The 43,412-nt window shown below is 73.5% G+C and carries 35 protein-coding genes and 1 pseudogene; 25 read left to right on the forward strand and 11 right to left on the reverse strand.

All coding sequences use genetic code 11. The annotated features are described in order from the left end of the window. Nucleotides 1–151: 151 nt before the first annotated feature. On the reverse strand, nucleotides 152–715 hold the full coding sequence (locus AB0958_RS33040) for a hemerythrin domain-containing protein (protein WP_366894152.1): 564 nt from the start codon (nucleotides 713–715) through the stop codon (nucleotides 152–154). Nucleotides 716–1,031: 316 nt separating this feature from the next. Here AB0958_RS33040 and AB0958_RS33045 point away from each other — a divergent pair, with 316 nt between their 5' ends. Genes AB0958_RS33045 through AB0958_RS33090 form a run of 10 tightly spaced genes read left to right on the forward strand, consistent with a single transcriptional unit; the run spans nucleotide 1,032 to nucleotide 11,464 of the window. Next, the gene (locus tag AB0958_RS33045) at nucleotides 1,032–2,024 is read left to right on the forward strand and encodes an NAD-dependent epimerase/dehydratase family protein (protein WP_366894153.1); all 993 of its coding nucleotides are present in this window, start codon (nucleotides 1,032–1,034) and stop codon (nucleotides 2,022–2,024) included. A 36-nt stretch (nucleotides 2,025–2,060) separates the two neighbouring features. Continuing rightward, on the forward strand, nucleotides 2,061–3,695 hold the full coding sequence (locus tag AB0958_RS33050) for a carbamoyltransferase C-terminal domain-containing protein (RefSeq protein ID WP_366894154.1): 1,635 nt from the start codon (nucleotides 2,061–2,063) through the stop codon (nucleotides 3,693–3,695). Further along, nucleotides 3,692–4,723 carry a glycosyltransferase gene (locus AB0958_RS33055; RefSeq protein ID WP_366894155.1) on the forward strand — a complete coding sequence of 344 codons (1,032 nt, stop codon included), beginning with the start codon at nucleotides 3,692–3,694 and terminating at the stop codon, nucleotides 4,721–4,723. Before AB0958_RS33050 ends, AB0958_RS33055 begins: the two co-directional genes overlap by 4 nt. After that, a complete protein-coding gene (locus AB0958_RS33060; protein WP_366894156.1) occupies nucleotides 4,720–5,265 on the forward strand; it encodes an HAD family hydrolase in 546 nt (181 codons plus the stop codon). The genes AB0958_RS33055 and AB0958_RS33060 overlap by 4 nt, the downstream gene beginning before the upstream one ends. Further along, nucleotides 5,262–6,257 (forward strand): glycosyltransferase family 9 protein, encoded by a 996-nt coding sequence (locus tag AB0958_RS33065; RefSeq protein WP_366894157.1) that lies wholly within the window; start codon nucleotides 5,262–5,264, stop codon nucleotides 6,255–6,257. Before AB0958_RS33060 ends, AB0958_RS33065 begins: the two co-directional genes overlap by 4 nt. A 24-nt stretch (nucleotides 6,258–6,281) precedes the next feature. Next, entirely contained in the window at nucleotides 6,282–7,244 is a 963-nt protein-coding gene (locus AB0958_RS33070) for a glycosyltransferase (RefSeq protein ID WP_366894158.1), read from the forward strand. Further along, nucleotides 7,241–8,476 (forward strand): glycosyltransferase, encoded by a 1,236-nt coding sequence (locus tag AB0958_RS33075; protein ID WP_366894159.1) that lies wholly within the window; start codon nucleotides 7,241–7,243, stop codon nucleotides 8,474–8,476. Before AB0958_RS33070 ends, AB0958_RS33075 begins: the two co-directional genes overlap by 4 nt. Next, a complete protein-coding gene (locus AB0958_RS33080) occupies nucleotides 8,473–9,087 on the forward strand; it encodes an SIS domain-containing protein (protein ID WP_366894160.1) in 615 nt (204 codons plus the stop codon). The genes AB0958_RS33075 and AB0958_RS33080 overlap by 4 nt, the downstream gene beginning before the upstream one ends. Beyond that, nucleotides 9,084–10,493, forward strand: a complete 1,410-nt coding sequence (locus AB0958_RS33085) for a PfkB family carbohydrate kinase (RefSeq protein ID WP_366894161.1) — start codon at nucleotides 9,084–9,086, stop codon at nucleotides 10,491–10,493. Before AB0958_RS33080 ends, AB0958_RS33085 begins: the two co-directional genes overlap by 4 nt. Continuing rightward, on the forward strand, nucleotides 10,490–11,464 hold the full coding sequence (locus tag AB0958_RS33090) for a glycosyltransferase family 9 protein (protein ID WP_366894162.1): 975 nt from the start codon (nucleotides 10,490–10,492) through the stop codon (nucleotides 11,462–11,464). Before AB0958_RS33085 ends, AB0958_RS33090 begins: the two co-directional genes overlap by 4 nt. Nucleotides 11,465–11,605: 141 nt before the next feature. On the opposite strand, the gene AB0958_RS33095 is transcribed toward AB0958_RS33090, so the two are convergent. After that, on the reverse strand, nucleotides 11,606–11,974 hold the full coding sequence (locus AB0958_RS33095; protein WP_366894163.1) for a DUF6479 family protein: 369 nt from the start codon (nucleotides 11,972–11,974) through the stop codon (nucleotides 11,606–11,608). A 258-nt stretch (nucleotides 11,975–12,232) separates the two neighbouring features. Between AB0958_RS33095 and ctaD the strand changes: the two genes are divergently transcribed. Further along, nucleotides 12,233–13,906, forward strand: a complete 1,674-nt coding sequence (gene ctaD, locus AB0958_RS33100) for a cytochrome c oxidase subunit I (protein ID WP_366894164.1) — start codon at nucleotides 12,233–12,235, stop codon at nucleotides 13,904–13,906. Then, nucleotides 13,903–14,307, forward strand: a complete 405-nt coding sequence (locus tag AB0958_RS33105) for a cytochrome c oxidase subunit 4 (RefSeq protein WP_366894165.1) — start codon at nucleotides 13,903–13,905, stop codon at nucleotides 14,305–14,307. The genes ctaD and AB0958_RS33105 overlap by 4 nt, the downstream gene beginning before the upstream one ends. Here the strand turns inward: AB0958_RS33105 and AB0958_RS33110 are convergent. The 6 genes from AB0958_RS33110 to AB0958_RS33135 all read right to left on the reverse strand — a co-directional run bounded on the left by AB0958_RS33110 (nucleotide 14,225) and on the right by AB0958_RS33135 (nucleotide 18,619). After that, complete coding sequence (locus AB0958_RS33110; protein WP_366894166.1) at nucleotides 14,225–15,742, reverse strand: ubiquinol-cytochrome c reductase cytochrome b subunit; 1,518 nt, start codon at nucleotides 15,740–15,742, stop codon at nucleotides 14,225–14,227. The two genes, AB0958_RS33105 and AB0958_RS33110, sit on opposite strands and share 83 nt — an antisense overlap. 136 nt (nucleotides 15,743–15,878) lie before the next feature. Then, complete coding sequence (locus AB0958_RS33115) at nucleotides 15,879–16,298, reverse strand: CBS domain-containing protein (RefSeq protein ID WP_366894167.1); 420 nt, start codon at nucleotides 16,296–16,298, stop codon at nucleotides 15,879–15,881. A 14-nt stretch (nucleotides 16,299–16,312) separates the two neighbouring features. Beyond that, the gene (locus tag AB0958_RS33120) at nucleotides 16,313–17,098 is read right to left on the reverse strand and encodes a metallophosphoesterase (RefSeq protein WP_366894168.1); all 786 of its coding nucleotides are present in this window, start codon (nucleotides 17,096–17,098) and stop codon (nucleotides 16,313–16,315) included. Next, complete coding sequence (locus AB0958_RS33125; protein WP_366894169.1) at nucleotides 17,095–17,337, reverse strand: BON domain-containing protein; 243 nt, start codon at nucleotides 17,335–17,337, stop codon at nucleotides 17,095–17,097. Before AB0958_RS33125 ends, AB0958_RS33120 begins: the two co-directional genes overlap by 4 nt. Beyond that, entirely contained in the window at nucleotides 17,337–17,978 is a 642-nt protein-coding gene (locus AB0958_RS33130; protein ID WP_366894170.1) for a hypothetical protein, read from the reverse strand. The genes AB0958_RS33125 and AB0958_RS33130 overlap by 1 nt, the downstream gene beginning before the upstream one ends. Beyond that, nucleotides 17,975–18,619: a diguanylate cyclase gene (locus AB0958_RS33135; RefSeq protein WP_366894171.1), complete on the reverse strand. Its 645-nt coding sequence runs from the start codon at nucleotides 18,617–18,619 to the stop codon at nucleotides 17,975–17,977. Before AB0958_RS33135 ends, AB0958_RS33130 begins: the two co-directional genes overlap by 4 nt. A gap of 139 nt (nucleotides 18,620–18,758) precedes the next feature. Here AB0958_RS33135 and AB0958_RS33140 point away from each other — a divergent pair, with 139 nt between their 5' ends. The 9 genes from AB0958_RS33140 to AB0958_RS33180 all read left to right on the forward strand — a co-directional run bounded on the left by AB0958_RS33140 (nucleotide 18,759) and on the right by AB0958_RS33180 (nucleotide 31,129). Beyond that, complete coding sequence (locus AB0958_RS33140; RefSeq protein ID WP_366894172.1) at nucleotides 18,759–19,715, forward strand: LLM class F420-dependent oxidoreductase; 957 nt, start codon at nucleotides 18,759–18,761, stop codon at nucleotides 19,713–19,715. A 38-nt stretch (nucleotides 19,716–19,753) separates the two neighbouring features. Next, on the forward strand, nucleotides 19,754–20,365 hold the full coding sequence (locus AB0958_RS33145; protein WP_366894173.1) for an isochorismatase family cysteine hydrolase: 612 nt from the start codon (nucleotides 19,754–19,756) through the stop codon (nucleotides 20,363–20,365). Beyond that, a complete protein-coding gene (locus tag AB0958_RS33150; RefSeq protein WP_366894174.1) occupies nucleotides 20,362–23,415 on the forward strand; it encodes an FAD-linked oxidase C-terminal domain-containing protein in 3,054 nt (1,017 codons plus the stop codon). Before AB0958_RS33145 ends, AB0958_RS33150 begins: the two co-directional genes overlap by 4 nt. 54 nt (nucleotides 23,416–23,469) lie before the next feature. Continuing rightward, nucleotides 23,470–25,272, forward strand: a complete 1,803-nt coding sequence (locus AB0958_RS33155) for a thiamine pyrophosphate-requiring protein (protein ID WP_360563380.1) — start codon at nucleotides 23,470–23,472, stop codon at nucleotides 25,270–25,272. After that, nucleotides 25,269–26,378, forward strand: a complete 1,110-nt coding sequence (locus tag AB0958_RS33160) for an enolase C-terminal domain-like protein (RefSeq protein ID WP_366894175.1) — start codon at nucleotides 25,269–25,271, stop codon at nucleotides 26,376–26,378. Before AB0958_RS33155 ends, AB0958_RS33160 begins: the two co-directional genes overlap by 4 nt. 54 nt (nucleotides 26,379–26,432) lie before the next feature. Beyond that, nucleotides 26,433–27,446, forward strand: a complete 1,014-nt coding sequence (locus tag AB0958_RS33165) for an SDR family oxidoreductase (RefSeq protein ID WP_366894176.1) — start codon at nucleotides 26,433–26,435, stop codon at nucleotides 27,444–27,446. A 159-nt stretch (nucleotides 27,447–27,605) separates the two neighbouring features. Beyond that, nucleotides 27,606–29,132, forward strand: a complete 1,527-nt coding sequence (locus tag AB0958_RS33170; RefSeq protein WP_366894177.1) for an APC family permease — start codon at nucleotides 27,606–27,608, stop codon at nucleotides 29,130–29,132. 66 nt (nucleotides 29,133–29,198) lie between these two features. Continuing rightward, nucleotides 29,199–30,158 carry an alpha/beta hydrolase gene (locus tag AB0958_RS33175; RefSeq protein WP_366894178.1) on the forward strand — a complete coding sequence of 320 codons (960 nt, stop codon included), beginning with the start codon at nucleotides 29,199–29,201 and terminating at the stop codon, nucleotides 30,156–30,158. Between the two features lie 56 nt (nucleotides 30,159–30,214). After that, nucleotides 30,215–31,129 (forward strand): squalene/phytoene synthase family protein, encoded by a 915-nt coding sequence (locus AB0958_RS33180; protein WP_366894179.1) that lies wholly within the window; start codon nucleotides 30,215–30,217, stop codon nucleotides 31,127–31,129. 13 nt (nucleotides 31,130–31,142) lie between these two features. Here the strand turns inward: AB0958_RS33180 and AB0958_RS33185 are convergent, their stop codons facing one another. From AB0958_RS33185 to AB0958_RS33195, 3 genes and pseudogenes are all read right to left on the reverse strand, one after another. Continuing rightward, nucleotides 31,143–33,074, reverse strand: a complete 1,932-nt coding sequence (locus AB0958_RS33185) for a glycoside hydrolase family 97 catalytic domain-containing protein (RefSeq protein WP_366894180.1) — start codon at nucleotides 33,072–33,074, stop codon at nucleotides 31,143–31,145. 27 nt (nucleotides 33,075–33,101) lie between these two features. After that, nucleotides 33,102–35,410 (reverse strand): annotated as a pseudogene (locus AB0958_RS33190) (Tat pathway signal sequence domain protein). Nucleotides 35,411–35,641: 231 nt separating this feature from the next. Further along, nucleotides 35,642–36,016: an RICIN domain-containing protein gene (locus AB0958_RS33195; RefSeq protein ID WP_366894181.1), complete on the reverse strand. Its 375-nt coding sequence runs from the start codon at nucleotides 36,014–36,016 to the stop codon at nucleotides 35,642–35,644. Nucleotides 36,017–36,035: 19 nt separating this feature from the next. Here AB0958_RS33195 and AB0958_RS33200 point away from each other — a divergent pair, with 19 nt between their 5' ends. The 4 genes from AB0958_RS33200 (at nucleotide 36,036) to AB0958_RS33215 (ending at nucleotide 43,374) form a co-directional block, all read left to right on the forward strand. After that, nucleotides 36,036–36,638 (forward strand): hypothetical protein, encoded by a 603-nt coding sequence (locus AB0958_RS33200; RefSeq protein ID WP_366894182.1) that lies wholly within the window; start codon nucleotides 36,036–36,038, stop codon nucleotides 36,636–36,638. 285 nt (nucleotides 36,639–36,923) lie between these two features. Continuing rightward, complete coding sequence (locus AB0958_RS33205; RefSeq protein WP_366894183.1) at nucleotides 36,924–37,541, forward strand: sigma-70 family RNA polymerase sigma factor; 618 nt, start codon at nucleotides 36,924–36,926, stop codon at nucleotides 37,539–37,541. After that, nucleotides 37,538–38,716 carry a hypothetical protein gene (locus AB0958_RS33210; protein WP_366894184.1) on the forward strand — a complete coding sequence of 393 codons (1,179 nt, stop codon included), beginning with the start codon at nucleotides 37,538–37,540 and terminating at the stop codon, nucleotides 38,714–38,716. Before AB0958_RS33205 ends, AB0958_RS33210 begins: the two co-directional genes overlap by 4 nt. Before the next feature lie 122 nt (nucleotides 38,717–38,838). Further along, nucleotides 38,839–43,374 carry an FtsK/SpoIIIE domain-containing protein gene (locus AB0958_RS33215; protein WP_366894185.1) on the forward strand — a complete coding sequence of 1,512 codons (4,536 nt, stop codon included), beginning with the start codon at nucleotides 38,839–38,841 and terminating at the stop codon, nucleotides 43,372–43,374. Nucleotides 43,375–43,412: the final 38 nt, after the last annotated feature.

Below are 43,412 nucleotides of genomic sequence, written 5' to 3' on the forward strand. Positions count from 1 at the left end.
GCCTCCCATTAGGCCCCTATTAACCCTGGTCATTTCTGCTTGACCCAGCACCCCGGCCCGGCGTGCAGCACGCCGGGCCCCGGCGTCGTGCGTCAGGGGCTACGGGTCGGTCGGTCGGTCCTGCCGGGCCGGGGACCGGCACGACCCGAGGTCAGTCGGTCTTCCCGCGGCCGGTCAGCGCGTCGCGGAGCCGGTCGACCAGGCCTGCGCCCGGGGCCAGCATCTTGTTCGCGGGCGGCTTGTCCGGGGCGGCGGGGTGCGGGCGGGTCGGCGCCGTCTTCTTCGCCTGCCTGACCTTGTCGCCCAGCTCGTTCAGGGCGTCTTCCGAGCAGGCCGCGCGCAGCCTCGGGAAGAGGTTCTGCTCCTCGTCCTCGACATGCATGCGGATCTCGCTCATGAGCGAGTTCATCAGCGTGTCGAACCGGGCGTCGTCCGGCTCGCAGCTCTCCAGGTCCTTCATGATCTGCTCGGCCTTGGCGTGGTCCTCGAGCTCCTTGTCCGCCAGGGCCTCCCCACCCTCGACGTGCTCGCGCACGGCCGGATAGAGATACGCCTCCTCGGCCACCGAGTGCCGCACCAGTTCCATCGTGGCCTGGTCGGCGTAGATCTTGCGGTTCTTGTCACCGGGCGGCAGCGCCTCGATCTTCCCGAAGATCTCCTCCACCTCGCGGTGATCGGTCACCAACTCGTCGATGACGTTTCCACCGTGTCCCATGCCCTTCACCTCCGGTCGCGGCACAGCGGTCCGGGTTCGGATCCGCCGCGAGCCGAGTGCCCCCCGCGGGCCACGTCACACGAATCGCGGCGCAGGACAAGATACGCATACTGGAACCAACGTGTGAAAACTACTGACCCGGAAACCCCGAGTCAGTGCCGTCGAGAACACGGCGGCAGCCCGGAGCGGCACGTCCGTTATCCGTCCCCCACGAACGTTCCTTCTCTTTCACACATCAGCCCTCATCACCGCGCAGGACCAGCAGCGTCCGGGTGTGGCGGCCTCGTGCGCAGCCCCCGCGGTCGAAGGACATTCCATGACTGATGCGCCCTCAGCCCTGCCCTGGCGGCGGGCCATGGTCACCGGCGGTGCCGGTTTCCTCGGCAGCCACCTCTGTGAACACCTGCTGAATGCGGAGGTCGAAGTCGACTGCGTCGACAACCTGCTCTCCGGTTCCCGCGAGAACATCGCCCACCTGAGCGGCCGCCCCGGCTTCCGTTACGTCGAGCGGGACGTGTCCGCGCCCGACGTCCGCGAAGCCCTGCCCGGCCCCTACGACCTGGTGCTGCACTTCGCCTGCCCCGCGTCCCCCGCCGACTACCTGCGGCACCCTCTGGAGACGCTGGACGTCGGCAGTCTGGGCACCCGCAACATGCTGGGGCTCGCGGAGCGCGACGGGGCCCGTTTCCTGCTGGCCTCGACGTCCGAGGTGTACGGCGACCCGCTGGTGCATCCGCAGCGCGAGGACTACTGGGGCAACGTCAACCCGGTCGGGCCGCGCAGCGTCTACGACGAGTCCAAACGGTTCGCCGAGTCACTGGTCACCGCGCACGTCGGCGACCGGGGCGCCGACGCGGGCATCGTCCGGCTGTTCAACACCTACGGGCCGCGGATGCGGGCGCTGGACGGCCGTGCCGTGCCCACCTTCGTGTGCCAGGCGCTGGCGGGCGAGCCGCTGACGGTGGCCGGGGACGGCAACCAGACCCGCTCGCTGTGCTACGTCGACGACACGGTGGACGGGATCCTGCGGGTCGCGGCCAGCCGGTCGGTACGCCCGGTGAACATCGGCGGCACCGACGAGGTCACCGTCCACGAGATCGCCCTGCGGGTGGTGGAGCTGACCGGCTCGGCGTCCCCGATCGAGTTCGTCGCGCGGCCCACCGACGACCCGCAGCGGCGCCGCCCCGACACCACGCTGGCCCGTGAACTCCTCGGCTGGACACCGCATGTGCCCTGGGAGGAGGGCATCAAGCAGACCATCGCCTACTTCGCCGCCCGTCCGTCGGCCCCGCCGGACCCGCGCGGCTGACGCCCGCGCCCCACCCACCAGCCACGGAGGCACCGCATGCGCGTCCTGGGAATCAACGCTCTCTTCCACGATCCGGCCGCCGCCCTGGTGGTGGACGGCCGGATCGTGGCGGCGGCGGAGGAGGAACGCTTCAGCCGACGCAAACACGGCAAACGGCCGGTGCCCTTCTCCGCGTGGGAACTGCCCGAGCAGGCCGCCCGCTGGTGCCTGGAGCAGGCCGGACTGGGCGCCGCCGACCTGGACGCCGTCGCCTACTCCTACGATCCCGAACTTGCGCTTCCCGCGGACCGGTTGGGCCTCGACGACCCGTGGGACGGGCTGCGCCAGGAGTACGCCCGGCAGGCGCCGGGGTTCCTGGCCGAGGCGCTGCCCGGTCTCGACCCGGAGAAGGTGCGCTTCGTCGCCCACCATGTCGCGCACGCCGCCTCCGCGGGCCAGGCTTCGCCCTATCCGGACTGCGCGGTGCTGGTGCTGGACGGCCGCGGCGAGTGCGGCTCCCATCTTTCCGGCCGCTATGTCAACCGGGAGTTGGAGGTGCTGTCCGCGCAGGCGCTGCCCGACTCACTCGGACTGTTCTACGAGGACCTCACCCAGCACCTCGGATTCCTGCGCAGCAGCGACGAGTTCAAAGTGATGGCGCTGGCCTCCTACGGCAGTCCGCGCTTCCTCGACGCGCTGCGCCCGTACGTCCGCGCGGACGGCGACGGCGGCTTCCGGGCCCGGCCCGTGCCCTGGGCGTCGCTGGCGCCGGCCCGGACGGCGGGCGGCGGCTGGACCCGCGACCACGCCGACCTGGCCGCCAGTGCCCAGGCCTGTCTGGAGGAGGTCCTGCTGCACCTGGTGCGCTCGCTGTACGAGCGGACCGGGCAGGACGTGCTGACGCTGGCGGGCGGGGTGGCGCTCAACTGTGTCGCCAACTCCGTGCTGTACCGGGAGGGTCCGTTCCGTACGGTCTGGGTACAGCCGGCGGCCGGGGACGCGGGCACCGCGCTCGGCGCCGCCCTGCACCTCGCCCACCAGAAGGAGACGGTGGAACCGATGCCGACGGCCGCGCTCGGGCGGGGCTGGAGCGACGACGAACTGCGGGCGTGGCTGGAGCGGGCGGCCGTGCCGTACGAGGAGCCGGACGACATCGCGGAGACGGTGGCGGCCGAGCTGGCCAGGGACGGCATCGTGGCCTGGTTCCAGGGGCGCAGCGAGTACGGCCCCCGGGCGCTCGGGCACCGCTCGCTGCTCGCCCACCCGGGCCACGCGGCCAACCTGGAGCGGCTCAACGCCGTGAAGGGGCGGGAGGAGTTCCGGCCGGTGGCCCCGATGGTGCTGACCGAGCGGGCCGCCGAGCTGTTCGACGGGCCGTTGCCGAGCCCGTACATGCTGTTCGTGCACGACGTCGCCGAGGAGTGGCGGGCGCGCATCCCCGCGGTCGTGCACGTGGACGGCACGGCCCGGATCCAGACGGTGGACCGGTCCGCGGAGCCGCTGGTGGCGAGGATGATCGACGGGTTCGAGGCCCGGACGGGACTGCCCGTGGTCGTCAACACCAGCCTGAACACCGCGGGCCGTCCGATGGTCGACGATCCGCGCGACGCCCTGGAGTGCTTCGGCTCGGCGCCCGTCGACCTGCTCGCGCTGGGGCCGTTCGCGGTGCGCCGCCGGGAGGTCTTCGCATGAGCGCGCCCGCCTACAGCGTGGTCGTCCCGACCATCGGCCGGGCCTGTCTCGCCGACTGCCTGCGGGCGCTCGACGCGGCCACCGGCCACCCGCCCGAGGAGGTCGTCGTGGTCGACGACCGCCCCGACCCCGCCGCGCCGCTGCCGCTCGGCGCGGCGGGCACCCTGCGCGACCGGGTCCGCGTCCTGCGCACCGGCGGGCGGGGCCCGGCGGCCGCCCGCAACGCGGGCTGGCGGACGGTCGGCACGCCGTGGACGGTCTTCCTCGACGACGACGTGCAGGTGCTGCCCGACTGGTCCCGCCGGCTGGCCGCCGATCTCGACGGGGCCGGACCGGCCACCGGCGGGGTCCAGGGGCGGCTGACCGTGCCGCTGCCCGACGGGCGCAGGCCCACCGACTGGGAACGCGGCACGGCGGGGCTGGAGAACGCGGCCTGGGCGACGGCCGACATGGCGTACCGGACCCAGGCGCTGAGCGCGGTCGGCGGTTTCGACGAGCGGTTCCGGCGGGCCTTCCGTGAGGACGCCGACCTGGCGCTGCGGATCCAGGAGGCGGGGTGGGCGCTGCGCCGCGGGCAGCGCGTCACCCGCCACCCGGTGCGGGCGGCGGGCCCCTGGGTGTCGGTGCGGGCGCAGCGCGGCAACGCGGACGACGCCCTCATGAACCGGCTGCACGGCGCCGACTGGTGGGACCGGGCCCGGGCGCCCCGCGGACGGCTGCCCCGGCACGCGCTCGTGACGGCCACGGCCCTGGCCGCGGTCGTGCTCGCGCTGGCCGGCCGGCGCCGGGCCGCGGCCGTCGCCGGGGCCCTGTGGGCGGCCGGCACCGCCGAGTTCGCCCTCGCCCGCGTCCTGCCCGGCCCGCGTACGGCGCGGGAGACCGCGACGATGGCCGCGACCAGTGTGCTCATCCCACCGCTCGCGGTCCGTCACTGGCTCACCGGTCTGGTCCGCCACCGCCGCGCCGCCCCCCTGCGCCCCCGTCCCGCGGCGGCCACCGACCTCACCCCCTCACGGAGCGCCCCATGAACCCCGGCCGCTCCGCCCGCCCCGTCACCGCCGTCCTCTTCGACCGGGACGGCACCCTGGTCGTGGACGTCCCCTACAACGGCGACCCCGACCGGGTGCGGCTGTTGCCCGGCGCCCGGCAGGCCCTGGAGCTGGTGCGCGGTGCCGGCCTCGCCACCGGGGTGGTCAGCAACCAGTCCGGCATCGGGCGGGGACTGGTCAGCCACGCCGACGTCCGGCGCGTCAACGCCCGGACCGACGTCCTGCTGGGCGGGGTCGACGTCTGGCTCTACTGCCCGCATCCGCCCGAGGCCGGCTGCGACTGCCGCAAGCCCCGGCCGGGGCTGGTGCTGCGGGCGGCGCGGCTGCTCGGCCGGGTGCCCGGCGAGTGCGCGGTGGTCGGCGACATCGGCGCCGACGTGGCCGCCGCCCGGTCCGCCGGGGCCCGCGGCGTGCTGGTCCCGAACCCGGCCACCCGGCCCGAGGAGATCGCCGGGGCCCCGGAGTCCGCGCCCGACCTGCTCACCGCCGTCCGGACACTGCTGGACGGTGATCGCCCGTGAAGGCACTGGTGGTACGCCTGGACAGCTTCGGCGACGTCCTGCTCGCCGGGCCCGCCGTCCGCGCCGTGGCCGGGCACTGCTCCCATGTCGCCATGCTCTGCGGCCCGCGCGGCGAACCGGCCGCCCGGCTGCTGCCCGGCGTCGACGAGGTCCTGGTGTGGGAGGCGCCCTGGGAGGGCTTCGACCCGCCCTCGGTCGCGGACGCGGACGTGGCCGGTCTGCTCGGACGGCTGCGGGCCGCCGCGTTCGACGTCGCCCTCGTGCTGACCTCCTTCCACCAGAGCCCGCTGCCCACCGCGCTGCTGCTGCGGCTGGCGGGGGTCGGCCGGATCGGCGCCGACAGCGTCGACCACGCCGGGCGGCTGCTCGACGTACGGCACCGGCGGCGCCCGGGCCGGCACGAAGCCGAGGCCGCGCTGGACACCGCCGCCGCCCTGGGGTTCCTGCCCAGGTCCGGCGACGACGGACGGCTGCGCGTACTGCCGCCCCCGGACACCGTGGCGCTCACCGGGCGCGGCCCCTACGTCGTCGTCCATCCCGGCGCCAGCGCACCGGCCCGTGCCTGGGGTGCCGACCGGTGCGCCGCGGCCGTCGAACTGCTCGCCGACGCCGGGCACCGGGTCGTCGTCACCGGTGGCCCCGGTGAGACGGAGCTGACCCGGTCGGTGAGCGGGGACGCCGGGATCGACCTCGGCGGCCGCACCGACCCCCGTGTGCTGGCGGGCGTGCTGCGGCTGGCCGACGTGGTGGTGTGCGGCAACACCGGTCCGGCGCACCTGGCGGCGGCCGTCGGTACGCCGGTGGTGTCGCTGTTCGCCCCGGTGGTGCCGGCCGAGCGGTGGGCGCCGTACGGGGTGCCGTGCGTGCTGCTCGGCAACCAGCGCGCCCCCTGCGCGGACACCCGGGCCCGGGACTGTCCCGTTCCCGGCCACCCCTGCCTGGCCGAGGTGTCGGCCGAGGACGTGGTCGGCGCGGTGCAGAAGCTTCTCTGACGGCGTGTGAGCAGGTGGGAGACGATGAACGTCCTGGTATGGCATGTGCACGGTTCGTGGCTGACGTCGTTCGTGCAGGGCCCGTACACCTTCCTGGTGCCGGTGACCCCGGACCGCGGGCCGGACGGGCTCGGCCGGGCCCGTACCTGGCGGTGGCCCGCGTCGGTGCGCGAGGTGACGCCCGACCGGCTGCGGGAGGCCGACATCGACCTGATGGTGCTGCAACGGCCCCATGAACTGGAACTCGCCCGGCAGTGGACCGGCCGGCGGCCCGGCATCGACGTGCCGGCCGTGTACGTGGAGCACAACAGCCCGCACGGGACTCCCGACGGCACCCGGCACCCGCTGGCCGGCCGCGACGACATCACCGTCGTGCACGTCACCCACTTCAACCGTCTGATGTGGGACAACGGGCGGGCGCCCACCGCGGTCGTCGAGCACGGCGTCATCGACCCCGGGCACCTGTGGACCGGCACCGAGCCACGGGCCGCGGTCGTCGTCAACGACCCGGTGCGCCGGGGCCGTACGACCGGAACCGACCTGCTGCCCCGGTTCGCCGAGTGGGCGCCGCTGGACGTCTTCGGGATGCGCACCGCGGCGCTCCCCGCCCACCTGGGCCTGCCGCCGGACCGCTGCCGGTGCCGCGACCTGCCCCAGGGCGAACTGCATCCGGCGATGGCCCGGTGCCGTGTGTACGTCCACCCGGTGCGCTGGACGTCGCTCGGGCTGTCCCTGCTGGAGGCGATGTTCCTCGGGATGCCGGTGGTGGCGCTGGCCACCACCGAGGTCCGCGAGGCCGTGCCGGAGGGCGCCGGGGTCGTCTCCAACCGCTTCGACGTCCTGGAGTACGCCGTGCGCGGCTTCCTCGCGGATCCGGCGTACGCCAGGCAGACGGGGGAGGCCGCCAGGGCCGCGGTACAGGCCCGCTACGGAGAAAGACGTTTCCGGGACGACTGGGAGCGCCTGATCAAGGAGGTCACCCGATGAGCCACAGCCACCCCTCGGCCGGCCGCGTCGCCATGGTCTCTGAGCACGCCAGCCCGCTGGCCGAGCTCGGCGGGCCGGACGCGGGCGGCCAGAACGTGTACGTCGCGCAGGTCGCCGCGGTGCTCGCCCGCCGCGGTCACGAGGTGACCGTGTACACACGGCGCGACGGGCCGCGGCTGCCGGACCGGGTCGTGACACCCGACGGCGTACAGGTGGTCCATGTGCCGGCCGGTCCGGCGGCACCCATACCGAAGGACGAACTGCTCCCGTACATGCCGGAGTTCGGGGAACGACTGGCCCGGGAGTGGGCGGTCGCGACACCCGACGTGGTGCACGCGCACTTCTGGATGTCCGGCATGGCGGCACTGGCCGGTGCCCGCGCCCTGGGTCTGCCCGTGGTGCAGACGTACCACGCTCTCGGCACGGTCAAGCGGCGTCATCAGGGCGCCGCCGACACCAGCCCGGCCGAGCGCGTCGGGATCGAGCGGGCCGTGGGCCGTGAGTGCGCGGCGATCGTCGCGACCTGCCGGGACGAGGTGGCCGAGCTGAAGGCCATGGGGCTGGCCACGGACCACGTCTCGATCGTGCCCTGCGGGGTGGACCCGGTGCGGTTCTCCCCCGTCCCGGGTCTGCGCCGCTCGCGGCCCGGTCCCCGGCGGCTCCTGACGGTCGGCCGGCTCGTCCCCCGCAAGGGCTTCGACCGAGCGATCCGCGCCCTGGCCGAGGTCCCCGACGCCCGGCTGCTGATCGCCGGCGGACCGGAACCGGCGCTGCTGGTCGCGGAACCGGAGGCGGAGCGGCTGTGGGCGGTCGCCGACGAGTACGGGGTCGCCGACCGGGTGGACCTGCTCGGCGGGGTGGGCCGGGAGCACATGCCCCAGCTCATGTCCAGCGCGGACCTGGTGCTCTCGCTGCCGCGTTACGAGCCGTTCGGCATCGTCCCCGTCGAGGCCATGGCGTGCCGCACCCCCGTCGTGGCCACCGCCGTCGGCGGACAGCTGGACACCGTGGTGGACGGCGTGACCGGCCTGCTGGTGCCGTCCGAGGACGACCACGACACCGCCGCCACGATCCGCGGTCTGCTCGACGACCCGAGGCGGCTCGACGCGTACGGCGCCGCCGGCCGGCACCGGGTCCTCGACCACTACACCTGGGACCGGGTGGCCGACGGCCTGACCGCGGTCTACAGCGCGGTCTCCAGTGTTCCCTCCCTGTCGGGGGTGGTCCGATGAAGCTCGTCACCGACCTCACGCACTGCGACGACCTGATGAAGGCCCTGCAGGGCTTCCGCGCCGACGCTCCGCTCGTCGAGCGGTGGGGCACCGAGCTGGCCGAGCGGCTGAGCGGCGGTGCCCGGCTGCTGGTCGCCGGCAACGGCGGCAGCGCCGCCCAGGCCCAGCACCTGACCGCCGAACTGGTGGGCCGCTACCGGGAGGACCGGCCGCCGTTCTCGGCGCTCGCCCTGCACGCGGACACCTCGTCCACGACCGCCATCGCCAACGACTACGGCGTCCAGGAGATCTTCGCCCGTCAGGTGGCCGCACACGGCCGCGCGGGGGACGTCCTGATGCTGCTGTCGACCAGTGGCGCCAGCGCGAACCTGCTGGTCGCCGCGGCCGAGGCGCACGGCCTCGGGCTGTCCGTGTGGGCGGCCACGGGACCCGCACCCAATCCGTTGCAGGCCTGCGCGGACGAGGCGCTGGCCGTGACGGCGGCGACCGGCGCGACCGTCCAGGAACTGCACCTGGTGGCCGTCCACATGCTCTGCGAGGCCTTCGACCGGGCCGTGGCGCGGCGACCGGCCGGGCGACGCTGGTCGGCCGCCCGGAAGGAGCGCGCATGACCGGCCCGGCCCCGCTGCTCGTGGTCGGCGACGCGCTGCTCGACCACGACCTGAGCGGAAAGGCGGAGCGGCTCGCCCCCGACGCGCCGGTGCCCGTGGTCGGCGGTGTCCGGCGCACCACCCGCCCCGGCGGCGCGGCCCTGGCCGCGTGGCTGGCCGCCGCCGACGGCCGTGACGTCACGCTGGTCACCGCGCTGGGCCGGGACCCGGCCAGCGAGCGGCTGTGCGAACTGCTCGCGGGCCGGGTGCGCGTCGTCGGGCTGCCCCTGCGGGGAACGCTGTCCAGCAAGACCCGGGTGCTCGCCGAGGGACGGCCGATGCTGCGGCTGGACGACGGTGAGGGACGCGCCGGGGAGGCCACCGAGGAGGCGCGCCGTGCGGTCGCCGGCGCGGGTGCGGTGCTCGTCGCCGACTACGGCCGCGGGAGCGCCGACGCGCTGCGCGAGGCAGTGGCCGAGGCCGCCGGGCGGGCCCCCGTGGTGTGGGACCCGCATCCCCGCGGCGGCGTGCCGGTGCCCGGGGTGCGCATGGTGACGCCGTCGGCGGCCGAGGCCCGCGCCTTCGCCGCCCGGTTCGGTGCCGGCGCCGGCGAGGAGCCGGACGACCCGGCCGGACTGCGCGGCGCCGCACGGGACGCCGGCGCCCTCGTGGACGCCTGGCGGGCGGCCTCCGTCGTGGTGACGCTGGGCGGGCGCGGGGCGCTGCTGTCCCACGGCGGCACACCGCTGATGGTGCCCTCGCCGGTGACCGCCGAGGGGGACGCGTGCGGCGCCGGGGACCGGTTCGCGGCGGCGGCCGCGGGGGCGCTGGCCGACGGCGACCTCACGGAGACCGCGGTCCGCGCGGCCGTGCACGCGGCCACCCGGTTCGTGGCCGAAGGGGGTGTACGGTCCCTCGGCCCCGGTACCGGTACCGGCTCCGGGGCCGCGCCGGAGCCCGCGGGCGGTCCGACGGACGACGCGCTGCGCACCGCGGCGCGGGTCCGTGCGGCCGGTGGCACCGTGGTCGCCGCGGGCGGCTGCTTCGACCTGCTGCACGCCGGGCACGTCGCGCTCCTCCAGGCCGCGCGCCGCAGTGGCGACTGCCTGATCGTGTGCGTCAACTCGGACGCGTCCGTGCGGCGCCGCAAGGGCCGGGGACGGCCCCTGGTGAACGTCGCGGACCGCATCCGGGTGCTGCGGGCGCTGGAGTGCGTCGACGGGGTCGCCGTCTTCGAGGAGGACACGCCGGAGCAGTTGCTCGGCGAACTGCGCCCGCACATCTGGGCCAAGGGCGGTGACTACGCGATGGCCCCGCTGCCGGAGGCGCCGCTGGTGGCGAGCTGGGGCGGGCAGGTCGTCCTCTTCCCCTACCTCGACGGCCGTTCCACCACCGGTATCGCGGCCCGCGCCACCCTCAGGGGGTGACGGTGACCGCCGCCCCCGACGCGCCCCGCCTGCTGGTGCTGCGGGCGCTGGGACTCGGTGACCTGCTCACCGGTGTCCCGGCGCTGCGCGGCATCCGCCGGGCGCACCCCGGGCACCACCTCGTGCTCGCCCTGCCCCCCGCCCTCACCGAGGCGGCCCTGGCGACCGGCGCCGTCGACGCGGTGCTGCCCGCCGAGGCCCCGGGCCGGGCCGTGCCGTCCCTGGCACACTGGCCGGGACCGCCCCCGCGGCTGGCGGTCGACCTGCACGGCAACGGCCCCGAGAGCCGCGACGCCCTGGCCGCCCTGCGGCCGCACCGGCTGCTCGCCCACGCCGATCCGGGCCGGCCGCCGCTGTGGCGTGCGGACGAGCACGAGCGCGAGCGGTGGTGCCGTTTTCTCGGCTCGTACGGCATCGCCGCCGACCCGTCCGACGTGCGTCTCCCGCCGCCGACGGCCCCCTCTCCCGCTCCGGGCGCGGTCGTGGTGCACCCCGGTGCGGACGCGGCCGCCCGCCGCTGGCCCGCCGGGCGGTTCGCCGAGGTGGCCCGGCGGCTGCGGGCGGCCGGTCACCGGGTGGTGGTCACGGGCGGGCCCGGCGAGGAGGCGCTGGTACGGGCGGTCGCCGGACCGGCCGGTGTCCCCGGGCGGGACGTTCTGGGCGGCGGACTGCCTTTCGGGGCGCTGTCGTCCTTGGTCGCCGGGTCCGCGCTGGTGATCAGCGGCGACACGGGCCTCGCCCATCTGGCGGTCGCGCACGCCACACCGTCCGTGACGCTCTTCGGACCGGTCTCCCCCGGGCTGTGGGGCCCGCCGCCCGTGCCGCGCCATGTGGCGCTGTGGCACCCGGGCCCGCCGGGTGACCCGCACGGCACGGCCCCCGACCCCCGCCTGCTGCTGATCCGGCCCCCGGAGGTCGTCACCGCGGCCCTCGCACTGCTGCCGTCCCGCCCTGTCCCGCCGCGGAGTTGACGCCCGCCACCCGTGTCCGGCCGCCCCGCCGAGGAGTTGACGCCGTGTCCGACGGCCGGGTCGCCGCGCACACCCGTGGCGCCTGCGGTGGGCTGCCGCAGGCGCCACGGGTGGTCGTCACCGGTCGTCACCGGGAGCGCGTCACTTGGTGCCGCCGCCCCCACTGCCGAAGGATCCGCTGGACCCGGGATTCCAGCGGGGCCGGGTCTGGTCGCTGCTGGGGCGGCTGGAGGCGTTGCCGAGCTGGTGCGGGGTGAGGCGGTCGTCGTCGCCCGACGCCCGGGGCACCTCGTTCGGCTCGCGCATGGCACGCTCCTCGCGCACCGGTCCCGTGGGGGGCAGCGTCGGCTGCTCCTCGCGCCGGGGCGTCGGGGACTCCCGCCCGCGTACCCGGATGCCCAGGCGCACGGCCGCCACCAACGCGGCTGTGATGAGCACACCGCAGACGACGATCACTATCGCCCCCGCCACCGATCCGGCGGCGGCCAACTGCTCATGTGTCGTATGCATGGGCGGCGAGTACCCCGCGCCCGGCGTCGAATGCCCCTCGGATGAGGCGTGGCGGACCCGGCATCGTCCCGGGTGACGGTAGCGTCGCCACGATCGGACAAAAGCCGTCTGTCCGTCATGTCGGCCGGTGCGACGCGGTCGCGTGTCGGCCGGTGGCGCGGTGGACACCCCGTGTGCTCGGGCCGGTGCCGGTTTCCCCGGACGACCGGCCGGGCACCCGCGAGGCGCTTTTCGCGCTCGGCCCGGCTGAGGAGGACCATGACCGAACTGTCGCAGCACGTCGACGAGGAGCCGTCCCCTCCCGCCGCCCCGGCACCCCTGGGGCGGCGACTGCTGAGCTGGGCCACCACGACCGACCACAAGGTGATCGGCCGGCTCTACATGGTGACCGCGTTCTGCTTCTTCCTGTTCGCAGGTTTGCTGGCGCTCGGCATGCGCGCCGAACTGGCCCGCCCCGGACTCCAGTTCCTCAGCAACGAGACCTACAACCAGTTCGTCACCATCCACGGCACGATCATGATGCTGCTCTTCGCGACCCCGATGTTCGCCGGGTTCACGAACGCCGTCATGCCGCTCCAGATCGGCGCCCCCGACCTGGCGTTCCCCCGGCTCAACGCGCTGTCGTACTGGATGTACCTGTTCGGGGGCCTGATCGTGGTCTCCGGGTTCCTGGTGCCCGGTGGCGCGGCGGCGTTCGGCTGGTTCGCCTACGCGCCGCTGAACAGCGCGTACTACACCCCCGGCGCCGGCGGTGACCTGTGGACGATGGGGCTGGTGGTCTCGGGTGTGTCCACGACGCTGAGCGCGGTGAACTTCCTCGCCACCATCATGTGCCTGCGCGCTCCGGGCATGACGATGTTCCGGATGCCGATGTTCACCTGGAACGTGCTGTTCACGTCCATCCTGGTGCTGCCCGCCTTCCCGGTGCTGACGGCCGCGCTGCTCGCCCTGGAGTGCGACCGGAAGTTCGGCTCGCACGTCTTCGACGCGCACAACGGCGGGGCGCTGCTGTGGCAGCACCTGTTCTGGTTCTTCGGCCATCCCGAGGTGTACATCGTGGCGTTGCCGTTCTTCGGCATCATCACCGAGATCATTCCGGTGTTCTCCCGCAAGCCGGTGTTCGGGTACCTGCCGATGATCGGGGCCACGACCTCCATCACCATGCTGTCCGCGGTCGTGTGGGCGCACCACATGTTCGCGACGGGGGCGGTGCTGCTGCCGTTCTTCTCCCTCATGTCGTTCCTGATCGCGGTGCCGACCGGGATCAAGTTCTTCGCGTGGATCGGGACGATGCGCGGGGGCTCGCTCTCCTTCGAGACACCGATGCTGTGGTCGATGGGCTTTCTGGTGACGTTCCTGCTGGGCGGGCTGACCGGGGTGCTCCTCGCGTCGCCGCCGATCGACTTCCACGTGACCGACTCCTACTTCGTCGTGGCGCACCTGCACTACGTGCTGTTCGGGACGGTGGTGTTCGCGATGTTCGCCGGGTTCTACTTCTGGTGGCCCAAGTTCACCGGGAAGATGCTCGACGAGCGCTGGGGCAAGGTGCACTTCTGGCTGCTCTTCCCGGGGTTCCAGCTGACGTTCCTGGTGCAGCACTGGCTCGGCGCTCAGGGCATGCCCCGCCGGTACGCCGACTACCTGCCTGCCGACGGGTTCACGCTGCTCAACACCCTCTCGTCGGCGGGTGCGTTCCTGCTGGGCGTCTCCACGCTGCCGTTCCTCTACAACGTCTGGCTCACCGCCCACAAGGGCAGGCAGGTCGATAAGGACGACCCGTGGGGGTTCGGCCGGGGCCTGGAGTGGGCGACGAGCTGCCCGCCGCCGCGGCACAACTTCGTGGCGCTGCCCAGGATCCGGTCGGAGTCGCCCGCCTTCGACCTGCACCACCCGGAGATCGTCCGCCAGGCGGAGAAGGAGGGCCTGCGGTGAAGGTCGAGGCCCTGCTCTTCGGCGGCGTGGCGGTCTTCTTCGGCGCCGCCGCCGCTCTGTACGCGGTGTGGTCGCACGCCGACCCGGCGGGGACGGCGGCGCTGATCGTGGCGTTCGTGATGGCCGCCGTGGTCTCCTTCTTCTGCGCCACCCACTACGTGCGCCGCGGCCCGCGCGCCCAGGACCGTACCGACGCGGAGATCGCGGACTCCGCCGGGCCTCTGGAGTTCTTCCCGCCGCACAGCCCCTGGCCGATCGTCACCGCGCTCGGGTTCGCCGTCGCGGCGACCGGGGTGGTGTTCGGGCTGTGGCTGTTCCTCATCGGTTTCGGTGTTCTGGCTCGGGGTGTTGCCGGGCTGGTGTTCCAGTACGTGAACCGGGGGACGGAGCAGGAGGAGTGAGCGGCCGTCGGGGGGCGCCCGGCCGGAACCGCGTCACCGGCCGGTGGCCCTCCTCGTAGCCGCCGGCGAGGTTCTGCCGTACCTGCCCGGTCTCCTCGCCCTCGGCCAGCCGTTCCTGTTCGGCGTGGAGCAGGGCGCGGCACAGCCCCCGCGTGACGAAGAAGGCCAGGACCGGGGCCACGATCAGGGAGATCCGGAAGATCCAGGTCAGCGCGTTCACGGAGATCCGGAACGTCTGCGCCGCCACGTCGTTGCCGCCGGCGAGGACGAGCACGCCGTAGAAGGTGACGCCGGCCGCGCCGAGACCGGTGCGCACCGGCCGTTCCCGGGGCCGCTCGCTGAAGTGCTGCTCCTGCCGCCACTCCCCCGTCAGCCGCTGCTCGACGAAGGGGTAGGCGTACAGGACGGCGAACAGCAGCGCCGGCAGGACGACGGCCGGCAGCAGGACGTTCCACATCAGGGTGTGGCCGGCGACGTTCGTCTCCCAGGGCGGGACGAGCCGCAGCGAGCCTTCCAGGAAGCCGACGTACCAGTCCGGCTGGGAGCCGGTCGACGCCTGGTCGGGCCGGTAGGGGCCGTACACCCAGACCGGGTTGACCTGGGCGACGCCGGCCAGCGCCACCAGCAGCCCGGCGACGGTGAGGGACAGGCCGATCGAGGAGGCCGAGAACTGGGGGTACAGCGGTTTTCCGACGACGTTGGAGTTCTTGTGGCTGGGCCCCCGCCACTGGGTGTGCTTCAGGTGGAAGACGAGGATCAGGTGGACGGTGACCAGGGCGGTCAGCGCGCCCGGCAGCAGCAGGATGTGCAGGCTGTACAGCCGGGGGATGATGTCGTGACCGGGGAACTCGGAGCCGAAGACGAACATGCCCACGTACGTGCCGACGATCGGGATCGACTGCATGATGCCCTGGGCGATCCGCAGCCCGGTGCCGGAGAGCAGGTCGTCCGGGAGGGAGTAGCCGGCGAACCCCTCGGCCAGGGCGAGCGCGAACAGCGTGACGCCGATGGCCCAGTTCAGCTCGCGGGGCCTGCGGAAGGCGCCGGTGAAGAAGATCCGCAGCAGGTGCACGCCGATCGCGGCGACGAACACCAGCGCGGCCCAGTGGTGGGCCTGCCGCATCAGCAGGCCCCCGCGGACGTCGAAGCTGATGTGCAGGGTGGAGTCGAAGGCCCCCGAGACGAGCTGTCCACGCAGCGGGACGTAGGGGCCCTGGTACACGACCTCCCGCATCTCCGGCTCGAAGAAGAAGGTCAGCCACACGCCGGTGAACACCAGGACGATCAGGCTGTAGAGGGCGATCTCGCCGAGCAGGAACGACCAGTGGTCGGGGAACGCCTTGCGCAGCAGCTGCCCCGCCCCGTCGTGGACGGGCAGCCGGGCGTCGACCGCCTCCGCGAACCGCTCTCCCGTCCCGCCTCGCCCAGGCTCCACCCGACGCTCCTCCCGACGGCTGCCGCCGCGCTCGCCTCATCCCTTGCCCGGCACGGGCCCGGGGCGGGTACCCGGCCGGCGGGAAACACTCGCGCGGCCGGGCGGCGGCACCCGATCGGCTGAGGACCTCAGCGCCTCAGGTGTTGGGACGGGCCGCGCTGATGTCGCCGAGGGCGGACGTCTCGTCGCGTTCGATCGCCAGGTCGCCGAGGGCGAGGATGCCCACGGGGCGGTCCCCGTCGACGACCGGGAGGCGCCGTACGGCGTGCTCGCGCATCAGCCGGACGGCCCGGTCCAGGCTGTCGTCCGGGGTGACGGTGACCAGGTCGGTGCTGGCCGCCTGCATGATCGTCGTCTCGTCCGGGTCGGCGCCCTCGGCGAAGGCCCGCACCACCAGGTCGCGGTCGCTCACCAGGCAGCGCAGGTGCCCTTCCTCGGTGACCAGGACCGCGCCGACGTCCTCGTCCCGCATCACCCGGGCCACGGAGGCGACCGAGGCCTGCGGTTCGACGGTCACCAGGTCGCTGGTCATGATGTCGCGTACGTGCTGGGCCATGACCGGCCCCCTTCTCACTGCTCGACGGTGTCTGTCGGCGACCGGGTACCCAGGGCCCGGGATCCCTCCCCGGAGGGCGGCGGGTTCAGGGAGTAGACGTGGAAGGCCCGTCCGATGACGGGCTGGGCGACGTTGCGCACCGTGACCCCGCCGTCGGTCATGCCGTGTTCGGCGCCGGCGTGCGCGTGTCCGTGGACGGCGAGATCGGCGCCCGCCGTGTCGATGGCCTCCGCGAGCAGGTAGCTGCCGAGGAACGGATAGATCTCCAGGGGTTCGCCGGCCAGGGTGTCCGGCACGGGGGCGAAGTGGGTGAGCGCGATGCGTACGTCGCAGTCGCGCCCGCGCAGCTCTTCGAGGGCCGTGCGCAGTCCGTCGGCGCGCCGGCGCGAGTACCGTACGAACTCCCTCATCACCGGCTCGCCGAACTCCCCGGCGCACCGTCCGACGAACCCGCCGCCGAACCCCTTGGTGCCGGCCACGCCGATGCGCAGTCCGCCGTGGGTCACGACGGTGGCCTCGCCCTCCAGGACGTGCGCGCCGGCGTCCCGCAGGATGGCCGTGATCTCGTCGGGGTGGTCGCCGTGGTGGTCGTGGTTGCCGAGCACCGCGACCACCGGGACGCCCAGGTCCTTGATCTCCCGGGCGACCACCCGCGCCTCCTCGGGTGTGCCGTGCCGGGTGAGGTCCCCGGCGAGCAGGAGCACGTCGGCGCACTCGGGCAGGGTGTCGAAGGCCGGGCGGAGGGTGCCCTGGCTGTCGGGGCCCATGTGGATGTCCCCGACGGCGGCGACCCGGGTCATGTCAGCTCCTCGGCGTGGTCGGGCGGGGTGGTCTCCGCGACGACGATGTCGCAGTGCACCGGCACGTCGGCGAGTTCCTCACGGGCGACGCGGAGGATGTCCTCGCGACAGCCGGCCGAGGGGACCGTCCCCGTCAGCAGGACCGTGTCGCCGCGGATCTCGGCGCGTACCCCGAGCTCACCGCAGTGTCCCTCGGCCAGCCGTTCGGCGACGTGGGCGACGCGGTAGTGCAGGTTCATCACTGCTCCGGTTCGGGGTCGACGACGTTCAGGCGTTCCAGGAGGTAGAGGAAGGCGGCGGGCATCGGCTCGTCCCCGCAGCGGCGCCGCACCTCCCGCCAGTCGACCTTCTCGCGCAGCGAGCGGGCCACCGGCAGTACGGCGCCGAAGTCGCAGTGGTGCTCGGAGAAGGCGGTGCTCAGGCTGACCAGCAGGTCGGTCGCCGAGAGGACCGGCATGTGCACCGAGTCGACGGAGAGTTCCTCGGCGCGGGCCAGCAGGTCGACGGTGACCGGCTGGCGGGCCAGTTCGAAGATGAGGTCCACGTCCTGGTCGAGACAGACGGTCTTCAGCAGCCAGTCCTCCGGCGGCACCCGCACGGTCAGCCCGGCCTCGCGCAGTGATCCGGCCACCGCCTCGGCGTCCTCGGGCAGCACGCAGAAGTCGGTGTCGTGCTGGAGCGTGCCGGTGCCGCCGTGGGCGTACACCGCGACGCTGCCGGCCAGGGCGAACTTGTGGCCCGCGCGTTTCAGGATGGCGCCGACCTGTTTGGTGGCCTCCAGGATGGCCTGGCTGCGGTCGGGCGGCAGCCTGCGCGCCGCGGGCGACCCGGGATCCGGGGCGGCGAGGCGGAGGTCGGGCGCACCCTGGGCGTCTGTCATGGACGGCTCCCTTCGCGCGCCGCGGTGCGCAGGCAGCGCCGCAGTTCCTCGGCGTAGGGCACGGCGACACCGGCGGCGATCACCGCGGCGAGCGCGGCCAGGTACGCGGCGGGCAGCGGCCGCTCCTTGGGGAGCAGCCGCCAGTCGTCGGGGTGCGGTCCGCCCCGCAGGGCCCTGCGGACCTGGTCGGCGTGGAGACAGGCGGTGAACGACAGGGCGGTGAGCGGCAGCACCTCCAGGAAGCTGTGGATGTGCTGCTCGAGTGGCCGGACCTCGCGGTCGCCGACGGCGAGGGACACGTCGTAGACGGCGGTGGCGCCGTGGGCGAGGGCCGCGCCGCCCATGACGGTGAGCACCAGGGGGTTGACCCGGGCGAGCAGGCCGATGAGCACCGGCACCCCGGCCTCGGTCATCATCAGCGCGTGGACCGCGGACTCCTTGGCGCCGCTGGTGTGCTCGATGCCGGTCCGCCGGTGCATCCACCAGTCGGCGAGGCCGGGCAGCACCCACAACGGCAGGACGCCGTACAGGAGGAACCGCCTACTGGCGTCCTCCGCGTCGGTGGAGCGGAGCGGGATCCGCAGGTCGGCGGAGCGCCGCCAGTTCTGCCAGGCCTTCCGGGGCAGCAGGCGCAGTGCCATGTGAACCTCCGTGAGGTCGGTCTTCGGGGACCCGCATCCCCGGTACCCCGCCTGATCCGTGCGACACGCCATGCACAACCCGGTGGTCATCGGGTACTCGGCGGCGGACCCCACAAGCACACATGGTTCAGGAGAGACGATGGCGGCCTTCGGATACTTCCTCTCGTGCGAGGAGCACACCCCGGCGGAACTCGTCGAGCAGGCGCGGATGGCCGAGCAGGCCGGTTTTGAATCGCTGTGGATTTCGGACCACTACCACCCCTGGCACGACGGTCAGGGGCAGAGCCCGTTCGTCTGGTCGGTGATCGGCGCGCTGTCGCAGGCGGTGTCGCTGCCCGTGGAGACGGCGGTGACCTGCCCGCTGATCCGCACCCACCCCGCCGTGATCGCCCAGGCCGCCGCGACCAGCGCGGTGCAGTTGGGCGGCCGGTTCCGGCTGGGCGTGGGCACCGGTGAGGCGCTGAACGAGCACATCCTCGGCACGGTCTGGCCCGAGGCTCCGGTGCGGCTCGAGATGCTGGAGGAGGCCCTGCTGATCATCCGGCGGCTGTTCACCGGGGAGCAGGTCAGTCACCACGGCAGGCACTACACGGTGGAGAACGCCCGGCTGTACACGGTGCCGGACCAGCCGGTGCCGATCGACGTGTCGGCGTTCGGTCCGCAGGCCGCCGAGGTGGCCGCGCGGATCGGCGACGGGCTGATCACGATGATGCCCGACGAGTCGCTGGTGGAGCGGTTCCGTCGCGGGGGCGGCGGCACCAGTCCGGTGTACGGCGGGATGAAGGTGTGCTGGGGCACCGACCGGCAGGAGGCGGTGCGCACCGCGCACCGGCTGTGGGCCAACGAGCAGCTGCCCGGCGAGCTTCCGCAGGTCCTGCCGACCCCGCGCCACTTCGAGCAGGCCATGGACCTGGTCACCGAGGAGCGGGTGGCCGGCTCCGTGCCGTGCGGCGACGATCCGGACGAACACGTCAAGGCGGTGTCCGCGTTCGTCGACGCGGGGTTCGACACCGTCTACGTCAACCAGATCGGCAAGGACCAGCAGGGCTTCTTCGACTTCTACCGCACCGAGGTGCTGCCTCGGCTGCGGAGCTGAAACGCATGAGGTAGGCGCAGGGGAAGGTGGTGAACGCCGTGCCCGGGACTTCGTCGAACGACGGCCGCGCGCTCGTCGTCATCGACATGATCAACACGTACGAGCACGAGGACGCGGAGCTGCTGCTGCCCGCCGCGGAGCAGGTGGTGCCCGTGCTGGCGGACCTGATCGGCCGGGCCCGGGAGGCGGGCGTGCCGGTGATCTACGTGAACGACAACTTCGGGCGCTGGCGTTCCCACCACGGCGAACTGGTCGAGACGGCGTTGTCCCGGCCGCACGCCGACCTGGTCGAGCCGATCCGTCCCGACGACGACTCGCTGTTCGTGGTGAAGGCCCGGCACTCCATCTTCTACGACACCCCGCTGGCCTATCTGCTGTGGGAACTGGGCGTCCGGACGGTGGTGCTCACCGGCCAGGTCACCGAGCAGTGCGTCCTGTACTCGGCGCTGGACGCGCACATCCGCCATCTGGAGGTCACGGTGCCGAAGGACGCCGTCGCCTCGATCCACCCGCACCTGGCGGAGGCCGCGCTGGACATGATGGAGCGCAACATGGGTGCCCGGATCGTCCTGGCGAAGGAAGTCGACTTCCTGGGTACCCGGGGGGCCGTACCGGAGGAGACACCACGTCAGCCCGGAGGTCGGCGATGAGCACACGTGTTCCCGGAGAGTCCTTGGAGGACCTGGTCACGGCCCTGCGGGCCGGGACCGACGCGGAGGTCCGTTTCGACACCGGGAGCCGGGGCGCCTACTCGACGGACGGTTCCAACTACCGGCAGGTCCCGCTCGGCGTGGTCGTGCCCCGCACCGTGGAGGCCGGTGCCCACGCGGTCGAGCTGTGCGCCCGCTTCGACGTGCCGGTGCTGTCGCGCGGCGGCGGCACCAGTCTCGCCGGCCAGACCACGAACGAGGCCGTGGTGATCGACTGGAGCAAGTACTGCAACGCGCTGGTCTCCGTCGACCCCGAGGCCCGTACCTGCGTGGTGGAGCCGGGCATCGTCCTGGACGACCTCAACCGGCGGCTGGCCGACCACAAGCTCAAGTTCGGCCCGAAGCCGTCGACGCACAGCCACTGCGCGCTCGGCGGCATGATCGGCAACAACTCGTGCGGGGCGTCCGCGCAGGCGTACGGCAAGACGGTCGACAACGTGCGCCGGCTGGAAGTGATGACGTACGACGGGCTGCGGATGTGGGTGGGGCCCACCTCCAAGGCCGAGCGGGCCCAGATCGCCGCCGAGGGCGGCCGGCGGGCCGAGCTGTACGACGGCCTCGACCGGCTCGTCACCGAGTACCTGGGGGACATCCGGCGCGGCTACCCGAAGATCCCGCGCCGGGTCTCCGGCTACAACCTCGACTCGCTGCTCCCGGAGAACGGCTTCGACGTGGCCAGGGCGCTGGTCGGCAGCGAGGGCACGCTGGTGACCGTCCTGCGCGCCGAACTGGAGCTGGTGCCGGTGCCCTCGTACGAGTCGCTGCTGGTGCTCGGCTACGACGACATCTGCCAGGCCGCCGACCATGTGCCGCAGATCCTCGAGCACTGCTCGCCCGGCCAGCTGGAGGCGCTGGACGGGCGGATGGCGCAGCTGATGCGCGAGGAGCACGCCTACCTGGAATCGCTGCGCCTGCTGCCGGAGGCGGACAGCTGGCTGCTGGTGCAGTTCACCGGGGACAGCCAGGAGGAGGTCGACACGCGGGCGCACGCCCTGCTGAAGTCGCTCGGCCGGTCGGAGAAGGACTCCTCGGTGGCCTTCTCCGACGACCCGCAGCGCGAGCAGAGGATGCTGAAGGCGCGGGAGGCCGGGCTCGGGGTGACCGCGCGGCCGCCGGACGGCCGGGAGACCTGGGAGGGCTGGGAGGACTCGGCGGTGCCGCCCGAGCGGCTCGGCGACTACTTGCGGGACCTGAAGAAACTGTTCGAGGAGTTCGACTACGACCACCCGTCGCTGTACGGGCACTTCGGGCAGGGGTGTGTACACACCCGGATCCCGTTCGAGCTGAAGACCGCCGAGGGCGTCGCGCACTTCCGGCGCTTCCTGGAACGGGCCGCCGACCTGGTGGCCTCCTACGACGGCTCGCTGTCGGGCGAGCACGGCGACGGACAGTCCCGGGGCGAGCTGCTGACCCGGATGTTCGGGGAGCGGCTGGTCGGTGCCTTCGGTGAGCTCAAGGCACTGTTCGACCCGGGCAACCGGATGAACCCCGGCAAGGTCGTCGACCCGAATCCGGTGGACGGCCAGCTGCGGCTCGGGGCCGCCTGGCGGCCGGACACCCACGAGACGCACTTCGGGTATCCGGAGGACGACCACTCCTTCACCCGGGCGGTGCTGCGCTGTGTCGGCATCGGCAACTGCCGGAGCCTGAAGGGCGACGTGATGTGCCCCTCGTACCGGGCCACCCGCGAGGAGGAGCACTCCACGCGCGGGCGGTCGCGGCTGCTGTTCGAGATGCTCGACGGGCATCCCGACTCGGCGGTCGAGGACGGCTGGCGGTCGACGGAGGTCCGGGACGCGCTGGATCTCTGTCTGGCCTGCAAGGGCTGCAAGTCGGACTGCCCGACCGGCGTCGACATGGCCACGTACAAAGCGGAGTTCCTCGCCCACCACTACGCGGGGCGCCCCCGCCCGGCCGCCCACTACTCGATGGGCTGGCTGCCCCTGTGGGCACGCCTGGCCGAACGCGCCCCCGGACTGGCGAACAGCGCGCTGCACGCGCCGCTGCTCGGCCGGGCGGGCAAGGCCCTCGCCGGGGTGGCCGGGCAGCGGCAGCCCCCGGTCTTCGCCGAGCGGTCCTTCGTGCGGTGGTGGCGCGCCCTCCGCACCGAGCAGCCGGATCCGGCCGACCCGGCGACCGTGGTCCTGTGGCCGGACACGTTCAGCAACCACTTCCACCCGTCGGTCGCGATGTCGGCGGTACGGGTCCTGGAGGACGCCGGGTTCCGGGTGGCCGTGCCCGAGGCACCGGTGTGCTGCGGCCTCACCTGGATCTCGACCGGTCAGCTGGCCGTGGCCAAGAAGGTGCTGCGCCGCTCCCTGCGGGTGCTGGCGCCCTACCTGGAGGCGGGCACCCCCGTCATCGGCCTGGAGCCGTCCTGCACGGCCGTGTTCCGCTCCGACGCCCCCGAGCTGCTGCCCGACGACGAGGACGTGCGGCGGCTCGCCGGCCAGACCCGCACCTTCGCCGAGCAGCTCGTCCACCACGCGCCCGACGGCTGGCAGCCGCCGTCCCTGACCCGGCAGGCGACCGTGCAGACCCACTGCCACCAGCACGCGATCATGAAGTTCGACGCCGACCGCGAACTGATGCGCCGAGCCCATCTGGACGCGGACGTCCTCGACGAGGGCTGCTGCGGTCTGGCCGGCAACTTCGGCTTCGAGCGCGGGCACCACGAAGTCTCCATGGCCGTCGGCGAGCTGGGGGTGCTGCCCGCGGTGCGCGGGGCCGCTCCCGACAGTCTGGTGCTGGCCGACGGGTTCAGCTGCCGTACCCAGATCGAGCAGGGCGGCACCGGACGCCGGGCCCTGCACCTGGCGGAGGCACTGGCCCTCGCCCTCGACGGCCCCGTGCCCAGTGACCGCCCCGAGCGGCTGGCCCGCAGGCCCGCCGAACCCTCCGGCACGGCCCGGTGGGCGACCACCGCCGTCGCCGGAACGCTCGCGGCCGCGGCCGCGTTCGGCACCGTACGCCAGGTGCGCCGCCCCTAGACACACGCAGGCACGCAGACGCACGCACGTCCACTTCAGGAAAGGTTGTCGAACATGTCGACGAAGGTCTCCGACTACATCCTCCAGCGGCTGCGCGAGTGGGACGTGGAACACGTCTTCGCCTACCCCGGCGACGGCATCAACGGCCTGCTCGCGGCCTGGGGACGCGCGGAGAACAAGCCCCGGTTCATCCAGTCCCGGCACGAGGAGATGTCCGCCTTCGAGGCCTGCGGGTACGCGAAGTTCTCCGGCAAGGTCGGCGTCTGCGCCGCCACCTCGGGCCCCGGCGCCATCCACCTCCTCAACGGCCTGTACGACGCCAAGCTGGACCACGTCCCCGTGGTGGCGATCGTCGGGCAGACCAACCGCAGCGCCATGGGCGGCTCCTACCAGCAGGAGATCGACCTGCTCAGCCTGTACAAGGACGTCGCCTCGGACTTCTGCGAGATGGTCACCGTCCCCGAGCAGCTCCCGAACGTCCTGGACCGGGCCATGCGCACGGCCATGGCGCGCCGCTCGGTGACCGCCCTGATCATCCCGGCGGACGTGCAGGAACTCGACTACTCGCCGCCCGAGCACGCCTTCAAGATGGTGCCGTCCAGCCTCGGCATGTCGCACTACGCGCCGGTGCCCGACGACGGCGACCTCCAGCGGGCCGCCGACGTGCTCAACTCCGGCGGCAAGACGGCCATCCTGATCGGGCAGGGCGCGCGCGGCGCCCGCACCGAGGTCAAGGAGGTCGCGGACCGGCTCGGGGCGGGGGTCGCGAAGGCGCTGCTCGGCAAGGACGCCCTCGACGACGACCTGCCCTACGTCACCGGCTCCATCGGGCTGCTCGGCACCCGGCCGTCGTACGAGATGATGCGTGACTGCGACACGCTGCTCGTCATCGGTTCGTCCTTCCCCTACACGCAGTTCCTGCCGGCCTTCGGGAATGCGCGGGCGGTGCAGATCGACATCGATCCGCACATGGTCGGGATGCGCTACCCCTTCGAGGTCAACCTCGTCGGGGACGCCGCCCGGACGCTGCGCAGGCTGCTGCCGCTGCTGGACCAGATGGAGGACAGGTCCTGGCGGGAGACGATCGAGAGCAACGTGCGGGACTGGTGGGAGGTGATGGACCGGCGGGCCGCCGTCTCGGCCGACCCGGTCAACCCCGAGTACGTCGCCCACGCCCTCGGCGAGCTGCTCCCGGACGACGTCATCCTCTCCGCCGACTCCGGTTCGGCCGCCAACTGGTACGCCCGGCACCTGAAGCTGGGCGGGGCGATGCGCGGCTCGCTGTCGGGGACGCTGGCGACGATGGGACCGGGCGTGCCGTACGCCATCGGTGCCAAGTTCGCCCACGGCGACCGGCCGGCCATCGCCCTGGTCGGGGACGGGGCGATGCAGATGAACGGCATGGCCGAGCTGATCACCGTCGCCAAGTACTGGCAGGACTGGGAGGACCCGCGGCTGATCGTCGCCGTCTTCAACAACCGGGACCTGAACCAGGTGACCTGGGAGATGCGGGCCATGGAGGGCGCCCCGCAGTTCCTGCCCTCGCAGTCCCTCCCGGACGTCGGGTACGCCGACTTCGCCCGCTCCCTGGGCCTGACCGGCATGCGGATCGAGGAGCCGGGCGGGGTGCGGGGGGCGTGGGAGGCCGCGCTCGCCGCCGACCGGCCGTGCGTGCTGGACTTCGTGACCGACCCGGCCGTACCGCCGATCCCGCCGCACGCCACCCTCGACCAGATCGAGGCGGCGGCCGCCGCCGTCCTCAAGGGCGACAGCGACCGGGTCGCGATGGTCCGCCAGGGCTTCAAGGCCAAGGTGCAGGAGTTCCTGCCGCACCGGCACGAAGCGGGCCGGAGGTGAGCGACCTTCCTGCCGTCGAGCGGGTGGACAGCGCCGTCTACACCGTGCCGACGGACGCCCCCGAGGCGGACGGGACCGCGGCCTGGGACAGCACCACGCTCGTCCTGGTCACCGTCCATTGCGGGCGCGTCACGGGGCTCGGGTACACCTACGCCCCGGCGGCGGCCGCGCGGGTCGTCGACGACCTGCTCGCCGGCGTGGTCACCGGCCTGCCCGCCCTGGACGTGCCGCGCGCCAACGAGGCCATGCAGCGTGCCGTGCGCAACGCCGGGCTGCCGGGGATCGCCGCCGAGGCGATCTCCGCGGTCGACATCGCCCTGTGGGACGCCAAGGCCCGGCTGCTCGGGCTCCCACTGGTGGCGCTGCTGGGCGCCGCCCGTGACGAGGTGCCGGTGTACGGCAGCGGCGGCTTCACCACGTACGACGCCGACCGGCAGGACCGGCAGCTGCGGGGCTGGGTGGACGGGGAGGGCATCCCCCGGGTCAAGATCAAGATCGGTGAGTCCTGGGGCAGCCACGAGACGCGCGACCTGACGCGGGTGGCCCGGGCCCGCGAGAGCATCGGCGACGCGGCCGAGCTGTACGTGGACGCCAACGGCGGCTACGACGTGAAGCAGGCCGTACGGGTGGCGGCGGCGCTGGACGGGGAGGGCGTGACCTGGTTCGAGGAGCCGGTCTCCTCCGACCGCCTCGACGCGCTCGCCGCCGTCCGCGGCCGGGTCATGGCCGACGTGACGGCCGGGGAGTACGGCTACACGCTGCCCTACTTCCGGCACATGCTCGCCGCCGGGGCCGTCGACTGCCTCCAGGCGGACGTCACCCGCTGCGGCGGGATCACCGTCTGGCTGCGGGTGGCGGCGCTGGCGCTGGGCCACGGCCTGGAGATCTCGGGGCACTGCGCACCCGCCGCCCACGCGCACGCGGCGGCCTCGGTGCCGAACCTGCGGCACCTGGAGTGGTTCCACGACCACGTCCGCATCGAACGGCTCCTCTTCGACGGCGCGCCGAGCCCACGGGGCGGCGCCCTGGTCCCGGGCCGGGACGGGTCCCCCGGCCTGGGCCTGACGCTCGACGCCGACCGGGCCCGCCCGTACCGCGTCGGCTGACGGAGGGCAGCGCACGCGGGCTCCCGATGTCCGCACGAACCGAAGGAAAGGACCATGTCGCACGTCGTCGTCATCACCGGAGCAAGCGCCGGTATCGGCCGGGCCACGGCCCGGCTCTTCGCCGAGCGCGGTGCTCGCATCGCGCTCGTGGCCCGGGGCCGGGCCGGCCTGGAGGCGACCGCCGAGGAGGTCACCGAACGCGGCGGCCACCCCCTGATCCAGCAGGCCGACACCGCGGACCCCGCCCAGCTGGAGGCCGTCGCCGACGCCACCGAACGGCTCCTGGGCCCCATCGACGTCTGGATCAACTGCGCCTTCACCAGTGTGTTCGCGCCCTTCACCGAGATCACCCCGCAGGAGTACCGGCGGGTGACCGAGGTGACGTACCTCGGCTTCGTCAACGGCACCCGGACCGCCCTCGGCCGGATGCTCCCGCGGAACCGGGGGACGATCGTGCAGGTCGGCTCGGCGCTCGGCGAGCGGGCGATCCCGCTCCAGTCGGCCTACTGCGCGGCCAAGCACGCCATCAACGGCTTCACCTCGTCGGTCCGCGTGGAACTGCTGCACCAGGGCAGCGACGTGCACATCACGGTCGCCCAGATGCCGGCCGTCAACACCCCGCAGTTCTCGTGGGTACGCACCCGCCTCCCCCGCCACGCGCAGCCGGTGCCGCCGATCTACCAGCCCGAGGTGGCCGCCCGCGGTGTCCTGTACGCCGCCGACCACCCGGAGCGCAAGCAGCGGTACATCGGGGCCACGACAGCGGCGACCGTCTGGGCCAACCGGCTGGCCCCGGCCCTGCTCGACCGCTACCTGGCGCGGACCGGCTTCGACTCCCAGCAGACGGGCGCGCCGGCGCCGGCCGGCTCCGGCAACCTCTACGCGCCGGCCGACGCCGAGCCGGGCACCGATCACGGCGCTCACGGCGAGTTCGACGAGCGGTCCCACCCGCGCTCCGTGCAGGCCGCGCTGGCCCGGCATCCCACGGCGACGGCCGTGACCACGGCGGCGCTGACCGTGGCGGCCGCCGGCGGCATCCGGCGGCTGCTGGGCGACGGGAAGGCGTAGCGGCGGGCCCGGTGTTCCGGTGTGGTTTCCGGCGGGTTTCGGACGGGCGTGAGTGACCAAGCGATGGTCAAGACTTGACCTCGCTCGCTTGTGACGTGGTGCGACGCGGCGGATCATTGGCCGAATCCCGCCCCTCCTCCGAGCACGCTGGAGCCCCCGGTGACCGCTGGCCCTCTCGCTCCCGACCCGGTCGACACCACGGCCGCGGCCCAGGCGGAACGGCGGAAGCTGCGCAAGCACTTCGGCCGCTTCGACATCCTGTTCTTCCTGCTGTGCACGATCGTCGGCGTGGACACCATCGGCGCCGTGGCCGCCCGCGGCGCCGAGGCGTTCACCTGGCTGATCGTGCTGGCCGTGGTCTTCTTCGTGCCGTCGGCGCTGCTGATCGCCGAGCTCGGGGCCGCTTTCCCCGACGAGGGCGGCCCCTACATCTGGACCAGCCGGGCCTTCGGGCGGCTCGCCGGGGCGGTCAACAACTTCCTGTACTGGATCACCAACCCGGTGTGGCTGGGCGGCACCCTCGCCGTCTCCGCCGTCACCGCGTACACCACCTTCTTCAACGACGGGAAGGACCTGGGCGCCCCGGCCTTCTACGCCTTCACGCTGGTCTTCGTCTGGGTGGGCGTGCTCGCCGCGATCCTCTCCTTCGACATCGGCAAGTGGATCCCGACCATCGGCGCCTGGAGCCGGTTCCTGCTGCTCGGCCTGTTCACGGTGACGGTCGTGGTCTACGGCGTACAGCACGGCCTGCACGGCTTCGGGGCGAGCGACTTCTCGCCGAGCTACGCGGGCTTCGTCGCCCTGGTGCCGGTGCTGATGTTCAACTACGTCGGTTTCGAGCTGCCCAACACGGCCGGCGACGAGATGACGGACCCGCAGAAGGACGTCCCCTACGGGATCTTCCGCAGCGCCGCCCTGTCGGTGCTGCTGTACGCGCTGCCGATCCTGGGCATCCTGCTCGTCCTGCCGGTCAAGGCCATCACCGGCCTCGGCGGGTTCGTCGACGCCCTCCGCCAGGTCTTCACGGTGTACGGCGGCCACGTCGCCGCCGACGGCACCGCCACGCTCAGCGGGGCGGGCTCCGTGCTCGGCGACCTGGCCGCGATCATGTTCATCCTCACCGTGCTGTCCTCCGGGGTCACCTGGATCATGGGCTCCGACCGCGCCCTGGCCGTCTCCGGCTACGACGGCGCGGCCCCCCGCTTCCTCGGCGTCATCTCCAGCCGGTTCGGCACCCCCGTCCGGGTCAACGTCCTCAGCGGGCTCGTCTCCACCGCGGTCCTGGTCCTGGCCCACGAGCTGACCAACGGCAGCGCGGCCAAGCTCTTCGGCGCGGTGCTCGGACTCGCGGTGTCCACCACCCTCGTCAGCTACCTGGGCATCTTCCCGGCGCTGCCGGTGCTGCGCCGCAAGTACCCGGACACCCCGCGGCCGTACCGCAGCCCACTCCCCCGGCTCATCAGCGCGGTCCTCACCCTGCTCATCCTGTTCGCGAGCGTACAGCTGGTCGCGCCCGGGCTCGGCGACCACTGGTTCGGCGCCGGCTACGCACCGGACGGCTGGAGCCACGCCGAGCGCTGGAAGTACCTGCTCACGGAGCTGGTTCCGCTGATCGGGTTCATGCTGCTCGGAGTGGTGTTCTGGGCCTCGGGCAGGCCCACCCGGCAGGCGGCGGGAGACCGCTGACCCGGGGCCCGTCCCGCCGCCGGGCCGGGGCGCCACCCGAAGATCATTGCGCGTACGCTCGTGCACATGGTCCAGCATCGAATGATCGACGTGAACGGGATCCGGCTGCACATCGCCGAGCAGGGTTCCGGCCCGCTGGTCGTGCTCCTGCACGGCTTCCCCGAGTCCTGGCACTCCTGGCAGCACCAGTTCGGCCCGCTGGCCGCGGCCGGGTTCCGGGTGGTCGCCCCCGACCAGCGCGGGTACGGCGGCAGCGACCACCCCGAGGACGTCGCGGCGTACAGCATCTTCCACCTGGTGGGCGACGTCGTCGGGCTGATCCGGGAGCTGGGCGAGGAGCGGGCGTTCGTGGTCGGGCACGACTGGGGCGCGCCGGTGGCCTGGCACACCGCGCTGCTGCGGCCGGACCTGGTGCGCGGGGTGGCCGGACTGAGCGTGCCGCCGCCGTTCCGGGGTGAGCGGCCGCCGCTGCGGGCCATGGACGAGGCGTTCGGCGGCCGCTTCTACTGGAACTACTTCGAACGGCCCGGTGTCGCGGACGCCGAGTTCGGCCGCGACCCGCGCACCACACTGCGGAAGTTCTTCACCATGGGGGCCGGTGACGCCCACGGCGGTGAGGTCCGGCAGCCGCTCGTCGACCCCGACCGCGGCTGGCTCGCGGACCTGCCCGACCCCGAGACGCTGCCCGACTGGTTCACCGAGGCCGATCTGGACGCGCTCACCGAGAGCTTCTCACGGGGCTTCACCGGCGCCCTGAACTGGTACCGCAACCTCGATCGCAACTGGGAACTGACCGCCCCCTGGCAGGGTGCCGTCGTCACCCCGCCCGCACTCTACGTCTACGGAGACCGCGACATCGTCCCGGCGTTTCCGGGCACGCCCGAACTCATCGCCCGTCTGCCGGAGTTGATGCCGAACCTGGTGCGCGAGCCGCTGCGGCTGGCGGGCTGCGGGCACTGGACCCAGCAGGAGCGGCCGGACGAGGTGAACGCGGCGCTCCTGGACTTCTTGACGTCCCTTTCCTGAGCCTGCGGTTCACGGCCGGTGGCCGGGTGGTCCGCGGCGCCCTCTACGATCACCGGGTGAGCGCGTGGAACAAGACCCTGACCGCGGCCGGCATCACGGACCCGCAACTGCGCCGGGACTTCAGCGCCCAGCGGCGGACGGTGCGGCGGTACCGGCGCAGCGCCTACCTGGCCTGCCGGGTGCTGCTGCCGCCCGCCGTCCTGCCCCATGTGATCGCCGCGACGGCCGTGATGCACCACGGGGACGTCCTCCTGGACTCCGGCCCGAAGCCGGGGCGGGCGGCGGCCTGGGCCGTCTGGGAGGAGCGGGTGCGCACCGCGCTGGAAACGGGGACCAGTGACGATCCGCTGATCCGCACCCTGCTGGGCACCGTCTCCGCGTTCCCACGGCACCGGGCGGCGGTGGAGACGTATCTGACCACCGCCGCAGCCGAGTTGGCGTTCGACGGCTTCGCGACGGAGGCCGACTACCAGGCCTACGTGGACGCCTACGCCCTTCCCGCCTTCCTGCCGATCGCCGGTCTGCTGGGACCGGAGAGCGACCCCGACGGACGGTACCGGGCGGGGTGCCGCACGCTCATCGACGGCAGCCAACGGCTGGACTTCGTCAACGACCTGGCCGAGGACCTGCGAGAAGGGCATCCGGGGATCCCCGCGGAGACGCTGAAGCGGTTCTCGGTCACGGTGGCGGACCTGGCGGCGGGCCGGGACTCCGCAGGTCTGCGCTCCCTCGTGGAGCAGGAGGTGGAGCGAGCCCGCGCCGATCTCCGGGCGGGCCGGCAGGTGCTGGCGCTGGTGCCGGCACCCCACCGGCCGATGGTGCGGGCCCTCATCGAGATCGAGCTGATGACGGCCGAGGCGGTACTGGCCCGCGGCACCGGGGTGCTGCGCGGTTCGGCGTCGCCGTCCACGGCGGGCACGCTCCGGCTGCTGCTCGGCGCCCGCCGCGAGGCGGTGCGCGCTCAGCGGTAGCCGGGGCGCGCGCTCAGCGGTAGCAGGTGGTGACGCCGGGCCGCCAGCGGCAGGCGATCGCGGCGAAACCTCCGTTCGCCGCCACGTCGACGTTCAACTCCTCCCCGCCGCGCAGCACGTGCCGGTCCTGCACGAGTCCGTCGGCGCCGTCCCCGACCGTCTGCACCAGCCAGCGGCCGGCCCCGAGCGTCAGCGGCACCTCGGCCGTGTGCGCGGCGCCCGCGTACACCCCGCCCAGGAACCAGCGGTCCCCGCTGCGGCGGGCGAGGACGGCCTCCTGTCCGGGGCTGCCGGCCAGCAGCCGGGTGTCGTCCCAGGCCGCGGGCTCCTGGTCCAGGAAGTCCCGGGCGAGGGGGCGCTGGTCGTACGAGTCGGGGGTGCCCGCCAACATCTGGAGCCCCGACTCGTAGGCGACGGTGAGCCCGAGCTCGGCGGCGTCGGAGTCCGGGCGCAGGCCGGCCCGCTGGAAACCGCCGGGGGTGAAGTCCATGGAGCCGATCACGTTGCGGGTGAAGGGCAGGGTGGTGAGGTGGGCGGCGGTGTTGGTGCGCTTCTCCTCGCCGCCCACGGCCTCCATGGTCATCACCTGGGGCCAGGTGCGCTGGATGCCCTTGGGGAGGGTGGCGCCGTGGAAGTCGACCATGAGGTGGTGGGCGGCGGTCTCCGCGAGGACGGTGTCGTACCACTGGAACATGGACTGCGCCTCGGAGTTCATGAAGTCGATCTTGACGCCCTTGACGCCCCAGCGTTCCAGCGTCGGCAGCCACTGGGCGCGTTCCTCGGGGGTGTCGAGGTCGCGCTGGTGGATCCAGACGATGATCCCGACGCCCTTGGCGCGTGCGTAGTCGACGAGCTGGGGCATCCAGCTGTCGGTCGCCCAGTCGGGGTCGGTGACGTCCCACTCGTCCTTCTTGAAGTACCAGCCGGAGTCCACGGCCTCGTAGGGCCAGTGGTGCGCGGCGGCGTAGTCGACGTACGCCTTCTGCGCGTCGAGGCTCTGGCCCGCCGCGCGGCCGCCGGCCAGCCAGGTCCACAGCACGGTGCCGGGGCGGATCCAGGAGGGGTCGCGGACCTTGGAGGCGGGGGCGAGGTCGTCGATGAGGGTGGACCGGGTGACGGTGCCGAGATCGCCGGTGATCATCGCCCGCCAGGGGGTGGTGAGGGCGCCGTCGGTGCGGACGCGGTCGTCGGCGAGCTGGACGCGGTAGGTCCCGGTGCCCTGGGTGTGCGCGAGCCGGGCGCCGGAGTAGGCGCCGGTGAGGTCGGACTCGGCGAGCAGCGTGTAGCCGCCCGGCGTGGCGAAGAGGGCCTGGTCGGAGTAGGCGCCGGTGGGGGCGGTCGCGGCGGTGTACTGGTTGAACTGGCCCTCGTTGTCCACCCGGTAGGTGCTGAGCCAGGCGTCCGCGTCCGGGGGCAGGTCGAAGGCGGAGGTCTCGCCGAGGACGTCGCCGTAGCCTGTGGGCAGGACGTACCGGTAGGCGACGCCGTCGGCGGAGGCGCGGACGACGAGGTCGAGGCGGGCACCGGCGGCGGTGGCGAAGGACAGCCGGGTCTCGTCCATGTGCACCCTGCGGTCCAGGCGCTTGCCGGACTTCGCCCGGTAGTGCTCGTGGACCGTGCGGTCCGTGCGGTGCAGGAACCGCAACCCCTGGGAGAGGTCGGCCTGTTCGGTGACGATGCCGACGGGTGACGGCTCGATGACGGTACGGCCGTCCCGGGTGACCGTGAGGCTGAGGGCGCCGGTGGTGTCGTCGAGGACGATCCGGGCGCGGGGTGCGTGGGCCGCCTCGGACACGGTCCAGGCGTGGGGGCGCTGTCCGGCCCGGGCGGCGGGCGCGGTGGTGAGGAGGGCGGCCGCGAGACCGGCGCAGAGCGCGGCGACCGCGGTCCTTCTGACAGGGACGGCGCGAAGGACGGGAACGAGGCGAATGGCGGGAACAGCCATGGGAACCCCTCTCTTCCGGTGGGTGGGTTACGGCAGTCCCCACGCCGCGCCCGGTTCGCTGACGGCGACGGGGGCGATGACGAGGTCGGGGCGGGTGCCGGAGTACACGAGGACCTCGCGGCCGCGGGGCAGGTCGACGGCGAGGGTGCCGTCGCCGAGGTCGTGGGCGCGGGCCGGGGTGCCGTCGTCGAGGAGGGCGGTGAGCGGACCGGTCAGGCCGTGACGGAGCCTGAGGGGTTCACCCGCCAGGCTCCGGACCCGCACGAACCGCGTCTTCCCCGCCTTCCGGACGGCGCTGACCAGGAAGGCGCCCTGGGTGCGGAAGTTGTGCAGGGTGAGGTCCGCCCAGGCGGTCGGGACGGCCGGGAAGACCCGGATGATCCCGCCCCAGCTCTGGCAGAACATGTCGTGCAGGGACTGCGAGGCGGACAGCGGGGTCTCGATGACCGGACCGGCCTCCGTGTAGTGGGTGTTGGCGCGGCACGGGTAGCGGGTCGTGGGGTCGAAGAACTTGCGGAGGTAGCCGATCGCGGTGTCGCCGTCGCCGGTCATGGCGTACATCGAGGCCGCGCCGGTGTAGCTGTAGCCGCGGTGGGCACCGGTCAGCGCGTGCCAGCGGACCACCGACCTCGTGATCAGGTCGCGGTTCTCGGGCTGGTCCCAGTTGACGAGGTACAGCGGGTAGACCATCAGCAGGTGGGAGTAGTGCCGGTGGGACTGCGCGTACGGGGTGCCGGCGCCGATCATGAAGCCGTTCTCGTCGACCGGGTACGGCGTGAGCTTGGCCAGCACCTCTCGCCAGCGGGGAGCCAGCTCGTCGTCGACACCGAGGAGTTCCGCGGATTCGAGGAGGTCTGGCAGCCCCAGCGGATCAGGGCCAGGTCGTAGTTGGTGTCCTGCGGCGGGACGACCGGGTACTCGGGCGAGAGCGTGCTCGGGAGGTGGAGCCGGCCGTCGCTGCCCGGGGTGAGGAAGTGCAGGTAGTAGGTGATCGCGCGGCGCAGCACCGGGTAGATCGTGTCGCGCAGCAGGGACGTGTCCATGGAGTGGCGGTAGGACAGCCAGACGTTGTGCAGTGCCCAGGTGAGGTCGCCGGTCTCGGCGCCGGTGCCGGGCTCGCCCACCTCGCGGTTCGCGAACATGTCGGAGCTGCGGCCGATGCCGGAGCTGTCCGCGCGGTGGGCGGCGGGCACGTTGGCGGCGAGCTGCTCCTGGTTCTGGCGCAAAGTGGTGGCGAGGGCGTCGAGTTCCGGGTGGTTGAAGGCATGGATCAGCCAGTACTCGAGCTGGACGTTGAGGTTCCACCAGACGGCGGGCCAGGGGGTGGGTTCCAGCCAGGGTCCGGGCGTGGCCATCACGGGTCCGTCGGCGCGGCTGGCGCAGGCGACCTTGTAGAGCTGGATCCAGTGGAAGCTCTGCAGCCGCTGGTCCGGGAACGACACGAAGCTCTTCCGGTAGAAGGCGTGCCACCAGCGGGTGTGCCGCTCCCGGAGGTCGGCGTACGACCGGGCGCGGCGCAGGTTGCGCCGGGAGTCGGCCTCGGCCGCGGTGTCCGAGGGGAAGCTGTGGCCGACGCTGAGCAGCAGTTCGTCGCCTGTGCGGCGGTAGGAGGTGGCCGTCTGTCCGCCGCCGGTGAGCGGCTGGAGGACCTGTTCGGTGCCGTCGGCCGTGGTCCGGGTGGACCAGGGCGGGTTGGCGGTGTAGCCGGCGGGCGGCGCCTCCTGGATCCTGCGGGGGCTGACGGCCTCCTCGGGATGGAAGGTCCAGGTGGCCCGTTCGCCGCCGTGGGCCGTGGCGCGGACCGCGAGGACCTCGCCGTGGACGAGCGCGGCGAGGGTGAGGGTGCCGGCGGTGGTGGTGACGGTGCCGGTGAGTTCGGCGTTCCACAGGCTGAGCCGCCAGTCCACGGCCGTGATCGTGCCGACGGGTTCGAGGGTGAGGTGGCCGACCGGGAGGCGGGCGGTGCCCCAGCCGCTGCCGAACTGGGGCCGGTGGTCCTGGACCCGGCCGTGCTGCACGGTGAAGCGGACCTGGTGGGCGCCCGGCTCCTGGTAGATCATGCTCCCGAGCAGCCCGTCGCCGAGGAACGGCGCCTCGTGCCAGAGGGTGGGCAGTCTGCTCCACAGCAGGTCCTGGCCGCGCAGGAACCGGTCCCAGGCGCCGTCGGTGGTCATGGTGTCGCGGAGTTTCCAGGGGTGCGCGGCCCGGGCGTCGGCCGGTTCCGCCGGGGCCGCGTGGGCGGGGCCGGGCAGGGCCGCGGCCGCCGCTCCCCCGAGGGCGGTGCCGAGCACGGCCCTGCGGGGCACCGGTGAACGTGTCTCCGGCTGTGAGGTCATCATCGTCCTCCAGAGCTGGCGGATCCTCGATACATCGGGTGTATGGCGAACCTAGGGACCCGAGGTGCACCTGTCAACAACCCCAACAGTGGGCCGATCAACGGGATTTCAGCTCTGTTTGTCGAATTGACCTAAGGGTTCACCTAGATAACCTCGGCTCAACTCCGTGACTCATCGGATGTATTGGGATTACCTGCGTTCGCCCCGTCGTCGAACTCTCCTCGGCGGGCGTCAGCCCTTGCGCCACTTCTGGTTGGGGGTGCCGGCGCACTTCCACAGCTGAAGCTTGGTGCCGTCGGCGGTGCCGTTGTCGGTGACGTCGACGCACTTGTCGGCGAGCGCGCTCACCAGGTCGCCCTGCGCACTCAGGTAGAACAACTGGGCCCGGTTGCCACTGCACCTGGCGACCTGGATCGCCGTCCCGTCGGCGGTGCCGGCCCAGGCCAGGTCCATGCACAGGCCGAGTGAGCGAATGGTGCCGTCCGACTGGAAGACCCACTTCTGCCGGGCGGCGCCCGAGCACGTCGCGATCTGCAGCCTGGTGCCGTCGCCGCCCGCGTTGGTGACGTCGATGCAGCGGCCGGAGCCCGTGCCGATCAGTGCCACACCGGGGACGGTGGTCTTGGTGGTGCCGCCGCCCGACGAGGAGTGTCCGGAGGAGGAGCTCCCGCCCGAGGAGGACGTGGAACCTCCCGACTTCGAACCGGACGAGCCGGAAGTACCCGAAGAACCCGATGAACCCGACGCGCCGGAAGAGCCCGAGGAACCGCTTGAACCGGCCGCTCCGGAACCGGAGTTCGAGCCCGCGGCGACCGAGCCGCCGCCGGCCTGCCGTCCGGCCGAGCCGCCGCCGGTTCCGCCCCCGGAGCCGGAGCCGCCGGCGGCGGTCGTCACCGGCTTGTGGGAGGGGCTGGAGGTCGGCGACGGGGACGCGGACGGGGACTGCGAGGTCGCGGACAGCGTGGTCGGCTCCCCCGCCGCCACCACCGATGCCGGCGTGCTGCCCGGCTCGGGGAAGAGGTCCACCCGGCTCAACAGCGGTACGGCCAGGGAGACGACGACGGTCAGGGCGGCCGCACCGCCGACGGTCGCCCATACCCGCGCGCCCGGCACCAGCCCGCGGCGGGGCAGGGCGGGACGGCGGGCGAAGGTGTCGCTGAAACGTCCCGTCGGACTGCCGGGCCGTTCGGGCCGGGGTTTGCGAAGGGGCGGCACGTCGGTCTCCTGAAGGTGTGGTGAAGGTCTCGGAACGCCCGGAGCGAGCTGAACACAGGAACAGTAACCAAGGACGGCCGCGGATCCGGACGCCCGTCCACGAAGATCCGGCCGAGCGTCACCTCGCGTACACCTGTGGAGAGTTGGCTGTGACGAATCTGTTGCACCACGGATCGGCACCGGCTTCGGGAACTCCCGATTCTCGCGCTAGCGTTCGCCCTTGACACGTTTCACAGTGACACACCGCACCACCGCACCACAGCACCACAGCAGCACCCGACACCGGAAGGCGGAGGCCGTGAGCCTCATCGACCATGACCGCGCCGACACCGCGGACCGGACGCTCGGCCTCCTTCTCGCGGAGCGCGACAGCCTGCGCCGCTTCGTGACCGGCCTGATGGGGCGCGACCCCCATGGCGCGGAGGACGTCGTCCAGGAGACCCTGTTGCGGGCCTGGCAGTCGGCGGCCCGGCTGGACTGGCGGGACCGGCCCATCCGCATGTGGCTGTTCCGGGTCGCCCGCAACCTCGTGGTCGACAGCCGGCGCCGGGACCGGACCGTTCCGGTCGGGATCACCGCGGCGGACTTCGGTGCCGCCGGCCCCGCGCCCGTCCCGGACCACGCCGAACAGGTCGGTGACCGCCGGGTGCTGGTCTCCGCGCTGCGCACCCTCGCTCCCGCGCACCGCGAGGCCGTCGCCCGGGTCCATCTGCTGGGGCAGCCCGGCGACGACGTGGCCCGCCAGCTCGGGCTGCCCCCGGGCACCGTCAAGTCCCGGACGCACCACGGCATGCGCGCGCTGCGCGCCACCCTGGAGTCCCACGGCCTGCACACGACCGGAACCGGCAACCGCCGGGGAGAGGGTCCCCGGGGAGACACGCTCCGGAGAGAGACCCTCCGGGGAGAGACACGATGACCTCCGACACCATCACCGCCCTGCTCGGCCTCGTCGGCGTGCTGGTCCTCGTCCTCGCCGTCGCCCACTGGCTGGTGCGGCGCGGCGGCGGCTGGAAGGCCCTGTGGCGCCGGCTCGGCCGGGAGATCACCCTCACCGTGCGGGCGTTCACCGGCCCCGTGCGCACGGAACTGCGCTACCGGCGGGGTCTGCGTCTGCTGGTACGGCTGCTGCGCGACCCGGCCGTGTGGGGCGACGCCGAGCGGGCCACCGCCCTGGCGGCGGCCGTCCGGCCCGGAATCCGTCCCTACGGCGTGCTGGCCGGGCCCGAATGGCTGGCCGTGCTGGTCGCGGCGGACGGCGACGCGCTGCGCGAGCCACCGGAGCCCTGGGCCGCCGACGAGACCGACCCCCGCCTGTGGTGGATCGACCGCGCCGACCTGGCCGAGGCGCCCGAGGGGGCCGCCGTACCGCTGCTGGTGTGCGTGGGGCACGACCTGGGGCACGCCGTGCTGCTCGACGTGCGCTCGGGACCGCCCGCCCTCTCGGTGTACGGCCCGCCGCGCGCCACCCGTACGGCGCGCGCCGTGCTCCAGGCGCTCACCGCCCAGTTGGACGCCCGGCTGCCGGAGGGCCGGGTCGCCGTCGCCAGCGGGGTGCACCCCGGGTTCCCGGGAGTGCCGGCCGCGGCGGCCGTCGGGCAGCCCGGCATCGAGGTCGCGGTCTGCGCCGACCCGCTGGAGCGGCCGCTGCCGTCCGGGGTCCGGCTGCTGAGCCTGGGCGTCGCCCGGGGCCGTACCCGGCTCCTCGAGGTCACGCCCGACGCGGCGCTCACGGTGCACGGCGCCCCCGCCGCCGCCCGTGTCGACGCCCTGCCGTTGGCACGGGCCGTGGCCCGGACCCTGGCCGCGCTGCCGCCCTGCCCCGACCGGCCGGACGAGGAGGCGGTGCGGCCCGTGGACGTCGCCGCCCCCGCCGATCCGGACCTGCTGCCCGACGCACCGGACCTGGCCGCGGGCGCGCCGCCCGCGGCCGGACCGACCGGGGTCTCGGCCACCAGGCCGGTCCGGGAACCCGAGCCCGTCACGGCGCCGGTGGCCGCCGAGGTATCGGCGGCCGAGAGCGACGACGACTTCGCGGAGCCCAGCGCCTCAGGTGCGGCGGGCGTCTCGGCGGCCTCGCCACCGGGGCTGTGACGACCGCCGTACCCGCCACCTTCCGCCACCTTCCGCGAACGTCCTCGAACCTCCGCGAACCCCCTCGCGCTTCCTCGCGTTTCCTCGTATTTCCTCGCACGAACGACCGTCGGCTGGGAGCCGTGAACCTCACCATCACCACCGTGGACGCCACGGACGGACAGCGCCGCGACCACCAGGTCCGGCTGCCCTCGAACGCGACCGTCGGCGACCTCGCCGCCGCCCTGACCGAGGACGAGGCCGCCGCCACCGGCGGCGCGGACTGGGCCGCGGCCGGCGCGCCACGCGCCCGCAACCTCTACGCCGGGGACCGGCGACTGGACCCCGGGGCGCCGGTGTCCGGCAGCGGGATCCGCGACGGCGGGCTGCTCGGACTCGGCGGCCCGGCCCGCCCGGCGGACCTGGTCCGGGTCCATGACGACGACCGGGAGGGGGTGCTCGCGGAGGTGCACCTCGTCTCCGGGCCCGGCGCCGGGCGCACCTGGCGGCTCGGTCCCGGCAGTCACGAGATCGGCACCGACCCACTGTGCGCCCTCCGGCTGGACGCCGGTGCCGGGGTGCCCGAGTCCGGGCTGTGGGTGACGGTCGGCGCGGACGGCACCACGGCCTGGCACCGCACCGACGACGACCCCGACGCCACCGTCCGGGCCCGGCTCGCCGCACCGCCGCCCGACGACGCCGTCACCCAGCTGCGCAGGCCCCGCCCCCAGCCGCCGCGGGAGCGTCCGGCGGGTCCCGGCCCGGTGGCCTGGCCGGCGGGCGAGGACCTGACGGTCGGTCCGGTGCTGCTGCGGATGAGCGCGCCGGTCGAGGCGGACGCCGCCGTGACGCCGTCCGCCGACGGCTACGGCGTGGACTACAACCGGCCGCCGCGGATCGCCCCGCACCTGGACGCGGAGCGGGTGCGGCTGCCGCAGCCGCCGTCACCGCCGCAGAAGCGGCCTTTCCCGACCGTGATGATGATCTCGCCGATCGTCCTCGGCCTGTTCATGGTCAGCATCTTCAAGTCGTACTACTTCCTGGTCTTCCTGTTCCTCAGCCCGATGATGATGCTGTCGAACTGGGCGACCGGGCGCCGGGCGGCCCGCAAGCAGTTCCTGGAGTCGGAGGCGGCCTACGAACGGCGCCGTGACGTGCTGGAGGAGCAGGTCCGGGACGCGGTGACGGGCGAGCGCCGGGTCCGGGACAAGACCGGTCCCGACCCCGCGGCCGTGGCCCTGATCGCGACCGGTCCCGGCGGCCGGCTGTGGGAGCGGCGCCGCCGCGACCCCGACCACCTGGTGCTGCGCCTGGGCACGGTGGACCAGCCGTCGGTCAGGGAGCTGGAGGACCCGGCACGCGACGAGAACCACCGCTCGATCCGCTGGAACATCCCCGACACGCCGATCGGTGTGGACATCGCCGCACACGGTGTCGTGGGCGTCGCGGGCCCGGCCGCCGAGGTACAGCCGCTGGCGCGCTGGCTGGTCACGCAGGCCGCCGTCCTGCACAGCCCACGCGACCTGCGGGTGGTGATCCTCACCGAGCCCGACCGGGTCGCGGACTGGGCGTGGACCCGCTGGCTGCCGCATCTGAGGCCGGGCACGGCGGGCGGTCCCGTGGTGCTGGTCGGCAACGACCCCGAGTCCACGTCCGCCCGGATCAGCGAGCTGGTCTCCCAGGTGCAGTCGCGCCGCCGGCAGGCGGGCAACGACCGGGACGTGGTCTTCACCGACCCCGACGTGCTGGTGGTCGCGGACGGCGCCCGCCGGCTGCGTGACGTGCCCGGCATGGTGCAGGTGCTGACCGAGGGACCGCGGGTGCGGATCTTCAGCGTCTGCCTGGACGAGCAGGAGCGGCTGCTGCCCGAGGAGAGCACCGGGGTCGTCCTGGCCGCCGACGGCCGCCTGACCCTGCGTCGCCCGGGCGCTCCCGACCTGCCGGCCGTGCGGGCCGACCGGGTGTCCGCCGAGTGGTGCGAGCAACTGGCCCGTGCCCTGGCCCCGATCCGTGACGTCAGCCCCGAGCACGACGCCGGACTCCCCCAGCGGGTCCGGCTCCTGGACCTGCTGGAGCAGGAACCGCCGGACGCCGGGGCCCTGCTGGACCGCTGGCGGCGCGAGCCCGCCAGTACCTCCTTCCTCATCGGTACCGGCTTCGACGGGCCGCTCTCCCTGGACCTGGTGCAGGACGGGCCGCACGGCCTGGTCGCCGGTACGACGGGATCGGGCAAGTCCGAGCTGCTGCAGACGTTCGTGGCCTCGCTGGCCGCCGTGAACCGGCCCGACGAACTCACCTTCGTGCTGGTCGACTACAAGGGCGGCAGCGCCTTCAAGGAGTGCGCGGGCCTGCCGCACACCCTGGGCATGGTCACCGACCTCGACGCCCACCTGGTGGAGCGGGCGCTGGAGTCGCTCGGCGCCGAACTGCGCCGCCGTGAACAGGTGCTGGCCGCGGCCGACGCCAAGGACCACCCCGAGTACCGGGCCAAGCGGGCCGCCGATCCCTCCCTGGCCCCGCTGCCCCGCCTGCTGCTGGTCATCGACGAGTTCGCCACCCTGGTCCGTGAAGTACCCGACTTCGTACCGGGGTTGATCAGCATCGCGCAGCGCGGCCGGTCGCTGGGCATCCACCTGATCCTGGCCACCCAGCGACCGGCGGGTGTGGTCACCGGTGACATCCGGGCCAACACCAACCTGCGGATCGCCCTGCGGGTGACGGACATGACCGAGAGCCAGGACATCATCGACGTCAAGGACGCCGTCGACATCTCCTCCGGCACCCCCGGCCGGGCCCTGGTCCGGCGCGGGCCCAAGCAGGCGGACCCGTTCCAGACCGCCTGGGTGGGCGCGGAGCGGCCCCCCCAGACACCGGCCGCCGCCGAGCCGGAGGCCGGTGCGCGCAAGCCGGTGCGCTCGGTGGACGTCGGCTGGGACGCGCTCGGCCGCCCCGCCGAACTGCCCGCCGACGCCCGCACGGTGACCGTCACGTCCGCGCAGGGTCCGGCCCCCACCGACCTCCAGGCCCTGGTCGAGGAGATCCGCGGCGCCGCCGACCTGCTCGACGACTTCACCCCGCAGCCCAGCCCGTGGCTGCCCCCGCTGCGGCGCGAACTCACCCTGGACGACCTGGACGAACTCGGCGCCACCCGCGAGGGCCGGCTGGTCATCCCGTACGCCCTGGAGGACGTGCCGCAGCTCCAGCAGCGCCGGGTGGCCGTCGCCGACCTGGCCACCTTCGGGCACCTGTACGTCATCGGCGCCCCGCGCTCCGGCCGTACCCAGGTGCTGCGGACCATCGCCGGGTCCGCGGCCCGCGCGACCGGCGTCGCCGACGTGCACATCTACGGCATCGACGCGGGCGGCGGCGGTCTCACCGCGCTCGGTGCGCTGCCGCACTGCGGAGGTGTGGTCTCCCGGCACGACCTGGAGCGGCTGGGCCGGCTGCTGCGCCGGCTGAACCGGGAGCTGACCGAGCGCCAGGACCTGGCGCAGACGCACAGCGCGACCGGCATCGGTGAGCTGCGCAAGCTGCTGCCGAAGGCCCAGCGGCCCGCGCACATCCTGCTGTTCATCGACGGATGGGACTCGCTGTCGGTCCTCATCGACGAGCACGACCACGGCCAGCTGGTGCAGGAGGTGACCCGGCTCATCCGGGAGGGCGCGGCCGCCGGCATCCATGTCATCGCCACCTCCGAACGCTCCCTGCTGGGCGGGCGGATGGCCGCGCACAACGACCACAAGCTGCTGCTGCGGCAGGGCGACCGCAGTGACTACCAGGCCGTCGGCATGATGCCGAACAAGATTCCCGCCGACATCCCGCCCGGCCGGGGCTGGCACGTCCTGAGCGGCACCGAGACCCAGGTGGCGCTGCTGACCGCCGGCGGTGGCACCGAGCAGGCGGAGGCGTTGCGCACGATCGGCGAGCGCGCCCGGGCGCGGGACGCCCAGGTTTCCGAGGCGAGGCGGCCGTTCCAGGTGGCGGTGCTGCCGCGCACGGTGGAGTTCGCCGACGCCTACCGGAAGGTCGCCGACACGGACCGGCGGCCGATGTGGGGGCTGCTGGGTGTCGGCGGCGACGAGGGCGACGCGATCGGCGCGGACCTCGCGGGCTCCGCGTCGGCGTTCGGGGTGTTCGGTCCGGCCGGGTCCGGCCGCAGCAACGCCCTCGCGTCGATCGCCGTGTCGCTGCTGGCCGGTGGCACCTCGCTGGTGGTCCTCACCCCGCGCGAGTCGCCGCTGCGCGCCCTGGAGCGGCACGCCACGGCCACCGTGCTCACCGAGAACGACCCGTCCGCCGACACCGTGCGGGCGGCCCTCGACGCGCTGCCCGGGCCGCGGGTGGTCATGATCGACGACGCCGATCTGCTCACCGGCTCAGCCGCCGACAAGCTCCTCAAGGAGATCGCCGTCTCGGGCCGGGACCAGGGTCTCGGGCTGGTCTACGCGGCCTCGGCGGAGGGTTTCCAGAGCGGGATGAGCGGCTGGACGCTCGCGGCCCGGCGGGCCCGCCGCGGACTGCTGCTCGCACCGAAGAACCTCACCGAGGGCGACCTGATCGGCGTCCGTCTGATGCCCAGTGTGGTGCGGGCCACGACACACCCCGGCCGGGCGTGGACGGCCGGCCCCGGCGGCGGTCTGCTCGCCCTCCAGGTGCCGCTCACCCCGCTGCGGGCCTGACCCGCGGACGCGCGAGGGGCCTTCCCGGCGAGTCCGGG

The sequence above is a fragment of the Streptomyces sp. NPDC006655 genome, from assembly GCF_040703965.1.
Lineage (GTDB): Bacteria > Actinomycetota > Actinomycetes > Streptomycetales > Streptomycetaceae > Streptomyces.

Coding starts and splice junctions, on each gene's coding strand:
- AB0958_RS33120 (WP_366894168.1), bottom strand. CDS start 17,098: ATGACCCGGGTCGCCGCCGTCGGGGACATCCACATGGGCCCCGACAGC.
- AB0958_RS33095 (WP_366894163.1), bottom strand. CDS start 11,974: ATGCATACGACACATGAGCAGTTGGCCGCCGCCGGATCGGTGGCGGGG.
- AB0958_RS33055 (WP_366894155.1), top strand. CDS start 3,692: ATGAGCGCGCCCGCCTACAGCGTGGTCGTCCCGACCATCGGCCGGGCC.
- ctaD (WP_366894164.1), top strand. CDS start 12,233: ATGACCGAACTGTCGCAGCACGTCGACGAGGAGCCGTCCCCTCCCGCC.
- AB0958_RS33210 (WP_366894184.1), top strand. CDS start 37,538: ATGACCTCCGACACCATCACCGCCCTGCTCGGCCTCGTCGGCGTGCTG.
- AB0958_RS33135 (WP_366894171.1), bottom strand. CDS start 18,619: ATGGCACTGCGCCTGCTGCCCCGGAAGGCCTGGCAGAACTGGCGGCGC.
- AB0958_RS33175 (WP_366894178.1), top strand. CDS start 29,199: ATGGTCCAGCATCGAATGATCGACGTGAACGGGATCCGGCTGCACATC.
- AB0958_RS33140 (WP_366894172.1), top strand. CDS start 18,759: ATGGCGGCCTTCGGATACTTCCTCTCGTGCGAGGAGCACACCCCGGCG.
- AB0958_RS33085 (WP_366894161.1), top strand. CDS start 9,084: ATGACCGGCCCGGCCCCGCTGCTCGTGGTCGGCGACGCGCTGCTCGAC.
- AB0958_RS33080 (WP_366894160.1), top strand. CDS start 8,473: ATGAAGCTCGTCACCGACCTCACGCACTGCGACGACCTGATGAAGGCC.
- AB0958_RS33150 (WP_366894174.1), top strand. CDS start 20,362: ATGAGCACACGTGTTCCCGGAGAGTCCTTGGAGGACCTGGTCACGGCC.
- AB0958_RS33115 (WP_366894167.1), bottom strand. CDS start 16,298: ATGGCCCAGCACGTACGCGACATCATGACCAGCGACCTGGTGACCGTC.
- AB0958_RS33130 (WP_366894170.1), bottom strand. CDS start 17,978: ATGACAGACGCCCAGGGTGCGCCCGACCTCCGCCTCGCCGCCCCGGAT.
- AB0958_RS33165 (WP_366894176.1), top strand. CDS start 26,433: ATGTCGCACGTCGTCGTCATCACCGGAGCAAGCGCCGGTATCGGCCGG.
- AB0958_RS33125 (WP_366894169.1), bottom strand. CDS start 17,337: ATGAACCTGCACTACCGCGTCGCCCACGTCGCCGAACGGCTGGCCGAG.
- AB0958_RS33070 (WP_366894158.1), top strand. CDS start 6,282: ATGAACGTCCTGGTATGGCATGTGCACGGTTCGTGGCTGACGTCGTTC.
- AB0958_RS33050 (WP_366894154.1), top strand. CDS start 2,061: ATGCGCGTCCTGGGAATCAACGCTCTCTTCCACGATCCGGCCGCCGCC.
- AB0958_RS33040 (WP_366894152.1), bottom strand. CDS start 715: ATGGGACACGGTGGAAACGTCATCGACGAGTTGGTGACCGATCACCGC.
- AB0958_RS33075 (WP_366894159.1), top strand. CDS start 7,241: ATGAGCCACAGCCACCCCTCGGCCGGCCGCGTCGCCATGGTCTCTGAG.
- AB0958_RS33045 (WP_366894153.1), top strand. CDS start 1,032: ATGACTGATGCGCCCTCAGCCCTGCCCTGGCGGCGGGCCATGGTCACC.
- AB0958_RS33060 (WP_366894156.1), top strand. CDS start 4,720: ATGAACCCCGGCCGCTCCGCCCGCCCCGTCACCGCCGTCCTCTTCGAC.
- AB0958_RS33155 (WP_360563380.1), top strand. CDS start 23,470: ATGTCGACGAAGGTCTCCGACTACATCCTCCAGCGGCTGCGCGAGTGG.
- AB0958_RS33185 (WP_366894180.1), bottom strand. CDS start 33,074: ATGGCTGTTCCCGCCATTCGCCTCGTTCCCGTCCTTCGCGCCGTCCCT.